The 55,125-nt window shown below is 41.1% G+C and carries 43 protein-coding genes, 15 tRNA genes and 1 rRNA gene (2 of these 59 cut by a window edge); 6 read left to right on the forward strand and 53 right to left on the reverse strand.

Going from position 1 to position 55,125, the window contains the following annotated elements; genetic code table 11:
* From lon to R2R35_RS09865, 6 genes are all read right to left on the reverse strand, one after another.
* Positions 1–1,144, reverse strand: partial view of an endopeptidase La gene (lon, locus tag R2R35_RS09840; protein WP_317734777.1) — the 5' portion only. The gene continues 1,169 nt to the left of window position 1, outside the view; 1,144 of the gene's 2,313 nt are visible here — the first part of the coding sequence; its start codon is at positions 1,142–1,144; its stop codon lies beyond the left edge, outside the window.
* Between the two features lie 244 nt (positions 1,145–1,388).
* Positions 1,389–2,684, reverse strand: coding sequence for an ATP-dependent Clp protease ATP-binding subunit ClpX (gene clpX, locus R2R35_RS09845; protein ID WP_317734358.1), 1,296 nt, complete (start codon positions 2,682–2,684; stop codon positions 1,389–1,391).
* Between the two features lie 35 nt (positions 2,685–2,719).
* Positions 2,720–3,301: an ATP-dependent Clp endopeptidase proteolytic subunit ClpP gene (gene clpP, locus R2R35_RS09850; RefSeq protein ID WP_317734360.1), complete on the reverse strand. Its 582-nt coding sequence runs from the start codon at positions 3,299–3,301 to the stop codon at positions 2,720–2,722.
* Positions 3,302–3,313: 12 nt separating this feature from the next.
* Positions 3,314–4,603 carry a trigger factor gene (gene tig, locus R2R35_RS09855; RefSeq protein WP_317734361.1) on the reverse strand — a complete coding sequence of 430 codons (1,290 nt, stop codon included), beginning with the start codon at positions 4,601–4,603 and terminating at the stop codon, positions 3,314–3,316.
* A gap of 141 nt (positions 4,604–4,744) precedes the next feature.
* Entirely contained in the window at positions 4,745–6,094 is a 1,350-nt protein-coding gene (gene glmM, locus R2R35_RS09860) for a phosphoglucosamine mutase (protein WP_317734362.1), read from the reverse strand.
* A gap of 378 nt (positions 6,095–6,472) precedes the next feature.
* The gene (locus R2R35_RS09865; RefSeq protein ID WP_317734363.1) at positions 6,473–6,697 is read right to left on the reverse strand and encodes an alpha/beta-type small acid-soluble spore protein; all 225 of its coding nucleotides are present in this window, start codon (positions 6,695–6,697) and stop codon (positions 6,473–6,475) included.
* A 247-nt stretch (positions 6,698–6,944) separates the two neighbouring features.
* Here R2R35_RS09865 and R2R35_RS09870 point away from each other — a divergent pair, with 247 nt between their 5' ends.
* Positions 6,945–8,255 (forward strand): alanine/glycine:cation symporter family protein, encoded by a 1,311-nt coding sequence (locus tag R2R35_RS09870; RefSeq protein ID WP_317734364.1) that lies wholly within the window; start codon positions 6,945–6,947, stop codon positions 8,253–8,255.
* Here the strand turns inward: R2R35_RS09870 and R2R35_RS09875 are convergent.
* On the reverse strand, positions 8,239–8,781 hold the full coding sequence (locus R2R35_RS09875; RefSeq protein ID WP_317734365.1) for a DJ-1 family glyoxalase III: 543 nt from the start codon (positions 8,779–8,781) through the stop codon (positions 8,239–8,241). The two genes, R2R35_RS09870 and R2R35_RS09875, sit on opposite strands and share 17 nt — an antisense overlap.
* Positions 8,782–9,189: 408 nt before the next feature.
* Here R2R35_RS09875 and R2R35_RS09880 point away from each other — a divergent pair, with 408 nt between their 5' ends.
* Positions 9,190–9,366, forward strand: a complete 177-nt coding sequence (locus R2R35_RS09880; protein ID WP_081848741.1) for a YjfB family protein — start codon at positions 9,190–9,192, stop codon at positions 9,364–9,366.
* 299 nt (positions 9,367–9,665) lie between these two features.
* Positions 9,666–10,721: a D-alanine--D-alanine ligase family protein gene (locus tag R2R35_RS09885; RefSeq protein ID WP_317734366.1), complete on the forward strand. Its 1,056-nt coding sequence runs from the start codon at positions 9,666–9,668 to the stop codon at positions 10,719–10,721.
* On the opposite strand, the gene R2R35_RS09890 is transcribed toward R2R35_RS09885, so the two are convergent.
* The 4 genes from R2R35_RS09890 to R2R35_RS09905 all read right to left on the reverse strand — a co-directional run bounded on the left by R2R35_RS09890 (position 10,718) and on the right by R2R35_RS09905 (position 14,541).
* A complete protein-coding gene (locus tag R2R35_RS09890; RefSeq protein WP_317734367.1) occupies positions 10,718–11,497 on the reverse strand; it encodes an ABC transporter permease in 780 nt (259 codons plus the stop codon). The two genes, R2R35_RS09885 and R2R35_RS09890, sit on opposite strands and share 4 nt — an antisense overlap.
* Positions 11,497–12,279, reverse strand: coding sequence for an ABC transporter permease (locus R2R35_RS09895; protein WP_317734368.1), 783 nt, complete (start codon positions 12,277–12,279; stop codon positions 11,497–11,499). Before R2R35_RS09895 ends, R2R35_RS09890 begins: the two co-directional genes overlap by 1 nt.
* Positions 12,276–13,289 carry an ABC transporter ATP-binding protein gene (locus tag R2R35_RS09900; protein WP_317734369.1) on the reverse strand — a complete coding sequence of 338 codons (1,014 nt, stop codon included), beginning with the start codon at positions 13,287–13,289 and terminating at the stop codon, positions 12,276–12,278. Before R2R35_RS09900 ends, R2R35_RS09895 begins: the two co-directional genes overlap by 4 nt.
* A 235-nt stretch (positions 13,290–13,524) precedes the next feature.
* On the reverse strand, positions 13,525–14,541 hold the full coding sequence (locus R2R35_RS09905; RefSeq protein WP_317734371.1) for an ArsR/SmtB family transcription factor: 1,017 nt from the start codon (positions 14,539–14,541) through the stop codon (positions 13,525–13,527).
* A 329-nt stretch (positions 14,542–14,870) separates the two neighbouring features.
* Here R2R35_RS09905 and R2R35_RS09910 point away from each other — a divergent pair, with 329 nt between their 5' ends.
* Complete coding sequence (locus tag R2R35_RS09910; RefSeq protein WP_317734372.1) at positions 14,871–15,350, forward strand: YbaK/EbsC family protein; 480 nt, start codon at positions 14,871–14,873, stop codon at positions 15,348–15,350.
* A 246-nt stretch (positions 15,351–15,596) separates the two neighbouring features.
* Here R2R35_RS09910 and R2R35_RS09915 read toward each other — a convergent pair whose 3' ends face one another.
* The 19 genes from R2R35_RS09915 to R2R35_RS10005 all read right to left on the reverse strand — a co-directional run bounded on the left by R2R35_RS09915 (position 15,597) and on the right by R2R35_RS10005 (position 42,595).
* Positions 15,597–16,574: an ABC transporter permease gene (locus R2R35_RS09915; protein ID WP_317734374.1), complete on the reverse strand. Its 978-nt coding sequence runs from the start codon at positions 16,572–16,574 to the stop codon at positions 15,597–15,599.
* A 1-nt stretch (position 16,575) separates the two neighbouring features.
* Positions 16,576–17,682: an ABC transporter permease gene (locus tag R2R35_RS09920; RefSeq protein WP_317734375.1), complete on the reverse strand. Its 1,107-nt coding sequence runs from the start codon at positions 17,680–17,682 to the stop codon at positions 16,576–16,578.
* Positions 17,660–19,213, reverse strand: a complete 1,554-nt coding sequence (locus R2R35_RS09925) for an ABC transporter ATP-binding protein (RefSeq protein ID WP_317734376.1) — start codon at positions 19,211–19,213, stop codon at positions 17,660–17,662. Before R2R35_RS09925 ends, R2R35_RS09920 begins: the two co-directional genes overlap by 23 nt.
* Positions 19,214–19,382: 169 nt before the next feature.
* The gene (locus R2R35_RS09930) at positions 19,383–20,657 is read right to left on the reverse strand and encodes a BMP family ABC transporter substrate-binding protein (protein WP_317734377.1); all 1,275 of its coding nucleotides are present in this window, start codon (positions 20,655–20,657) and stop codon (positions 19,383–19,385) included.
* 420 nt (positions 20,658–21,077) lie between these two features.
* On the reverse strand, positions 21,078–22,367 hold the full coding sequence (locus R2R35_RS09935) for an aminotransferase (RefSeq protein ID WP_317734378.1): 1,290 nt from the start codon (positions 22,365–22,367) through the stop codon (positions 21,078–21,080).
* A gap of 734 nt (positions 22,368–23,101) precedes the next feature.
* On the reverse strand, positions 23,102–25,654 hold the full coding sequence (gene xdh / locus R2R35_RS09940; RefSeq protein WP_317734379.1) for a selenium-dependent xanthine dehydrogenase: 2,553 nt from the start codon (positions 25,652–25,654) through the stop codon (positions 23,102–23,104).
* A gap of 80 nt (positions 25,655–25,734) precedes the next feature.
* Positions 25,735–27,333 (reverse strand): N-acyl-D-amino-acid deacylase family protein, encoded by a 1,599-nt coding sequence (locus R2R35_RS09945; RefSeq protein ID WP_317734380.1) that lies wholly within the window; start codon positions 27,331–27,333, stop codon positions 25,735–25,737.
* Positions 27,334–27,351: 18 nt separating this feature from the next.
* A complete protein-coding gene (locus tag R2R35_RS09950; protein ID WP_317734381.1) occupies positions 27,352–28,536 on the reverse strand; it encodes a YgeY family selenium metabolism-linked hydrolase in 1,185 nt (394 codons plus the stop codon).
* A gap of 45 nt (positions 28,537–28,581) precedes the next feature.
* Positions 28,582–29,778 carry a diaminopropionate ammonia-lyase gene (gene dpaL, locus R2R35_RS09955; RefSeq protein WP_317734383.1) on the reverse strand — a complete coding sequence of 399 codons (1,197 nt, stop codon included), beginning with the start codon at positions 29,776–29,778 and terminating at the stop codon, positions 28,582–28,584.
* Positions 29,779–29,844: 66 nt separating this feature from the next.
* On the reverse strand, positions 29,845–31,542 hold the full coding sequence (locus tag R2R35_RS09960) for a 4Fe-4S dicluster domain-containing protein (protein ID WP_317734385.1): 1,698 nt from the start codon (positions 31,540–31,542) through the stop codon (positions 29,845–29,847).
* A gap of 99 nt (positions 31,543–31,641) precedes the next feature.
* Positions 31,642–32,985 (reverse strand): putative aminohydrolase SsnA, encoded by a 1,344-nt coding sequence (ssnA, locus tag R2R35_RS09965; protein WP_317734386.1) that lies wholly within the window; start codon positions 32,983–32,985, stop codon positions 31,642–31,644.
* A gap of 29 nt (positions 32,986–33,014) precedes the next feature.
* A complete protein-coding gene (locus tag R2R35_RS09970; protein WP_317734387.1) occupies positions 33,015–34,304 on the reverse strand; it encodes a dihydroorotase in 1,290 nt (429 codons plus the stop codon).
* A gap of 21 nt (positions 34,305–34,325) precedes the next feature.
* Positions 34,326–34,898: a nucleotidyltransferase family protein gene (locus R2R35_RS09975; protein ID WP_317734388.1), complete on the reverse strand. Its 573-nt coding sequence runs from the start codon at positions 34,896–34,898 to the stop codon at positions 34,326–34,328.
* 379 nt (positions 34,899–35,277) lie between these two features.
* Complete coding sequence (locus tag R2R35_RS09980) at positions 35,278–36,282, reverse strand: XdhC/CoxI family protein (protein WP_317734390.1); 1,005 nt, start codon at positions 36,280–36,282, stop codon at positions 35,278–35,280.
* 52 nt (positions 36,283–36,334) lie between these two features.
* Complete coding sequence (locus tag R2R35_RS09985) at positions 36,335–37,351, reverse strand: molybdopterin-binding protein (RefSeq protein ID WP_317734391.1); 1,017 nt, start codon at positions 37,349–37,351, stop codon at positions 36,335–36,337.
* 329 nt (positions 37,352–37,680) lie between these two features.
* Positions 37,681–38,292: a TetR/AcrR family transcriptional regulator gene (locus R2R35_RS09990; RefSeq protein ID WP_317734392.1), complete on the reverse strand. Its 612-nt coding sequence runs from the start codon at positions 38,290–38,292 to the stop codon at positions 37,681–37,683.
* Positions 38,293–38,387: 95 nt separating this feature from the next.
* Entirely contained in the window at positions 38,388–39,671 is a 1,284-nt protein-coding gene (gene guaD, locus R2R35_RS09995; RefSeq protein ID WP_317734393.1) for a guanine deaminase, read from the reverse strand.
* A gap of 329 nt (positions 39,672–40,000) precedes the next feature.
* Positions 40,001–41,740, reverse strand: a complete 1,740-nt coding sequence (locus tag R2R35_RS10000) for an ABC transporter ATP-binding protein (protein ID WP_317734394.1) — start codon at positions 41,738–41,740, stop codon at positions 40,001–40,003.
* Between the two features lie 12 nt (positions 41,741–41,752).
* The gene (locus R2R35_RS10005) at positions 41,753–42,595 is read right to left on the reverse strand and encodes a helix-turn-helix domain-containing protein (protein WP_317734395.1); all 843 of its coding nucleotides are present in this window, start codon (positions 42,593–42,595) and stop codon (positions 41,753–41,755) included.
* 317 nt (positions 42,596–42,912) lie between these two features.
* On the opposite strand from R2R35_RS10005, the gene R2R35_RS10010 reads away from it, so the two are divergent.
* Both R2R35_RS10010 and R2R35_RS10015 read left to right on the forward strand, forming a co-directional pair.
* Positions 42,913–43,827: a glycosyltransferase family 2 protein gene (locus R2R35_RS10010; protein WP_317734396.1), complete on the forward strand. Its 915-nt coding sequence runs from the start codon at positions 42,913–42,915 to the stop codon at positions 43,825–43,827.
* 279 nt (positions 43,828–44,106) lie between these two features.
* Complete coding sequence (locus R2R35_RS10015) at positions 44,107–45,288, forward strand: ISL3 family transposase (protein ID WP_317730199.1); 1,182 nt, start codon at positions 44,107–44,109, stop codon at positions 45,286–45,288.
* 223 nt (positions 45,289–45,511) lie between these two features.
* Here R2R35_RS10015 and R2R35_RS10020 read toward each other — a convergent pair.
* From R2R35_RS10020 to R2R35_RS10130, 23 genes are all read right to left on the reverse strand, one after another.
* Positions 45,512–45,591, reverse strand: a tRNA-Leu gene (locus R2R35_RS10020).
* Positions 45,592–45,601: 10 nt separating this feature from the next.
* Positions 45,602–45,674 (reverse strand) — tRNA-Lys (locus R2R35_RS10025).
* Positions 45,675–45,727: 53 nt separating this feature from the next.
* Positions 45,728–45,799: transfer RNA gene (locus R2R35_RS10030), tRNA-Gln, on the reverse strand.
* Positions 45,800–45,815: 16 nt separating this feature from the next.
* Positions 45,816–45,889: transfer RNA gene (locus R2R35_RS10035), tRNA-His, on the reverse strand.
* 91 nt (positions 45,890–45,980) lie between these two features.
* A tRNA-Arg gene (locus R2R35_RS10040) sits at positions 45,981–46,054 on the reverse strand.
* Between the two features lie 26 nt (positions 46,055–46,080).
* A tRNA-Gly gene (locus tag R2R35_RS10045) sits at positions 46,081–46,151 on the reverse strand.
* A 41-nt stretch (positions 46,152–46,192) separates the two neighbouring features.
* Positions 46,193–46,267 (reverse strand) — tRNA-Pro (locus tag R2R35_RS10050).
* Positions 46,268–46,433: 166 nt separating this feature from the next.
* Complete coding sequence (locus R2R35_RS10055) at positions 46,434–46,916, reverse strand: metallophosphoesterase (RefSeq protein WP_317734397.1); 483 nt, start codon at positions 46,914–46,916, stop codon at positions 46,434–46,436.
* A 46-nt stretch (positions 46,917–46,962) separates the two neighbouring features.
* Entirely contained in the window at positions 46,963–47,556 is a 594-nt protein-coding gene (locus R2R35_RS10060; protein WP_317734778.1) for an XTP/dITP diphosphatase, read from the reverse strand.
* A 249-nt stretch (positions 47,557–47,805) separates the two neighbouring features.
* Positions 47,806–49,005: an N-acetylmuramoyl-L-alanine amidase gene (locus R2R35_RS10065; RefSeq protein WP_317734398.1), complete on the reverse strand. Its 1,200-nt coding sequence runs from the start codon at positions 49,003–49,005 to the stop codon at positions 47,806–47,808.
* A 279-nt stretch (positions 49,006–49,284) separates the two neighbouring features.
* The gene (locus R2R35_RS10070) at positions 49,285–50,445 is read right to left on the reverse strand and encodes a THUMP domain-containing class I SAM-dependent RNA methyltransferase (RefSeq protein ID WP_317734779.1); all 1,161 of its coding nucleotides are present in this window, start codon (positions 50,443–50,445) and stop codon (positions 49,285–49,287) included.
* Between the two features lie 130 nt (positions 50,446–50,575).
* Complete coding sequence (locus tag R2R35_RS10075; RefSeq protein WP_317734399.1) at positions 50,576–50,878, reverse strand: rhodanese-like domain-containing protein; 303 nt, start codon at positions 50,876–50,878, stop codon at positions 50,576–50,578.
* A 96-nt stretch (positions 50,879–50,974) separates the two neighbouring features.
* Positions 50,975–51,211, reverse strand: a complete 237-nt coding sequence (locus R2R35_RS10080) for a hypothetical protein (RefSeq protein ID WP_317734400.1) — start codon at positions 51,209–51,211, stop codon at positions 50,975–50,977.
* 435 nt (positions 51,212–51,646) lie between these two features.
* The gene (locus R2R35_RS10085; RefSeq protein WP_317734401.1) at positions 51,647–52,168 is read right to left on the reverse strand and encodes a DUF1700 domain-containing protein; all 522 of its coding nucleotides are present in this window, start codon (positions 52,166–52,168) and stop codon (positions 51,647–51,649) included.
* Between the two features lie 382 nt (positions 52,169–52,550).
* Positions 52,551–52,624, reverse strand: a tRNA-Arg gene (locus R2R35_RS10090).
* A 26-nt stretch (positions 52,625–52,650) separates the two neighbouring features.
* Positions 52,651–52,736: transfer RNA gene (locus tag R2R35_RS10095), tRNA-Leu, on the reverse strand.
* Positions 52,737–52,770: 34 nt separating this feature from the next.
* Positions 52,771–52,843: transfer RNA gene (locus R2R35_RS10100), tRNA-Val, on the reverse strand.
* Positions 52,844–52,892: 49 nt separating this feature from the next.
* Positions 52,893–52,966: transfer RNA gene (locus tag R2R35_RS10105), tRNA-Asp, on the reverse strand.
* A gap of 63 nt (positions 52,967–53,029) precedes the next feature.
* A tRNA-Ile gene (locus R2R35_RS10110) sits at positions 53,030–53,103 on the reverse strand.
* Between the two features lie 4 nt (positions 53,104–53,107).
* A tRNA-Thr gene (locus tag R2R35_RS10115) sits at positions 53,108–53,180 on the reverse strand.
* A gap of 32 nt (positions 53,181–53,212) precedes the next feature.
* Positions 53,213–53,284 (reverse strand) — tRNA-Glu (locus R2R35_RS10120).
* Between the two features lie 85 nt (positions 53,285–53,369).
* Positions 53,370–53,441 (reverse strand) — tRNA-Asn (locus tag R2R35_RS10125).
* 83 nt (positions 53,442–53,524) lie between these two features.
* Positions 53,525–55,125 (reverse strand): 23S ribosomal RNA (locus tag R2R35_RS10130) (it continues 1,299 nt past the right edge of the window).

A 55,125-nucleotide genomic window follows, 5' to 3' on the forward strand; every position in this document is an offset into this window, starting at 1 on the left:
CGCCAAGACTGATACGTACATATTCTTTGTTCAGAGCTCTTGCTACAGAATTGGCAATGGAGGTCTTACCGGTTCCCGGAGGACCAACCAGACAGAGAATGGGACTCTCTCCTTTCCGGGTCAGTACTCTGACAGCAAGGAACTCAAGAATCCTCTCTTTAACCTTTTCCAAACCGTAATGTTCACGGTTTAAGATAATTTCTGCATTTTTGATATCTTGTTTGTCCTCACTAACCTTATCCCAGGGAAGACTTAATAACGTCTCAATATAACCTCTTACGACGGCTCCCTCCGAGGAGCTTCCTGAAACATTTTTAAAGCGTTCGATTTCTTTGACTATCTTTTCTTTGACTTCCGGAGCTGCCTTTAATTTCTCTGCTGCTATCAGATAGTTATCTGCATCAGCAGCACTGTTGGACTCTCCAAGTTCCTCTCTTATAAGCTTGAGCTGTTCTCTTAGAATGTATTCCTTCTGGTTCTTATCGACTTTTTCCTTCACTTTTCCCTGAAGGTCTTTGCGGATACGAATGATATCGATCTCTTCCGTCAGGATAACCATAATCTTCTCATAGCGCACAAAAACCTCTGCCGATTCCAGTAAGCTCTGTTTATCCTCCAGGGTTAAGGGCAGGTTAATGGCTATTTGGTCGATTAACTCGCCTACCTCCTCCAGCCTCATGATAGTCTTATAGATATCCTTTCCAATCTTAGGATTCTCATTAAAGTAAACCTCCAATATATCCTTAAGACCTCTAAGCATTGCCTTCTTCTCTGATTCACTGGCAGTATCCGTATCATCTTCCAGTATTTTCACTTCACCTACTAAAAAAGGAGTTTTCTCTACTATACAATCTAATTCTGCTCTATCTGTTCCGGTAACCAGTACACGAATAACACTTCCAGGCAGTTTAATTATCTGCTTAACCAGTGCTATCGTGCCGACGGAGTATAAATCCTCCTGGTCCGGCACTTCCGTATCTGCATCTTTTTGAGTCAGCAAAAGTACCAATTGGTCATTTTCCATGGCATTTTCGATAGCCTCAATGGATATCTGGCGGTTTACGTCAAAATGGATTTGCATTCCTGGCAGCACAGCCATTCCCCGAAGTGCAACAATAGGCACTTTTCTGCTGTAATCACTCATACTAATAACCATGCCTTTCTCTTAACCTGCATTCGCTGAGCCGCAGGCTTAAATTTACGTGTAAAATGTCCTTTATAGCACACGAACTCTCATCTATGTGCCTTATGCACACATAATCCTGATGAAATAACGTGGTTTTTGATTTCATTAAGATAAAAACTGCCTTAAATCCTCTTATAAGGTATTTTAAGGCAGTCCCTATAACAATCGAATCTACTCAATGAATTACAATAGCTTATTCTGCTTATGCAATCTCATTGCTGTTCTTCTTCGATATTCTTTTCGTAATGGCTTTTCTTGGCTGGTTATCTTCTGTACTTATCAGTGTTGGCTGATTACCGCCTTCAGCAGCTTCTTTTGTAATAATGCATTTTAAAACCTGAGTATCTGTAGGGACTCTATACATGGAATCCATCATAACAGATTCCATAATAGCGCGCAGACCTCTGGCACCGGTTTTTCTCTCAAGAGAACGTTTGGCAATAATACGAATTGCTTCATCCTCAAAGTCTAATTCTACTCCATCAAGCTCAAAGAGTTTCTTATATTGCTTAATGATAGCATTCTTAGGTTCTGTGAGAATCCGGACAAGTGTTTCCTCATCCAGCGCATCCAATGCCACATTAACAGGTACACGTCCAACGAACTCTGGTATCAAGCCGTACTTTACGAAATCCTGAGGCATTGCCTGACGGAATAATTCACCTATATTACCTTTGTTTTTCTCTATGATGGAAGCATTAAATCCTATGGATTTCTGACCAATTCTGCCCTCTACTATCTTCTCCAGGCCATCAAAGGCACCACCGCAGATAAATAAGATATTTGTGGTATCAATCTGTATAAATTCCTGATGGGGATGTTTTCTTCCACCCTGAGGAGGTACGGAAGCAACGGTTCCTTCCAGAATCTTAAGCAGAGCCTGCTGTACACCTTCACCAGATACATCTCGTGTTATGGAGGTGTTCTCAGATTTCCTTGTTATCTTATCAATTTCATCAATATAGATAATACCATGTTCAGCTCTTTCAATATCAAATTCTGCTGCCTGTATAAGCTTAAGAAGTATGTTTTCTACGTCCTCACCAACGTATCCCGCTTCTGTTAAAGCAGTAGCATCTGCAATTGCAAAAGGTACGTTAATAAGCTTTGCCAGGGTTTGTGCAAGAAAGGTTTTACCGGAACCGGTAGGTCCTACCATAAGAATATTACTCTTTTGCAGTTCCACATCCAAGTCTCTTCCGGCCAACACCCTCTTATAATGGTTATAAACGGATACCGCCAGGACCTTTTTCGCGTCCTCCTGTCCAATTACATACTGATCCAGAAAGGTCTTGATCTCAGTAGGCTTTAATAAGTTTATATCCGTATCATGTACTTTATCATCAAATTCCTCTTCCACTATCTCAGAGCAGATTTCAATACACTCGTCACAGATATATACGTTACCCGGTCCAGCAATGAGCTTTCTTACCTGATCCTGTGTTTTATTGCAAAAGGAACATCTTAGTTGTTTTCTGTCATCGGTTCTGTTTGCCACTCTCTTTCCCAACTCCCTTCTTCCAGCATTTTAAATTACCTATTTACAATAACATTATCGATTAGCCCGTAAGCTTTTGCTTCTTCGGCTGTCATATAATAATCTCTTTCTGTATCGATTTCGATAACTTCCAGAGGTTTTCCCGTATTTGCTGCCAGAATTTCATTCAGTTTCTTCTTGGTCTTTAAGATATTCTCAGCAACGATCTTAATGTCTGTAGCCTGACCTTTGGCACCACCGGAAGGCTGGTGAATCATGACTTCAGCATTGGGCATGGCAAATCTCTTACCCTTAGCACCGCCTGCTAACAGGAAAGCTCCCATACTGGCTGCCATACCAAGGCAATAGGTAGATACGTCACATTTAATATAATTCATAGTATCATAAATGGCCATACCGGCTGTAACGGAACCACCCGGACTGTTTATATACAGATGAATATCTTTTCCAGTGTCCTCAGACTCAAGGAACAGTAACTGTGCCACAATAACACTGGCTGATACATCGGTTACTTCCTCTCCTAAAAAGATAATTCTTTCTTTTAATAATCTTGAGTAAATATCGTAAGATCTTTCACCGCGGCTTGTCTGTTCAATGACATAAGGTACTAAACTCATAGTTATCCTCCTTTACTCTGCTGCTACGGCTGTCTCTCCAATCAGATCAACTGCCTTTTGTACAGCCATATCCATAATAATTTGTTCTTTTTCTTTCTCGCCGATTAATTCTTTTAACTTATCAGCTTCCATTTTATAGTTCTCTGCCATCTGAGCGATTTCTTTCTCGAAATCCTCATCAGCGATAACAATATTTTCAGCCTTTACAATTGCCTCTAATACCAGTCTTACCTGGATAGTCTTTAAAGCCTGAGGACGCATCTGCTCGAAAAGCTGCTCACTGTTGGTACCTGTAAACTGGAAGTACTGTTCAACAGTAAGTCCCTGAGACTGGATTCTCTGAGCGAAATCGTCTGCCATCTGTCTAACCTGTGTTTCAATCATAGCATCCGGAATATCCATCTGTGCATTCTCGATAATTTTATCGATTGCTTTATCTTCCTTGGCTCTCTTAGCTTCTTTTTCTTTCTTGTCCTTTAATTTAGCCTGAATATCAGTTTTGTATTCCTCTAATGTATCAAATTCGGAAACATCCTGTGCAAAATCATCATCTGCAGCAGGTAATTCTTTCGCTTTAATCTCTTTTACGGTTACCTTAAATAAAGCAGGCTTACCTGCCAGTTCAGCTGCATGGTATTCAGCGGGGAAGGTTACGTTAACTTCTACCTCTTCTCCGATATTCTTACCAATTAACTGGTCTTCAAATGTGTCGATAAAGGAATGAGAACCAATTGTTAAAGCGTAATCCTCAGCCTTTCCGCCTTCAAAAGGAACTCCATCTACAAATCCCTCAAAGTTGATAACTGTCTCATCTTTGTCTGCAACAGGTCTGTCTGTAACCGTTACGATTCTTGCATTCTGATCTCTTACTTTGTCAAGCTCTGCTGTTATGTCTTCTTCTGTTACTTCTGCTGAAGGAACTTCAACAGCGATTCCTTTGTAATCACCAAGTGTTACTTCAGGTTTAAGAGCAGCTTCTGCTGTGAAGATAAAAGCCTTTCCTTTTTCGATCTGTGTAACATCGATCTCAGGTCTGGATACAAGTGTAAGACCGCTTTCTTCAACAGCTTTCTCATATGCATCAGGAATAATAATATTTGCAGCATCTTCATAGAAAACACCGGAACCGTACATCTTCTCTATAATAGAACGAGGGGCCTTACCCTTACGGAAACCTTGTATATTAAATTTTCCTTTATTTTTGGCATAAGCTTTCTCAAGAGCTGTGTCGAATTCCTCCGCAGCAGTTTCGATGGTAAGCTTTACCATGTTTTTCTCTAATTTTTCTACCTGTAAACTCATTTAAAATTTCCTCCTTAAAATATGTGAAACTATATTACGCTTCTCACGTAAATTGTATAACTTCCCATTTTGACGATTTGACATTAGTATATTATATCATAGGCAATCTGTAAATACCATATTTTTTTCATGAAACAGCAACTACTTTTCTATTACATGCCCCTGGCTTTTTAATTTGTCTACAACCATATTAACGTATTTTTCGCACTCTTTTGTTGTAGGGGCTTCTACCATGACACGAAGTACCGGTTCCGTACCGCTTTCTCTGACCAGAATTCTGCCGTTATCCCCCAGCTCTTCTGTAACTTTTGCTACTGCATTTACGATTTCAATGTCTTCTCTGGCGGTCTTTTTATTATTAACACGAACATTTTCTAGTAACTGAGGGAATATCTGGACTTCTTTGATAAGGTCGGACAGTTTGGTTTTGTTTTCTATAATCACTTCCATAATCTTTAGAGACGTCAGGATTCCATCACCGGTGGTGGCATGTTTGCTGAAAATAATATGTCCGGATTGTTCACCGCCAATCGAGTGTCCGTTTTCCATCATATTCTCAAACACATATTTATCACCTACTGTTGTTTTCTCATAAGCGATTCCCTTTTCTTCCAGTGCTTTATAAAGTCCCAGATTACTCATAATGGTGGTTACTACGGTATTATTGTTCAGTTCATTATTTTTCTTCATGTCAACGGCACAAACATATAAAATAAGGTCTCCGTCAATAATATTGCCTTTATCGTCTATTGCTAAACATCGATCAGCGTCACCATCATAGGCAAAACCTACATCCAGATTATTTTCAAGAACATATCTGCGCAGCTGCTCCATATGGGTGGAGCCACAGTCTTTATTAATATTAAGACCGTTTGGTTCATTGCTTATGACATAAGTCTTTGCACCCAGTGCGTCAAATACTCCTTTGGCAATGGAATAAGCAGAACCATTGGCACAATCAAGACCCACCTTCATATTTTTAAAGGAATTGGCAACCAGGGAAATGAGATAACCAATGTATCGGTTTCTTCCATTTACATAGTCCGTAGTTCTTCCGATGTTATCCTTGGTAGCATAAGGTATTTCCTCCCCTTTTCCGTCTATGTAGTTCTCAATAAGTTCCTCCACTTCACTTTCCAGCTTGTAACCCAGTCCATTTATTATCTTGATGCCGTTGTCATAATAAGGATTATGGCTTGCAGATATCATGATACCGCAGTCAAAGTCTTCACTGCGGACAACATAAGATACACTGGGTGTAGTGGTTACATGCAAAAGATATGCATCTGCACCGCTGGCAGTCAGTCCTGCAACTAATGAATACTCAAGCATGTAGCTGGATCTTCTGGTATCTTTTCCGATTACGATTCTGGCTTTGTGTTCTTTGCCGTAATAATAACCCAAAAATCGTCCAACCTTATAAGCATGCTCTACTGTTAAATCAATATTTGCTTCCCCTCTGAAACCATCGGTACCGAAATATTTTCCCATGTTTTTACCCTATAGCTCCGGGCAGGTTGTTACCTGCCTGCTACCCTTTCATTTTCTATTCTAAGAATTCTTATAAGTTATACTGATATCTATCCGCAATATTAAAACTCTCATATACAATTTCATGCAGTCCAGAAACGATTGTAACATAACCAAATAGCATGCGCAAGTCATTGCAGATACTATATAATATGAGTCTTTTATTATCCTTGTGTTTGTTTTATGCTTTTGGATAAAAAAACATCATCTTATATGTATGACTTCTGCAGTTTAGAAACTGATGGTCATATATATTAGATGATGTTTTATTCCTCCGGCCTATGGCAGCTAAAAGGCATCTGTCTTATAGTTTAAGCCGTCGGCTGACTTTTTTAGATATTAATAAGAACCGCTCTGACCAGACATGGATTCTTCCTGTCTTTTGATCATACGTTTAACCATTTCTCCACCTACAGAACCATTTTGAGCGCTGGTTAAATCTCCGTTGTAACCTTGTTTTAAAGGTACTCCGATTTCAGAAGCAACCTCCATTTTAAATCTGTCAAGTGCTTCTCTAGCCTGAGGAACTTCTGATCTGTTTGATCCGCTGTTATTACTTGCCATAAAATTTCACCTCCGAAATTATTAGATAGTTCTTTTTAAGGGCTTACCCTTTTTTCTCGATGGCCGCTCTGTATGAATCAGTCATCGTAGTAATATTGTTATCAATATTTCTAAAATTATTATGGTAAGTTGTGGAAAGTATTTTTTTGATTATTCATGCTTCTCTTATGGAGCATTTGCCGGACTATCTGTCCTAACAGAAGCATATACTATAGAAATCTAATTTAACGGTATAGTGAAAATTCATATGGAAAACATTTTGTCTTTTATCTCAGGCGCAAATCATCTGCTATGGAGCGGACCTATGCTGTTCCTTTTATTAGCCACCCATCTGTTTCTGACTTTTCGCCTAAAATTCGTTCAAAAAAAAGTCTTTAAAGGCATCCGCCTTTCAACCAAATCATCCGATGATGAAAAGGGGCAAACCAGCAGCTTCGCAGCTCTTACTACCACACTGGCAGCAACCCTTGGTATCGGAAATATCGTAGGAGTCTCCACAGCTGTTGCCTTTGGCGGTCCCGGTGCGATTCTCTGGATTTGGTTAACAGGCGTACTGGGAATGGCTACAACTTATGCAGAGTGTTATCTGGGTATTCGTTATCGTAAGCTTGCAAAGGATGGCACCTATTCCGGTGGTCCTATGTATGTCCTGGAACACGGACTTAAGTCAAAAGGAATGGCTGTGTTATATGCCTTTCTGACCCTGGCAGCCTCTTATGGAGTAGGTTGTTCAACTCAAGCCAACTCCATTACCAATGTCACCAGCTCCCTTTGGCACTTCTCACCTTACATCGTAGGTATCGTGGTTGCTGTTATTACCGGACTTGTAATTCTTGGGGGCATTGAATCCATTGGTAATCTGTGCAAAAAACTGGTTCCGGCTATGGGTGCCTTCTACATTTTAGCCTGTCTGGTGCTGGTTTTTATGAACCGTGATTACGTGCTGCCTGCTATTACCCTTATATTTCGCTCCGCTTTTCTTCCCAGTGCTGTAGTCGGTGGTTTTATTGGAAGCACAATTAAGACAGCTGCCCGATACGGCATTGCCAGAGGTTTGTTTTCAAACGAAGCCGGTATCGGAACTGCAGCGATTGCTGCTTCCAGTGCCAAAACCGACAATCCCCATAACCAGGCTCTGGTATCCATGAGTGCAACGTTCTGGGATACGGTAGTTATGTGCGGTGTCACCGGAATTGTGATAGTCGCGAACATATTAAAAAATCCGGCATCCATTAAAGGATTACCGGCTTCGGATCTTACCACCGCAGCTTTTATGCAGCTGCCTTACGGTGAATACATACTTGGCTTTTCAATCATTGCTTTTGCCCTTGCAACACTAATCGGCTGGTCTTACTTCGGTGAAAAGGCCGTGGTATATCTTTTTGGAAAAGAAGGAATCGGCACCTATAAATTATGTTACATTGTAATGATATTTATTGGTGCCGTTCTTTCCCTGGAATTCGTATGGCAGTTATCAGATCTGATCAATGCGCTTATGATATTGCCTAACGTACTGACTTTATGGATACTGAGAAAAGAGATTAGAGATACTGAATAGCCTTACCGATTTTCTCAGCAGTTTCCTTATCCTTTAAGAACTGAATTATTTCCAGCGAAAAATCAATTGCAGTGCCCATTCCTTTACCCGTTATAATATTTCCGTCTGTCACTGCCTTATGACCTGTAGGATTAGCTTCCAGGAGCTTGTCTTCAAACCCCGGGAAACAGGTTACCGATTTCCCTTTTAAGAGCCCCTGCTCTCCCAGAATACTGGGTGCGGCACAAATAGCAGCAAGTGCCTTGTCTTCCTGTCTGAATTCCTTTAAAAGGTTTACAAGGCCTTCATGAGCTGCCAGATTTCTGGTTCCTGGCATTCCCCCCGGTAGCACCAGCATATCTGCCGTTTCATAATCGTATTCTTCAAACAGCCCGTCAGCCTTCACTTCAATATTATGTGCGCCGTTAACGGACTCTTTTCCGGTAATCGAAACCGTAGTTATTTCAATTTCTGCACGTCGCAGCATATCTACCACGGTTAAGCCTTCAATTTCTTCAAATCCATCTGCTAAAAATAAATATACCATATAAAAACCTCCTGTCTTTTTCTGTGTAAGCTTCCTTCCTTAAAAACATTCACAGATTTCATATCATCTGCAGTTACAGCTCTTTCATTTATTATACCGAAATAAAAGCTTTCGTACCAGTATTACCTTTCATAAATTTCAGACACCGATATATTTACCGTTTTATACGCCATACCTTAAAGGCAGCGGGCTCGCAACATCATACCTTCCGGAGTAAGGTTCAGCAGTCTATTATCAGGCAGCCTCAGAACAGATACAGATCTTTCAAAAGCTCTAAGGTATGACTGAGAACCTCTCTTATACCTGGCAGAATAACTGGAAAACGGAAATTAGCTAATGTTTTATAACAAGAAAACCGATATTCATAATAGTTCTGCTGAATTTCATTCAGAAAGGATAAGTGAAAATATGGATATAGCTCAATTATCATATTCCTTAGCAATGCAAAATACCGCTACCGCATATAGTTTTGCCGTTATGAATCTTTCTTTGGATACGGTTGAAACTGCAGGTGATGGAATCGTCAAAATGATGGAAACTTCCGTAAATCCCAATATCGGCGGTAATATTGACATTAAGTTATAGTATGGAATAATGAATTCCATCAAAGAAAACATCTGCAGGCCCATGGGGTTTTGCAGATGTTTTTTTATTTACAGGGTTAGAAAGCACTATTCTGATAATTGTTGGCATTATACTACTATTCCTCAATTTTTTACGTGAATATAATATTCATTAGTAAGGAATGACCGCGTTGACTTTCCATGAGCTTTTTCGGGAAGTACACAGTGCTTTCCCAGTGATTACAGGAAAGGAGCCTGAGTATGCCTTAGAATATTATCTGCCAACAGTACTTGCAGGCATGCTCATAATGTTAAAGAATTATGAAAATAGTTGTTTTATCCGGAGGTCTCAGTCCGGAAAGAGATGTATCTTTATCCTCCGGCTGTCTTATTGCCAATGCACTAATGGATGCCGGTTACGAGGTAGCACTTGCCGATGTATATATGGGATTAGATATCCCCAACACTAATCCAGATACCCTCTTCTTAAGCAAAGAAGAGGGTATCAGACACGAACACCATATCCCGGATAAAATTCCTGATTTGGAGGAGCTCATAGCAAGCAATCAGGGAAGAACAGAACTGATTGGTGAAAATATCCTTGCCCTGTGCAAAATGTCTGATGTGGTATTTCTCGCACTACACGGTTCCATGGGAGAAAACGGGCAACTCCAGGCTGTTCTGGACTGCTGGCAGATTCCTTATACCGGTACTGGTTATGCCGGCTGTCTTCTGGCAATGGATAAAGACTTAAGCAAAAAACTCTTAAAGGCGGAGGGTGTTCCCACCGCCCCATGGATAACAGAAGAAGCAGCTGAAATAACCCCTGAAAAGATAACAAACTCCATTGATTTTCCTTGTGTTGTAAAGCCGATCAGTAACGGTTCCAGCATTGGTGTTTCCTTTGCATATTGCCAGGAAGAACTCTCATCTGCCTTAAGTCTTGCAACAGAGAAAATAGCATCTTTTGGCTCCGGTAAAGTTCTGGTTGAAAAAATGATTAAAGGCAGGGAGTTCTCTGTTGGAATTCTTGAGAATACTGCCCTGCCAGTAATAGAGATCATTCCAAAGGAAGGTTTCTATGATTATAAAAATAAGTACCAGCAGGGACTTACAAACGAATGCTGTCCGGCAGATTTACCCGAACCGTTAAGGGAAAAAGTACAATTACTTGCATTAAAGGTACACAAAACCCTGCACCTTGGCTCCTATTCCAGGATAGATTTTATTTTAGACGAAGCCAATGAATTCATCTGCCTGGAAGCTAACACGCTTCCAGGAATGACACCAATGAGCCTCCTTCCTCAGGAAGCAAAAGCAGCCGGGATCTCCTATGAAGATTTATGCAAAAAAATTGCATTGCTTGGAGTACGTTAAAACACCTCCAGGGTTCCTTTCCTTCTGGCTGTTTTTTCAATTCCTTTGATTAACAGCCAGGACAGGAAATAATAACCTGCGCCAATCCCTGCTTCCTGCAATAAAAGCATTACAAATTTCTCAATTATGACTCCTGAGAACAGCATATTGACCGCTTCAATACTGCGGGTCAAAGGGATCAGCCGGGATATGAGCCTTCCAGCTATGGGCAGTTGGGATATTGGGAAGTTCGCTCCGCAAAATATCATAAGGATATAGGAAATAAAATTCAATACAAAATGCATCTGGTCAGTTATCAGACCAAAGATGCCGATAAACAATCCAAACCCGGCAGCCGCAAACATTGCAACAATAACAGCCGTAAAAAACAGCAGCAGATTAATTTGAGAGAAATTCACCTGAAACAATAAACTTCCGGCAAAGAAACCAAAGGTAACGGTTACCACCGCGGTGATACAAGTGAATAATCCCTTATGAAGTATGATCAACAGCTTCCCCTCAGGGGCTGCAACAAGACTTCTGATACAGCCATAGGCTCTCTCTGCCATAAAGGTACTGCCAAGAGTAAATATACAGGTATTGACGCATAGCAGAAAGGAATTTCCCACCACCCACCGGGTCAGATTATCCGTGTTATAACTATAGCTTGCAAGAACACAGTAGAAAATAAGCGTCAGCAGCGGATATATGGTCTCAAGGCATAGAAATTCATCCAATCTGAAAATGGACTGTCTGCTTTTATAACTCAGCCAAGCAAGGGTAAAGAAACGTCTCATCAATTCACCTCCAGTGTTGCTGCTATCCGTACCTGGCGCTCTATTACCACTGCCAGGAAATGCCCCAGTAAAATATAAAGTCCAGTTACTCCGACCAGAATCAGGAGTGTCAGATAATATTCCCTTATGTTAAAGGTATCAGACACACTTAGCCGAAGCAGCTTAACTGCCCAGGTCGGGGAAAGGACATAACTTACAGGCCTTAGGAATACAGGAAGAATATCTGCCGGAAACACAAATCCACATACAAGAATAACAGGTATTTCGATGCAATTCATGTACAACTGCGTTTTTCTTGACAACGTCAGCAGATAGGCTAAAAAAACCGATATGACAGAAAAACTTCCAATTGTGCAAATAAAAGCTGTCAGTAAATAAATTGGATGAGCAACTTCCATCCTTACATCAAATAAAATCTTCGTAGTAGCAAATGATAACAGAAAAGTTATCATACTCAGAATGGTATTCCCTGCTACCTTTCCTGCAATAATGGTTCTAAAACCTGCCGGTGCCATATAGATCAGTGAAAGGGTGCCATTATAACGCTCTCTGTTAATATCTCCGGCTGAAGAAAAGCAGATGCAGCTCCAGAGTGCCATCAATCCTGCTCCCAGTACTACATAAGACAGAAAATCCTCTCGTTGTGAATTAACAAACATCTCGTATAAGAGCACTGTATTGACAACCGGATTTGCCAGCAGACAGAATCGAAACATAGACCTTGCCAGTGAGCTTTTTATCTGAAGCAGAGCTGTTGAAACAATTACATTTAATTCTTTCATTGCCTTTCCTCCAGTATCTTTACGTATACATCCTCCAGTGTTAATTCTTTATTGGTAAAAGAATGAATGCCACTTCCTTTTAAGGCACTAAGAATTGCTTCACTGATATCGGGCTCTGCTATGTATTTCATCATCAGACGGTAACCACCTTCAGCCGGTTCACTTATTACCTCTTTTACCCCTTGAATACCCTTCAGCTTCACTATAATGGATTCATCCACTCTGTCCATTATGATTTCCAGATTTTTATCTTCACCGGTTAATTTTTTTAAATTTACAGGTGTGTCCAACGCTATTAGTTTTCCATGATTTAATATAGCAATCCGGTCACAGAGTTCATCCGCTTCATACATATAATGGGTAGTCAGCAGAATGGTTTTACCTTCTGACTTTAATTTTTTTATAATATCCCGCAGCATTCTGGCTCCTAATGGGTCAAGACCAACCGTAGGTTCATCCATAAAGATTATCTCCGGCTCATTAATCAATCCTCTTGCAATCTGCAGCCTCTGTACCATACCCTTGGAAAAAGTCTCTACCAGGATGTCTGCTTTCTCCGACAGTCCTACCAGCTCTAATATCCTGGTGATTCTTCTATCCGCTTCCTCCTTGCTTATAAGATAAAGACAGGCAAAATATTTAAGATTATCTTTGGCTGAAAGACGTCTGTAAAGTCCCAATTCCCCACCGAAAATAAAATTTATACGCTTTCTGATGAGCTTTTCCTGGGTAAAGGTGTTATAGCCTAAAACCTCACATTTTCCTTTCGTTGGTGCAAGGAGGGTAATCAACATTTTTATCGTCGTAGTCTTTCCTGCTCCGTTCTGCCCAAGGAGTCCAAATACCTCCCCTCTTTTAACCTGAAAGGAAACTCCATCTACCGCCATAACGCGTTCTTTTCTGCTGTTGATCAAACCCTTTCTGGTAATGAATTCCCGTTTTAAATCCTTGACTTCAATGACAAAATCCTTATCCATGATACGATTCGTATATAACCTGGATCCAGGCAAATATACTCAGCCTCCCGTCGTTTATGTAGAATGATATGGTATGTCTAAAAATATTTGCAGCAGAAGCTCCTGTTAGGAAATATTTTTCAGCCACTCCCTAAATAAATAATAATATTCGATATATATCGAATATTATTATAATCGAATATATAAGCGAGGTCAATACCGGATTGCTATAAATTCTTGTATAAAAAAACGACCGGATTATTTTCCGATCGTTGGTGTATTCATACTTTCAATTAACTGGCACCTTTTTATCAAGTATCTCCGCCAGTGCTTTCAACAGTTCTTTGGTACCAGTTCTGCTGATACTATAGTACTTGGAGCTTTTGCTCTGCTCTTCATTTAAGAGTCCGCAATTCTTCATCTGATCCATATGATGAGAAATGGTAGAGGGAGCCATGGATAATTCCTTTGCGATATCAAGTCCTCTTAAGGGTTCTTTTTCATTGAGCAAGGCAATAATCTTAAGACGTGTCTCATCTCCGATAGCTTTCAGCTGTTTCAACAGCTGTTCCTGTTTCTCCCTGGATTCTCTGAGTGAGTAGAATAACACCTGGTTTTTCCCGAAGAATCGTATTTTCCTATAGGCAGCAAAAAAAGTAATGGTAAAGTAGAACTCCTTATATGGTCCCCGATTATAAAAAACCTTACCCATCAACTCCTGGGAGTATTCTAACGGTTCCATTGCCTTTAGCCCCTCCTGGGCTTTCAGAGCTTCGGTCTGCAGCACCGCTTGAACCTGTCGGTTCATTTCATGAAATTCTGTGGTATCCAGTTCTTTCGCAAAAGCAAAGTAATCGTTAATTATCTTTCTTGTTTCACGAATAAACACCTTGAATCCAAGGTAACTACCCAGAAACTTCTCATATTCTCTGAAAAGCCGATCCAGTTTTTCTTCATTTTCCAAGGCTTCTCTTACAAGCTCATCCTTAAATATATTAAAATAGCTGGAGATAAAAGCAGCCTCATCCATTTGAAGCAGGTACTCCCTGTATTCCTCAAGACTGAACTCATTCAGCGGATAATCCGTCAGGAATTCCAACATACCCGAAGGACAGCCTACAGCCTGAAATATTTCCACAAGATACGTATATTTTTTCTTTAAGCCATCAAGTTTTCCTATGGAATAAGTCTCAGTACATAAAGTATGCCACTTCTCCCCCTCCAGAATATTACTGGCCGCCATTAACAGCTCAATGTCTTCTGAATATATAAAATAACTATTCTCATTTAGTTTCTGATAATACATATTGTCATACCCGTCTTTCAATTTCAGTAATTTCAGTTTCTAGGGTGTTTGCGAAAACTCATTTGCTGAACTGTAGTTAACCCTGCTTGAATTCCGGCAGGTATAACCCTTGCCTCAATCTATAATTTTAACGCTTTATTATGTAAATTATAGCAAACCCTGTCTTAAAAATAAACAAAAAATTAACCATCGCTATTGCCATCACTTATTTCTTTGGTTATACTATAAAGAAAACTAAGTGCAGCCGATACTGTATGGGGTTTGTACCCTAAAGCACATAAGACAATACAGCAGTAGTTTAAGTACTTCTGCTGAGAATCGAGGTAAATATGTCAATTGAAAAGGTTAGAAACTATTTCAAACAATATGGAATTGAAGAAAAGATCCTGGAATTCGAAGTTTCCAGTGCAACCGTAGAACTTGCAGCAAAAGCTTTGAATTGTGAGGAAGGGCGTATCGCAAAAACACTATCTTTTCATGTAGGCGAGAGGGTAGTACTAATCGTTGCTGCTGGTAATGCCAGAATTGACAATACAAAATATAAGGCATACTTCGAAGCAAAGGCAAAAATGTTATCCTACGAGGAAGCCGAACCTTTAATAGGACACGCCGTAGGAGGGGTTTGTCCCTTTGCTGTAAATGATCAGGTTGAGATTTACCTGGATGAATCACTTAAGCGCTATCAGACTGTCTTTCCGGCTTGCGGAAGCTCAAATAGTGCTATCGAATTGACCATAGGCGAACTTGAGAGGTATTCAGGCAGTTCAAAATGGATAGATGTCTGCAAAGATTTAACTGCCGAAAGTTAAAAGCTTTTACTACCAACGGAATGGTTCGTAATAATTATAGAAACAGAATGCTAGGTTCAGTCCCCTTAACGGATTTCCTTATTAAAAACAGGATTTGAGGCACTTAAGCTGTCTCAAATCCTGTTTTTATATGCCTGCATATTTTAGATACTTATCTCAAGCAAAACGACCAAGTACAATAGCTTCTTTGAAAGGACGAATGAGCTTGGCAATAATTAAGTCAATACAGTTCATTAGAACCGCTCTCTATCTTTCTTCCCTGAAATAAGCCTGGCCTAAACTTGCCGGTGGCTGATTCTCCTGTTTATTTCTCTTGCTGGATAAGATAAGTACGATAATCGTCACCACATAAGGCAGCATTTTGCATAACTCCTGGGTGGCTCTGGTAAGCCCCGGCAGGTAGATATAAAGAATATAAAGTCCACCAAAGAGGAAAGAACCCCAGATAGCATTGACAGGCTTCCATAAAGCCAGGATAACAAGTGCAATCGCAAGCCAGCCTCTGTCTCCGAAGCCGTTATTGGTCCAGGTTCCTCCAAGATACTCCATAACAAAATACAGACCTCCAAGACCTGCAATGGCAGCACCGGATACCGTTGATATATATTTGTATCTCGATACATTGATACCGGCAGCATCCGCTGCTCCCGGATCTTCACCGATAGCTCGAAGATTAAGTCCCTTTCTTGTCTTTTTAAGAAAATAAGCCAATAACAAAGAAATAATCACAGAGAGGTAGGTGAGGAACCCATAGGAGAACAACAGGTCTCCTATCACAGGGATATCATGGAGCAGGGGTAATTTTGCTCTGTATGCCGATGCTGTTGTTTTAACAGATATCTGACCAACACCACCTGCAAGTTTAGAAATGGAGCCGCCAAAGAAATTACCAAAACCAACACCAAAGGTGGTTAATGCCAGACCTACTACATTCTGATTTGCTCTAAGAGTAATGGTTAATACGCTGTATATCAGACCTCCCAGGGCTGAAGCCAGTAAGGTAACGATAAAGGATATTACAAGACCGATAAAGGCGTTAGGAGTTTCCGTTGATTTCTCGTAGAAGAAAGCTCCCATCAGTCCGGCTATACCACCCATGTACATGATGCCCGGAATACCAAGATTTAAGTTACCGGATTTCTCCGTTACGATTTCACCGGTGGCACCAAACAGAATACTGATTCCCTGGCTGATTGCATTTTGAATAAAGGTTAAAAGCAGCATATTATTGTACCCCCTTCTTATTCCCACGGAATTCCACTTTATAATTAATAAAGAATTCACAGCCAATCAGGAAAAATAACAGTACACCGGTTATGATATCGGAAGCATTTTCGTTCAATCCATACTGAGAAGCAATCTGTATGGACCCCTGTTGCATAAATACCAGAAATGCAGATACAGCCAACATTGCAATGGGATTGAATTTGGACATCCAGGCAACGATTATAGCTGTAAATCCTCTTCCGTCAGCTGTACTGGTAGAAATGGTATGGCTGGCACCGCTAACAATGATACTTCCTGCAAGTCCGCAGATTCCACCGGATATCATCATGGTTCTGATTATTACTTTCTTAACATTGATACCGGCATATTTGGCTGTATTCTGACTCTCACCTACCACCGCAATTTCATAGCCCTGTTTGCTGTGCCTCATATAAAGATAGACGCCTACTGTCATAATCAGTACTACAATGATATTTAATCCGTACTGCATACCAAAAATCTCCTGAAACCAACCTTTTCTTGTGGCTCCATTTATAATACCTACTGTATTGGAACCCGTAGGATTCTCCCAGAAAACAATGCAAAAGGTAACTATCTGCATTGCAACATAATTCAACATCAGTGTAAAAAGTGTTTCATTGGTATTGTAATAAGCCTTAAAGACTGCCGGAAGCACTCCCCACAGCATACCTGCAATACTGCTGGCTGCAAATATGATAAGAAGCAGCAACCAGTTAGGCATGGAATTCCCAAAATAAATCATAACCGCCGCCGTAGCCGCTCCGCCCATTAAGATCTGTCCTTCCGCACCGATATTCCAGAATCTCATCTTGAAAGCAGGTGTAAGTCCCACTGCTATAATAAGAAGCGTCATAATTTCACGGATGGTTACCCACATACGGCGTTTTTTACCGATTGCACCATCAATGATACCCAGATATACCTGAATGGGGTTATCATTTGTAATAAATACGATGACCAATGCACATACAATTAAGGAAAGAGCGATTGCTATCAGCCTGATTGTCCATGCTTTCGTTCTGGAAATACTATCCCGCTTGCTCATTCGCAGAAAAACCTCTTTATTTGCTCCTTCTTTGCTCATGTGCTTTTGCTCCCTTCCGCTCTGACGTCATCAATAAACCAATTTCTTCTTTGGTGGTATTTCTTGCATCTACGATACCTGCGACTCTTCCGCTGTTGAGTACCATAATTCTGTCACAAAGCTCCAATAATACATCTAAGTCCTCACCAACACAGATAACCGCCACCCCTTTTTGCTTCTGTTCATTGAGAAGATTATAAATGGTATAAGAGGAGTTTATATCAAGACCTCTAACAGGATACGCTACCATTAGGACAGTTGGATTAGATGCAATCTCACGTCCTACCAATACCTTTTGAACATTACCGCCGGACAGCCTTCTTACCGGCGTGGATACTCCCGGAGTAACCACATCCAATTTATCAACGATATTTTCTGCCAGATTCTTAGGCTTCTTTCTATCCACAAAGAAATGCTTTCCGTCGGTATAGCTTCTAAGCATCATATTATCCGTCAAATCCATGGAACCAACCAGCCCCATTCCAAGCCTGTCCTCGGGAACGAAGGATAAATGAATCTTAAGATTTCTTATATCGGCCGCTTTCATATCCGATATTTTCTCAGTACTTCCATCAGGTGCATAGTATAGGATCTCACCGCTTTCTATAGGCTGAAGTCCTGCTATTGCTTCTAATAATTCCTTCTGACCGCTTCCTGCTATACCTGCGATTCCCAGAATTTCACCGCTGTGCGCCTGAAAAGAGGCCTCTTTTAATACTTTAAGTCCTTCCCTGTTCTTACAGGTTATGCCTCTCATCTCAATCCGTTTCTCTGTATTTGCCGGCTCTGTACGGTCAATATCAAGCTTCACCTTTTCTCCTACCATCATTTCCGTCAGGGAGGATACGGTTGCTTCCGCTGTATTGACTGTATCGATGTATTTACCTTTTCGAAGTACCGTTACACGATCGGAAAGCTCCAGTACTTCATTCAGTTTGTGAGTTATAATGATAATTGATTTTCCAGCTTTTCTCATGTTACGCAATACATCAAAGAGCTTCTTGGTTTCCTGAGGTGTTAATACAGCCGTTGGCTCATCCAGGATAAGGATATCAGCGCCGCGGTATAACACCTTAACGATTTCCACCGTCTGTTTCTGGGAAACCGACATATCGTATATCTTTTGGGACGGATTCAGATCAAAGCCATACTGGGCAGTAAGTTTATTGATTTCTTCATGTACCTGATTCATCTTTAAGGTTTCACTTCCTTTAAGACCTAAAATAATATTCTCTGCTGCCGTTAATATATTAATCAGCTTAAAATGCTGATGTATCATACCAATACCCAATTCGAAGGAATCTTTCGGGGAACGTATCGTAACTTCTTTTCCGTCAATGCAAATCTGTCCTTCATCCGGAAAATAAATACCGGAGAGCATGTTCATAAGAGTGGTCTTGCCGCTACCATTCTCCCCTAATATAGACAGAATTTCACCTTTCCTGACGGAAAGATTCACACTGTCATTTGCTATTACCTCCCCAAAGCGTTTGGTAACATTTTTTAATTCAATGGCGTTTACCTGTTCCACAAAAAAACCTCCTAACATCAAATTTGCGGAACTGCACTACTGCAGTCCCGCACAAAGGGTCAGTATCAACCCGTCTATATACTGATTAAGTTTACGCTTTCAGTCTATCTTTCCTACCAATAAAGCCACCTGTAAATTACTGCTTACGACACTTAAATCAGCGTTGGCATTATTTTGTCAATTCGGTAATTCCATCAATTCTTAATTCAAAAGCAGGTGCGGAGATTACTTCTGACTCATGGAAATATCCGTCTGAAACATAGGCAGAGAATTTAGCGAAATCTGCATTGCTGGTAATCAAGTCTTCAAGCTTGGAGTTCTGTACTGTAAATGTGCTAGTATCAAAAACTTTAAGAGATCCGTCTTTTAAAGCAGCTTCAACTTCTGCAACCTTTTCAGCTGTTCCTGCCGCAACTGCCTTCTCATTTAATGGAGAGGTACCAACCGCACCATCAGCAAATCCCTGGCACCAGTCCGTTGCAATAGGTGTTCCGTCAATTATGCTCTTAACGGCATAAGTGTAATAAGGTCCCCAGTTAATAGTAGCTGAAGTTAAGGCAGTGTTAGGAGCAACACTCGTCATATCTACATTGTATCCTACAACGGGTACACCAGCTTCTTCACAAGCAGTAGGAGCACCGGTAGTGTCTGCGTGCTGGCTGATTACCTTTGCACCGTTTGCTATAAGGCTCTTTGCTACTTCGTTTTCAGCAGCCATATCTGCCCAGCTGTTTGTATATTGAACTTCCATTGTTACAGAAGGGCATACGCTCTTGGCACCAAGATAAAAGGCAGTATAACCGGAAACAACCTCTGCATAAGGGAACGCTCCAACATAACCCATTTTAGCCTGGTCTGCAGTAATGTCACCTTTTTCGATCATTTCATTTAATTTTAAGCCTGCAACAACACCGGATACGTAACGGGACTCATAAACAGCCGTAAAGTAATTGTGCATATTAGGAAGTCCTGAGGATTTCGCCTGATATCCTGTAGCGTGACAGAACTGAACTTCAGGAAATTCTGCTGCTGCCTGCATCATATATGTCTCGTGTCCGAAGCTGTTTGCAAAAATTATATTACAGCCCTGATCAGCCAGATCAACTGCTGCATCATAAGCAGCTTCATCTTCACCGATTGTTGTCTTCTCAATTACCTGATCTGCAGATAAACCAAGCGCTGCGATCATTTCATCAATACCTGCCATATGAGCGGCTGTATAGCCTTCATTCTCATCTCCTATGTAGATAACACCAACTTTGATACCGGATACATCACCGCCTGCTTCAGGTGTTGTTTCCTCTGTTGCAGCGGGCGTGTCCGTTGCAGCCTGGGTAGGTTCAGTTGCGTTGCCTGCAGTGTTCTTATTATTTGTCTTACCGCAGCCAACCACCAGTGTCATTGCCATTGCCATAAGAAGCAATAACGATACTACTTTTTTCATATAATCTTCCTCCTGTAATTTGGTTGGAGTTCTCGAGAAGTAGAACTCCTGCAATTATTTTGTAGACACATTTATAACATAATGCCAAAGAGCATATGTATCAGAAGCTGGAACAAAAGTTGGAAAAATCCAAAAAGTAAAGGGAGTTGTATGTACTGAATGTACATACAACTCCCTCCATCGGGTTCTAAATCCGTTTTTATGATTTCTTAGTATATCATAAAAAAAGTTTTTGTCAATTAATATCGATGGATTAATCAAGCAAATTTATGTACAAGCTTTTTTCAGTTTTCTTTTGTGGATAAGCTGTCATGGACAAAAGGCACTGCCGGAAATCTATTACCTTTCCGGCAGCTCTGAGCCTGTCCTATATCTTAATTGCCTCTAATATTTCACTAATACGATATATCTGTCCCTTTACTAGTTCTCCTCTGACAGATACTTATCGACACTAACCAGCTTTACACACAGGGTAAAGAGTTCCATCGCTGTCCTTAAATCCTTCTCCGGGGGAAAAGAAGGTGCTATACGGATATTGCAGTCCTCAGGGTCCTTGCCGTAAGGATAGGTTGCACCTGCTGCTGTTAGCTTAACCCCAGCTTTCTGGGCTCTCTCTACTACTGCTTTGGCACAGCCATTTAAGGTATCAAAGGAAATGAAATAACCGCCTTTGGGTTTGTACCAGGAACCAATCTCCAGTCCCTCCAGTTCTTCGGACAATTTGTTTAATACGATCTCAAATTTTGGTCTTAGGATTTCAGCATGCTTGCTCATATGGCTGATTATACCGTTTATGTCCTTATAATATCTGACATGCCGCAGCTGATTTACCTTATCATGTCCGATTGTCTGTATACCAAGCTGTTTCTTGATATCCACCAGATTGTTGGGAGAAGTTGCTATAGCAGCTACACCAGATCCAGGAAAACTGATTTTGGAGGTGGACGAAAATTTATAAACCATATCCGGATTCCCGGCTTTCTTACATTCCTCAAGAATTTCCAGGATATTGTCCTGATCATCTTCATATAAGTGATGTAGACTGTATGCATTATCCCAATAGATTCTGAAATCTTTGGCTGCCGGTCTTAACCTGGCAAAGCGTTTCACTACTCTGTCCGAATAGGTTATACCTTGGGGATTGGAATATTTGGGAACGCACCAGATACCCTTAACGGCTTCATCCTCCGCTACGTATTTCTCCACCAGATCCATATCCGGTCCTTCTTCTGTCATGGGGATATTTATCATCTCTATCCCAAAATATTCGGTAATTGCAAAATGTCTGTCATAACCGGGTACCGGGCAGAGAAATTTCACCTTATCCAGGCAGCACCAGGGGGTACTTCCCATTACACCATGGGTCATGGAACGAGAAATAGCATCATACATTATATTTAAACTGGAGTTTCCATATATGATAAGATTCTCAGCAGGAACCTCTATCATATCTCCAATAAGCTTCTTCGCTTCAGCAAGGCCATCAAGAACACCGTAATTGCGGCAGTCCGTGCCATCTTCACAGGTTAAATCTGAGGAACTGTTTAAGATATCCATCATCTCCATAGAAATATCCAACTGATCAATACAAGGCTTACCTCTTGACATGTCAAGACTTAAATGCAAACCTCTCATTGCTTTGTATTGCTTTCTTAAATCTTCTCTTAATTCCAGTAACTCTTCTCTGGACATTTCTTTATAAGGTTTCAAGAAAAAGACCTCCTTTGCCGCGCCATTTCTGACAGTCTATCACAAATTACCGTACCATGCAATGGAAAACAAGCCATTTTGCGGCCATAATTTAAAATATTTATGCACCTATAAGGACTGTTTATGCAACTTATAGGTACTGCTTATTTATCTGATGGTTTCGACGGATTTATGAGAATTATTTCTGATTTATATGTAATATTATGTAATTTTACAGGCTTGTTTTAGATTTTATTGGTATCTGGGGGTATTTAAAAAATTTAGTTTTTATAAAGGGGACGGAAATTTGCACCAGGCAGAAAGATTCATGCTTCAATTCCAATGTATAAGAAGTCCTAATTCTCTGAAGCTTTTATGCTTGGCATATCATCAAACAGATAACTCGCTTCGCTCAGACAATCTGTTTGATGATATAGCATAAAAGCTTCAGAGAAAAGGACTTCTAATACATTTCCATAGGCGCATTCATCCTTTCTGCCTGGTGCAAATTTCCTGAAATCGGATGAAAACAGAGTTCTGATACTTAATCAGTTTGTATGCTCCAGAGGTAATTATATGTGTGAGCGTTAAGTTGAAACAACTTTTTATAAACTTAATAAGGTTGTATTAGTTACATGATAGTAGCAGTCTAATCTTAAGAAATGCTGCAAGCTACTAGCGTTACTTCTTAAGGTTAGACTGCACTGCACAGGATAGATGAGGAGCTCATCTTCGGTTCTATAATTGCATATTTATTATTTGCTGTATGGTGTAGCTTCAAGGGGCAGACTTGTACGGAACTTGCCGTCCCATTTGTAATAAGCGGCCTGCGCTGCAGGTGATGTTGGTATCAGAGGAATTTCTCCGACTCCTTTTGCTCCATAGGCCAGTTCTGCATTATTCTTTTCAATGAGGATGGTCTGTATCTCAGGAACCTCTGTTGCCCTAAAAAGTCCCAGTGTGCCATATCTGGCCGTTGGTCTTCCGTTTACGATTTTGGGATTCTCCGTAAGGCCAAACCCGAGGCCCATAACTACGCCTCCTTCAATTTGTCCTTCTACGTTTAGGGGATTGATGGCTTTTCCTACATCATGGGCAGCAATTACTTTCGAAACTTTGCCTTCGTCGTTTAATAGGACCACCTGGGTTGCGTAACCATATGCCAGATGGCTGACAGGATTGGGTTTGCCAGAGCCCATGGGGTCTGTTATACCTACAAATTCATCATAGAATTCTTCTCCCTCCAGTTCCTGTAAGGTATGCTCTTTTAATGCCTCCTTTAATTTAAGGGATACTCTTCTTGTGGTTTCACCAGTTATTACTGTCTGTCTGGAGGCTGTACTGGTACCGGAATTAGGTGTGATATCTGTATCCGGCATTGCCACGATAACCTCAGAAGCCTTTAGTCCCGTAGTCTCACAGCAGATTGCCCGCATGGTTGCGGCTATTCCCTGGCCCATACAGGCCGCACTTGTTCTTAAGGATACCTTGCCCTCCACGATTTTTAAGCGCACTCTGCCTGTATCGGGTATTCCAACTCCAACGCCTGCATTCTTGATGGCACAGGCTATTCCTGCCCTGTCATAATTCTTATAATATTCCTCTTTCACTGCCTCGAGTGTCTCCACCATGCCGGTACCTTCATCGGCAAGCTGACCATTGGGCAGGGATTGCCCCGGACGGATTGCATTCAGATAACGTATTTCAAAGGGGTCAAGGCCTACCTTTTCAGCTAACAGGTTTAAATTGCATTCCGTGGCAAACATCGTCTGGGTAACTCCAAAACCTCTGAAGGCTCCGGAAGGCACATTATTCGTATAGACAGAGAGCCCGATTATATCAATATTCTGATAATTATAGGGTCCCGCTGCATGGGTGCAGGCACGCTGCAGCACAGGTCCTCCAAGGGAAGCATAGGCCCCTGTATCTGCCACCAGGCGAAGGCGCATAGCTGTAAGCTTTCCTAACTCGTCACAACCGGTGGTAAGCTCCATTTCCATAGGATGGCGTTTGGGGTGTACCCGCAGACTTTCTTCTCTGGACAATGTAACCTTTACCGGAAGTTTGCAGAGATAAGCTAATAAGGCTGCATGATGCTGTACACTCATGTCCTCTTTCCCGCCGAAACCACCGCCGACATAGGCACTGACTATCCTGAGCTTTTCCTTGGGAATACCAAGGAGCATTCCAATCTCTCTGTATTCATCGTAAACACTCTGACCTCCGGTATAGACTGTGAGGGAATCTTCCTCCGGAACAGCAAGTGCACTTTCCGGTTCCAGAAAAGCATGCTCCTGTGCCGGTGTATGATAGACTCTGGTTACAACATGGGCAGAGTTCAAAAGGGCAGTCTCTACATCCCCTCTCTGTATAAGCTCTCTTCTATAGATATTACCGCTTTTATGTATAAGGGGAGCCTCTTCCTTCATGGCTTCTTTGGCGGAAAGCAATGGTGTTCGCTCCTCATATTCCACATCTATGAGTTCCTTTATCTCCTTAATTGCCTTCTTAGATTTGGCTGCGATCAGACAGACAGAGTCACCCGGGTACCTGGTTTCTTCACCTACCGCTATAATTGCCGGCCAGTCAAGGGTCAAATGACCGATTACCCTCTCCCCGGGTATATCTTCTGCCAGAACAATCCGGATCAGCTCCGGATGTTCAAGTGCTTTCTCCAGATGGATTGCTTTTAACAGGGCTCTGGGATACTCCGCACGAAGAGCAGAACCATATACCATACCAGGTGCCTTTAGATCGTCCGCAAATTTTGCCTTTCCAATTACCTTGTCCGGTGCATCGGGTCTGTGGCTCCGTTCACCGACCTGACCGGTAAATTCACGAACCGGCAGCGGTTTTTTTTCCCTTAAATATTCTGCGGCTATCCTTATCGCCTGTTCGATTTTGACATATCCGGTACAGCGACAGAGGTTTCCCTTGATTGCTTTCTTTACCTCAGCCCTTGATGGATCTGGATTTACATCCAACAGCCCCTTGGCACTGATAATCATTCCCGGAATACAAAAACCGCATTGAACTGCACCTGCTTCTGAGAAAGCATAAGCGTAGACCTCCTGCTCTCGTTTGGAAAGTCCCTCCACCGTTATGATCCTTTTCCCCTGGACCTTTGAAGCTGTCAAAAGACAGGCTCTTACAGGTTTCCCGTCAAGAAGCACCATACAGGCTCCGCAGGCTCCCTCCATACATCCATTCTTTACGGAAGTAATATCAAGGTCATCCCTCATATATTCCAATAAATTAACGTCTGCTTCCGTGTCTGTCATTTTGTTATTTATCCAAAACTGGTACATTGTATCCCTCCGTTTACCTGTATTGAGCTTTTTTTAGTGTGTTCTTTTTATCTTAGTGGATTATGAAAGTCTTTTGACACTCAAAAAAGGCGTCTTAAGACTCTTCCTGCCTGTTTTCCTGTATGTTTACCGTTCTTTACGGCAATCTGCCCATTTACCAGTACATGGCTGATTCCTTCCGGATACTGTATAGGATCTGTATAGGTTCCCTTATCTATGATGGTGTCCGGATGAAATATAGTAATATCCGCATAATAACCGGCCTTTAAGAGCCCCCTGTCCTTTAAGTTCATGGCTTGGGCTGCTTTATACGTTAATTTATACACTGCTTCCTCTAAGGACAATGCTTTTTCTTCTCGTACATACTTTCCCAGTATCCTTGGAAAGGAGCCATACACACGTGGATGGGGTTTCCCCGAAAGAAGTCCATCGGTGCAGGCATTCATTTCTTCTCTTTTCAGTATCTTAATCACTGCTTCTTCTGTACCATAGAAGTCCACCATTCCTACGGCATTGTTTTCCTCCGCCAGCAGATCAAAAGCTGCCTCCAAGGGGTCTATGCCTTTTTGTTCACCGATTTCTTTCAGGCTTTTTCCTACCAGTTCGCGGTTCTTCAAGGATGCGGTACTGGTTATAAAGATTCCCTCTACACCTGCAAACTGAATAAAATTATCCCAGCCAGGTATTCCCGCTTTTATATCCTGCTTCATCTTCTCCCGCTGCCCTTCCTCCTTAAGACGCCTAATCAGCTCATTGGTACCGCCGTCATGTGCCCAGGGGGGTAGAATTATACCCAGCATCGTACTACCGGCCACATAAGGATACTGGTCTAAGGATACCCTGATACCCTCTTCTCTGGCTTTGTCCAGCAGCCGAAGCATATCCTCAAGCTTATCCCAGTTGTCCTTTCCGCATACTTTAAAATGGGAATAATGAATCTTAACACCGGATTTTCTTCCCACCTCAATAATCTCTTCCATGGAGGAAAGTATGGTATCTGCTTCACTCCTCTGATGAACTACAAAAACACCGTCATATTCCGCCACTACCTTACACAGCTCAATAATCTCGGAAGTTTCTGAATAGGCACAGGGTGTATAAATCAGCCCTGAGGAGAGTCCCAGACATCCTGCCTCCATTTCTCTTCTGGTGATTTCACACATCTTTTTTATTTCTTCATCAGATGGTTCTCTGTCAGCAAGTCCCATAGCCTCCATACGCACGTTTCCATGGGGTACCAGATAAGACTCGTTGATACCAGGTCTTGCTTCCTCTATCTGCTTTAAATAGTTTTCCGTGGTTTCATATCCCCAGTTGATAGTGTCACTTTCACCATCCAGCCCGGCTATGTTCTTGCGCCAGGAATCAATATATTCCTTTGGCAGTGGCGCCATTGAAATACCATCCTGTCCCAGTACCTCCGTTGTAATACCCTGCATTACCTTTGGCAATACAAGGGGCTCTGTCAATACCTTTAAATCACTGTGACTGTGGGTGTCAATAAAGCCTGGAGCCGCAACAAGCCCCTCTCCTTCTATTATTTCCTCAAAGCCGTCTTCTGTCAGGAGGGCTTCCGTGCTTATCTCTTTTATTCTGTCGTCTTCCACTATAATATGACCTTTATATAGTGGTGCCCTGCTGCCATCTGCGATCAGAGCATTCTTTATAAGTATCTGCATAAGGGGCCTCCTTTGCTTCTAACGCAGTAATGCTTTCATGATACCGTAATAATTATCAGTTACACGGGTTAACTGATCGATTTCTATATATTCATTTATGGTATGTGCCAGATTTTCTTTGGATGGACCCATTCCAATGGTCTTAATTCCTGCTTCTCCTGCATAATGGCTTCCGTTGGTACAGAAATTATACTGGGTAATGGCAGGTGAATAGCCCATTTCCTTTAATTCTGTGAGCACTGTCTCAATATACGCTTCTTCTTTGTCAAACAGCCAACCGGGAAAGAATCTTTCCCCTTCAATTTCTTCTCCGGTATAGCAGCTTTCCTTTCCCACACTGTAGGATACCCTGGCCTTTAATTCAGGATCATTGCTTTTTAGCTCCGCCAGCAAGGCTTCAATAGGCGCAAGTACACTTTCTTTGGTTTCTCCCACCAGAAGTCTCCTGTCATAAGTAGCACTGCAATACTCCGGCACTACACTGGCACCTGGATATGGGCTGGATTTGATATCTGTTAACTCTAAAATACCTTTCCCAAGCACCGGATGCTCTGTTGGCGTCAGTCCCCGGAGGGCTTCGATAATCTTTGCCATCTTGTATACGGCATTGACACCCTTTTCAGGATTGGCAGAATGTGCGGGAACACCAAAGGTCTCCACTTTTATTTCAGCTCTTCCTCTCTGACCGATTTTCAGATTTAACTCGGAAGCTTCACCTATTACAACAAAGTCCGGTTTTACTGCCTGGCTTATCTTTCTGGCTGCAACTCCTTCAAAGCATTCCTCATGGACTACACCGGCAACATAGATTTCACCGGCGAAATCCTTATCCGTATCCTCTGCAAAATTAGCTGCGGCTGCCGCCATGGCTGCAAGGGCTCCTTTCATATCAGAGGTCCCTCTGCCATAGATCTTCCCGTCATGGATTTCTGCCTCAAAGGGCGGATAAGTCCAGTCTTTGATATTCCCAACGGGTACGGTGTCCATATGTCCGTCAAATAAAAGTTTCTTACCAGGGCGTTTTCCTTTCATAATGCCGATGGTATTTCCATAGCTGTCCTTTATTACCTCATCAAATCCCTTGGAGTAGAAAAACTCCGTCAGCTCTTCGCTTACTCTTTCCTCTTCACCGGAATAGCTCTTTGCCTGCACCAATTTCTGACACAGCTGTATTACCTCTTCTTCTCTTATATTGTTTAGCATCTTTCTTTTCCCGCCTTTCCTGCTTTTATGCTGGTATGCTGCTTATTATGGTCTGGGATATAAGCCATCCCATACAATTTTTCTATAATTCTCCCTGTCCGTATCTCCTTCACTGTTAAAGAACAATACAACGGAATCTTCATTAATACCAAGTTCCTCCTTTATCCATAGTAAAGAGGGATTCGTAAGCACTTCATAGAAAAGACCAAATCCCGCTGCACCGCTTTCACCGGATATGACCCTTCTGTCCTCTCCTATGGGATTTCCCAAGACCCTCATCCCCTGCGCTGCCGAATAATCCGGGCAGGATATAAAATAATCGGAGTAATCCTTTAAGACCTCCCAGCCCACAGTGGTTGGTTCACCGCAGGCAAGCCCCGCCATAATGGTATTCATGTCTCCGGTTACCGGATGTATCTTGCCGTCATTTGCCTTGGCAGTCTTATAGATGCAGGCTGCTTCATTCGGCTCAACAATTGCAGTAACAGGTCTGTCTTCTCCATAAACACCGGCAAAGAATCCCTGTACGGCACCTGCCAGGGAACCGACACCCGCCTGCACAAAGATATGAGTGGGTTTTACTTCCCCTAATTGTTTATACGCTTCATATGCCATGGTAGTATAACCCTGCATGATCCATGTGGGAATATCTTCATAACCCTCCCAGGCAGTATCCTGCACCAATACCCAGCCCTTTTCTCCTGCCTGTTTATCTGCAAGGCGAACTGCATCATCATAATTAAATTCTGTAATTTCTGCCAATGCCCCTTCTGCTTTTATATTTTCAAGTCTTTCCAAGGCACTGCCCTTTGGCATATAGATTATGGATTTCTGCTTTAATTTATTAGCTGTCCAGGCGACTCCTCTGCCATGATTTCCATCAGTTGCAGAAATAAAGGTAATATCGCCGGTCTGCTGTTTCACCTCTTCAGAAATTAACTTGCGGTAAGGAAGCTCTGACAGGTCTTTTCCTAACTTTTCTGCAATGTAATTTCCGATGGCATAACTGCCCCCTAATACTTTAAAGGCATTTAACCCAAAGCGGTAGGATTCATCCTTCACATAAATTCCCTTTACGCCAAGCTGCTTTGAAAGTTCTTTCAAGGCTGCCAAAGGTGTTTCTTCATAAATATCAAAGCTTTTGTGAAAATCCAGTGCCCTTTTTGCTGCCTCAGGCCCTAAATGGCTTATATCTTTCTTTCCGGCAGCTTTCCGTTCAAAATGAACCAGTTCAAAACTCATACCTACCTCTTTTCCGAATATTATCTTAAATATTCCAGTTAACTGTTTTACTTCATAAGCTGCATATCAATTTTTCTTATCCGTTATTTCCTTAAGAAGCTTATCAATATCCGATGGTCCTAATTCTGTAACATTTTTAGTATCCTCAAGGACTTCTGCCGAAACCTCGCAGATTTGCCCTTTCCATCTTATTCGATAGCTGCTCTCCCCATTGCATATACCGGGATTCATACTGTCAAGGAACAGCTCCGGCGTTTCAAAAAGGGTAAACTTCTCTTTATAGGGAATGTGCCCTAAAGGGCAGAAATATACGCAGTTGCCGCATTCATTGCATAAACCGTCGCGATGCAGGATATATACTTTTTCATCTTCCTCCGTCTTTTTGTTTGCCCTGTTAGGACAGACATCGGTGCATTGTCTGCACTTAGCACAAAAAGCCGAGTATTCACTGGCTGGGGTTCTTTTATTCTTCTTGCCTTTATTATGGTAGCAGCTATCCTGTTGGGCAGTCTTTGCCAATGCAGTCAATCTGCCTCTGTCTATTGTTTCAGGAATTTCCTTAAGCTCTGCTGCAATGGCTTTGTCCAGGGCTGTAAGGTTCTTATACCCCCCGGTCTTTAATAGCAGGGTGGAAACTGTGACCGGTTTGATGCCGGTTTCTAATATAGCTGTAATATTTCCGCTGTCAGCTCCTCCAGAATAGGACATGGCAATATCTTCTTCTATTATTTCTTCAAGTGCTTCTCGTAAAGCTGCTGCAACTCCTATGGTTATGGGGTAAAGCGCCGGACCGGACAGATACATAGCCTCTCCCGGAAGCTCCTGATTAATAATCTTTACTGGAAGAGTATTGGTAAGCTTAATGCCAAACTCCTTTCCCAGTTCCATGCTCTTTTCTTTCAGTCCTCCAATTAAGGCAACCGCTTTTTCAAAACTGATGTCATGGCGGAAGATTTCCTCGTTCATTTCCACATAGGAATAGCCGCCTTTTTCCAGTAGTTCATTCACCTTATCATAACCTAAAAGGGTCGGATTACATTTTAGGTGAGTATTCAGTTTCTTCTCTTTCATCAGATAGAGAACAATTTCCTCAATCTCTCCGGAGGGACAGCCATGCATGGTGGAAAGGGTTACCGTGTCACTGATGCAGGAGGGGATAGTTCTTATAAAGTCCTCCGTAACCTTCCCAAACAGTTCCTTTTCCTCTATGGCAGTCCCGGTACATACCTTAAAAACAGTGGTATCTTTTCCTTCCCTCATAGCTTCCAGAAAAGCATTGACAGCAGGAGACTGTATTCCCGCCAGTTGATACCCCACACTCATGTTGAATACAAAGCCATCGTTTCTCCCAAGGTCGAACTCCTTCACCAGTAAATGAAGCAGTATCCAGGCCTTTATGTATTCCTCCAGCGCCTTTTCCGGTGACAGTTCAGAGGACCATTCTGTGTTATAGGCCTCCGTTTCTACATAGATACAGGGCTTAACGATCCCAAGCTCTTCGCCCCACATTACCTGAACAGTCTTTAGTTCAAAATATCTGGCACCTGCTGCGTATGCTGCCAGAATATTTTGTGCCAGCTGGGTATGGGGGCCTGCTGCCGGGCCAAAAGGTGTTTCTATCCTCTGTCCGTTTACCATCAGGCACTCAAATATTTTCTCCGGTCTGATAACCGGAACTCCATAAAAGCTTTTCGTCTCTTTATATTCCATTACTGACTGCCGTAGCAACTCTTTAAATGGTATTGGTCTCAATTTATCACTCATACAAATCCACCCTTCCGGCAATCCCTGCTTCAGCCGTGCTGTACGAATTACTGAACGGCTTATTACTACACAACTCTTTAAATCGTTTCCTTTTAACCCTTATATTGTATTCCACAGCTCTTTAGCAGCTTCCCTGCATTGAAATAACATTTTTTCTTCGTCTTCTGTCAAGAGCTGCCTCTCCTTCATCAGAATCTTACCATTAACCACCACGGTTGAGGTGTCTTTTCCACTCATACCAAAAAGTATATGCCCGTTAATGTTGTCCTTGGTAAGTGGTGTTATGGGCTTGTAATCCATAATTATCACATCTCCAAAAGCTCCGGGAACAAGTTTTCCAAGCCCTGCTTTCCCCTTTGGATTACTGCTCATGACCCGTTCTGCTATAGCAGGATTATTAAAATAGAGCATTTCTGGTATTTCTGTCCAGGCAGCAGAAGGATTTTTGGCTTCATGCTTTTGAAGGATATTGGCTACCTTTAACGATTCCAGCATATCAGAAGTATACCCATCGGTTCCAAGGCCCAGCAGCACCCCTTTTTTGTACATGGTTAATACCTTCGGAGCACCTACCGCATTTCCCATATTGGATTCCGGGTTGTGAACCACCATGGTATTTGTCTCTTTTAAGATATCCATATCCTCTTCGTCAATATGTATGCAATGTGCCGCAATTGTATGTTCCCCAAGGATTCCTTCCTTTAACAGGCGTTTTACTACAGAACTGCCATAGAGAGTTCTGCAGTCCATTTCATCCTTTAAGCCTTCTGCCACATGAATATGGAAACCGGACTGCTTCTCTGTGTTTTCTCTGCACAAAGCCAGCGTAGCCTCACTTAAGGTAAAGGAGGCATGCAATCCCATCAGGGCACTTATCCTACCGGTGTTATCTGCCTTTGTGTAAGCTGCAAATTCATTGTTTTCCCTGACTGCTTCAAGCATCTTGTCCCTGCCGTCACGATCAGAGACCTCATAGGCCAGACAGGTTCTTACACCGCTTGCCTTGGCGGCTTCTGCAATTGCTGCAAGACTTCCCCTAATATGACCGTAACTGGCATGATGATCGATGATGGTCGTCACACCGTTCCTGATACTTTCCATATAGGTTGCTCTGGCGCTTAAACTGCTTTGTTTCAGCGTAAGCCCACGATCGAGCCTCCACCAGGTCCCCTCAAGTATCTCCAAAAAATTCTGAGGGTTATTCCCCGGTATGTTCATACCTCTGGCAAAAGCACTGTATATATGGTGATGCGTATTTATAAGACCCGGCATGATTACACCGCCTTTGGCATCAACAAACTCAGCCTCCTGGTATTTCTCCTTTAGTAAAGGATAAGGCCCAACTTCTGTAATATAATTATCTGTAATGCAGACTGCTCCGTTGTCATAAAAGGTGTTATCCTCATCCCTGGCTACTACTGCTCCGTTACCTATTAAAAGCATATCCTAGCTTCTCCTTCCTGACAGCTTCTTTACAATTCCCGTCTCAAGAAGCGGCCTTTTCCTCCAAGGAATATTCCGTTTCTTACAATCTGCTCTCCCCTTAGGAATACCTGAGAGACAGCTCCCTTTACTTTGTTTCCGTTATAAACAGATTCCGCATCCTGTATCGGATGCTCTGTCTCTCCTTTAAAAACTACAATATCTGCATCTGCTCCGGGAAGCAGCGTTCCTTTTCTGGGATAAAGTCCATACGCTTTTGCCGGACCTTCTGTAAATTTTGGTATGATCTTTTCGCCAAAAGCTTCATACATCGTTAAAAAGGAGTATTGTATCCCACCGATACCCATAGGAATTTGAGAAGTATATTTTTCTCTTTTCAAACTATTATCAAAGGGACAATGATCCGTTCCAATAACCGTAAGATTATCAATCTGTTCTCTGAGTAACTGCATTTCTTTCTCTTCCCGTAAAGGCGGAGTCATGGTATAGCGATACCCGTCTTCTTTTTCATAATATCCGCTGTGGAATAAAAAATAATGGGGACAGCTCTCTAAGAGAATCCTTCCCTTCTTAAGCTCTTCCTGGTAATTCCTAACCAAAAGTTTGACAGAGCTGCCGGCACTGACATGCACGATATATAACTGTCCTTCCCGTTCCTTTGCCATTTCAGCAAGCTTTAGGATTTCTGTTCTTTCACTTAATACGGGTCTGGATTTTTCGTGGTCTTTCACAAGAATATCCGTTCTGGTATCAATCAAGGTATCGTTTTCTGCATGAATAACAATACGTCCCTTTAATTCAGCTGATACCTGAAGGAGTCTGTCAATGTCCCTGTCATAGGTCCTTCTATCCGTATCGGAATAGGTCGTAAAAAGTTTAAGGGAGGGAAGTCCTGCTCTTATCCCTGCTTTCAAAAGATTTGCCGCATCTTCCTTCGGTACTGCAATAGTGGTATGGAAGCTGTAATCCGTAGCACTGAAAGACGCCAGCTCCATTCGTTCTCTAAAAGCCTTTTCAAATTCTGCGCTGCTTTGTATGGGATCGAGAAAATCGATGTATGTAGTTACCCCTCCCAGAGCTCCAAGCACAGAGCCGGTATAAAAATCATCTTTCGAAGTATTCTTGCCTGCCTTTAGTTGAAAATGAACATGGGGGTCAATAAAACCTGGCAGTATTTTGGCACCCTCTGCATCAAACTCCTCCTCGCAGGGAAGGTAACTCTTCGTAACAGCTTCTATCCTGCCGTTTTTAATATAGATATTTTCCTCTCTGAACTGTCCGTCTAAATAGACTAGTCCGTTTACAATTCCCAACTCCATAAGAATCTCTCCTTTTTAAGGTTATAACCTATGCTTTCCCTTTGCCTCTTCATAGTCTTCCGGGGTGTCTATGTCTAACAGCAGCCTTTCATCCTCTATGAGGAATCGTTTTACTTTCTTTGTATGCAGATATTGTTGTAAATCAGCACTATCCTCCAATGGAAGAATTTCTTCTGCTGCCTGCCTGGGAAGCAGTAATGGATGCCCTCCTCTGTTTGCAGTGCTGGGTTTTACAATGCCCGGTATTTCCTTTAACAGTTCTTTACAGAGCTCTGTTGTAAGAAAAGGATAATCTCCAGGCGTCAGAAAGAAATAGGGGCTTTTTACTTCTGCAATGCCAGTCTTTACGGAGGAGAACATCCCTTTTTCATAATCTTTATTCCATATCAGCTGTACTCTGTCACCATAAGGCTCAATTAAAGGATAAAGTCTCTCTATGGAATATCCTCCTACTATGATGATATTTGTGCAGATGGGTAAAAATACTTCAATTACACGGGCAAGCAAAGGCTTTCCTCCAATCAGCAGCTCCAGCTTAAAACCTCCTGCCCGGCTTGAGAGGCCCCCTGCTAATATTACTGCATCTGTATCCATAACTCCTCCTCTTCTTTTACACTAGATTGACTAGTCAATCTAATTTATGCCGATAAAAATTATATCCCAATTTCTAAAACGGGATATACCGGGTTCCTACTACTATTGATAAACGGCAGCTAATTCCTGCTGTATGCAAGCCTGCGTTATATTATTCAGAGAAGGTCAAGATAAGTTAACCGACACCTTTAATATGATATATGAATATGCAAAATAAGCGAAATACATTACCTGCTGTAATATATCTCGCCCGTGAGTTCTTTTTATGTTTAGTAGTTTATCACCCTGTATTATAAATGTCAAACCCTTTTTTACATTGCAAACTAACCTAAGAATTAACCTAAGAATTTATACAGAATAAACATATAAAACTATTTGATTAATAGAAATGGCTATTCCAAGGATTATAATCCTCCATTAGAACCTTCATTGTTCCACCGCACACCATACCTTCTGATTCGGCCACATCCCCTGTCATGTCTATCTCTCGAAGTCTGTATCTCCCTGTCCCAATCATCGTTACTGCTTCATGGATAATTTCCGCCTCCGCACAGCCACCACCTATACTGCCCTTTACACTTCCAGTAGGAAAGACTGCCATCTTAGCTCCTTTTCCTCTGGGTGTAGAGCCCCTGGTTTCCGTCACCGTAACCATACACATGGGTTCTGAACTGCCTGCTGCCAGGAATTCTAGCAGATCATATTCTACCTCTGTTTTTTCCTGTGCCTGTATGTGGTTTCCCAGGCGTTTCCTTTCAATGAGCTGGGCCAGAATGGAAATACTGATTTCCTCCGGTGTTACGGCACCAATGGAAAGCCCGATAGGGGTACACACCCGTTGGAGTCTCTCTTTTTCATACCCTTCCTTTTCCAGGAGTTCAAGTACTGCCTTTACTCTTCTTTTGGAGCCAATCATTCCAAGATAGATCGTCTCCGGTAAGTTTAGGATGCTCTTCAGACAATCCATATCATGGCGATGACCTCTGGTTATAATTACAATGTAGTCATTTCGGGTAATCCGAAGCCTGGGAATAATATGTTCAAAGCTGTCACAGATAACTGTCTCTGCTTCCGGGAATCTGGCCGAACTGGCAAAGGAAGGCCTGTCATCTGCAACCGTCACCTGAAATCCTGTTTTGGCAGAGAACTCTGCCAAAGGTAGAGCAATGTGCCCGCCGCCTAATATTATCAGCCGTTCCTTTGGATAAAATACTTCCGAAATACATAATTCCTCTTTTGATCTTCTCTCAGCCCCAGCACCATTGATTTCTTCCAGATAACGTTTAAGATCAACGGCAACCTCTCCTTCTGCTTTTTGAAGTCTTGTTACCAGCCGCATAGGTTTGTCTTTTTCCAATTCCTCTATTAGCTGTTTGTAAATCATCCCATCACCTCCTCTATCCTGCTCATCAAATAAAACAGGGCATCCCTCTATTCTATTTACCGAACCCGCAGTTCGGAAAAGTACAGATTTCGCAGTTTAAGCAGAGCCCACCATGCCCCAAGGCGGCCAGTTCTTCTGCGGTAACCGGATCCTCTGCCAGAACCCTTGGAAGCATCAGATCAAATATGGTTCGTCTGGCATACATTACACAGCCAGGTAATCCCATGATAGCCCTGTTATTATAATAAGCCAGCATAAACATAGCACCAGGAAGGACAGGAGCACCATAGGATATTACCTTAGCACCAGTATCTTTGATGGCCCCTGGAGTCGTATCATCCGGGTCAACACTCATACCTCCGGTGCATAATACGATTTGGGCACCGGAATCTATTGCCTTTTTAATTGCTGCTGTTATCTTTTCCTTCTCATCGTTTAATATCTCTTGGCTGATAACTTCAACTCCGTATTCTGCAAGCTTATTACGGATTACCGGCCCGAAGGTATCTTTAATTCTTCCATGAAACACTTCGCTTCCTGTGGTAATGATGGCTGCCTTTTTTACCGTAAAAGGCAGCAACTGCATCAGCGGCTCACCATTTCCGATTTCTTTGGCCTTATTCATCTTTTCCTCTTCAATAACCAGAGGTATCACCCTGGTGCCTGCAAGCATATCTCCCTTTTTCACCGGCTGATTGCTATGCATGGTGGCAATTATCATTTCTCCCAGAGAATTTATCTGAAACAGTCTTTCTTTATCAACCTTAAAAAGTCCGTCTTTGTCCGCAACTATATTTATTTTGCCCTCTTTCACCGGAGTCGGCAGCATATTCTCATTTTTGCAGAGACCATACAATATATCCGCTCCTTCGTTTTCATGAAGGATTCCTTCTTTTTTCTCCCAGACATAGAGATTCTCTTTTCCGATGGAGAGTAAGACCGGAATATCCTCCTCCCTGACCACATGTCCTTTACGGAAGATAGCATCATCTATTTCACCTTTAATTATCTGTGTGATATCATGACATAGTACATGCCCTGCTGCTTCTGTTGTTTTAATCGTCTTCAAATTTTTCACATCCTTCTTAAAGGGATATACCATAAAGCAAACTTACCCCTTAAACTTCTGTCAGTTCTTATTTAGCTGGCTTCTGTCTGTATTCTTTTTGAGTACTTTTTCTTTATAAGTTCTTTTTTGTTTTGAGTTCTTTTTTGTTTTGAGTTCTTTTTCTGTATTCTTTTCAACACTTTTTTCACTGGATCTTCTCTGCTTACTATTTACTACTCAACCATTTTTTCCGCTTACCGTTTACTATTCAATATATTTTAAATCTTCCGGTGTACTCTTACTGCTCTCTGTACTGTTCTCAGTGCAGATTTATGTACTGATCCGCAGCATTACTCCAGTATAGTCTTTAATATAACCTCTTTGCTGTATTTAAAATATTCCTCTACATCAAATCTGTCTTCATTAATAAGATACTGCATGGAGGCACCTTCCAGAATTGATACAATAAAATAGGGCAGAAAATTCTTTTTTTGCTCTGAAAGTCCAGGTGCATAGTTATCAAGCATCTTTCTGATTTCCTTCCGCCAGCCTTCAAAAGAAGCATCAAAATTTTCCTGGATATCCGGGTTGGTATGCCCCTGTACCCAGAAATCAATTTCTGCAAAATCATATTTCTTTTCATTTAAGATAAACTCTAACTTCTGTTTGATAAATACCTCTAGTTGATCCTCCAGTGTATTATCTGCCTCAACTTTCAGTCTCTCTCTTAAATCAAGGCATCTTTTTAACACCTTCTTCTGCAAAGCAAGCATCAAATCATTTTTTGTCCGATAGTAATAATGAAGGTTTGATTGTACCATTCCGGCTCTTTCAGCTATAAGATGCATTCTGGTTCCGCAGATGGTATTCTCAACCACCACATCCAATGCTGCATCCAGTATTTTCTCCTCTGGCTTTTCTACTACGCTTTTCACTCTCATCTTTTTATCCTCGCCTCTCATATTGCCACCTAACCGGCATGTAAATTAAATGGTATTGTAAAACTTCTATATTTATTCTGACTACCGTATTTGCTGAATTAATCAATCAAATAGAATCAGACTGCTGCCAATCGTATACCCGCTACATATTTCCCCTTAATATGACGGTCATCAGAGAGATAGATAACTCTCTCAAGTCTTTCTTCTAATGTCAGTGCTTTTTGTGATTGTATATTGCTGTCTTCTATAATCAAAGCATCCAACTCGTAACCCGGCAGAAAACTTCCGACCTTGCCAAACAAAGCTCCCCCGCCCATGGTTCCAAGATAGAACGCCTCCTTGGCAGTCAAGGGTTTTAGCGAAGAATCTTTAAGTCTCCAGCGAAGCTTTGACACCTGTATGGCAGAGACCATGGTGCGAAAAATAGAATTGGAATTACCTCCGGCCATGTCGGTTCCAAGCCCCACTCTCAGCTCAAGGTCAATAAATTTCCTCACCGGAGCAATTCCCGAAGCCAAATTGGTATTAGAGTCAGGGCAATGAGCAATGAAGACACCTTTTGCTTTCATCAGGGCAATTTCTTCCTCTGTGGAATGAACGCAATGAGCCATCACTGCTGTTCCGTTTTCACCAAACAAGCCAAATTTGTCATACGCCTCTCCGTAATGGTCCGTATCAGGACAGAGTTCCTTCACCCATTTGATTTCAGAAAAATTCTCAGAAAGGTGTGACTGAACCGGAACCTTATACTCTTTTTGTATCTGCCCAAGTCCCTCCAGCAGCTCATCCGTACAGGTTGGTACAAATCTGGGGGTAATCACCGGTGTGACATTTTGATATCTTCCCTGACATGCCCTCAGCCATTCAACTGTATCCTCAATAGATTTACTGGTATCCTCTTTTAAGAAATCAGGACAGTTCCTGTCCATGTTTACCTTTCCAACCATACATTTAAGGCCAGTCTGTTCCAGCATATCCATTAAATCAAGGGTAGCCTCTTTATGAACTGTAGCATAGATGCAGGCTCTTGTAGTGGCACCTGCCTGTAAATCTCTGCAGAATATCTTATATGCCTTCCTTGCATATTCCCTGTCAGAATATTTACGCTCTTCCGGAAAGGTATTAGTATTAAGCCAATCTATCAGCTCCATATCCATACCAAGTCCCACAAAGGTATATTGAGGCGCATGTGTATGCATATCAATAAGCCCCGGCACTATAAGATTGTCACCATAATCTGTTAAAGGCAGATCCTTATACTTATCAGGAAGTTCTTTATATATATCTTCTACCAATCCATTAAGACATACCAGATATCCCTTGTCAACTGTCACCAGCTCTGACCTCGATTTCATAAATATAATATTCCCTTTTATGACAAACGAATCTTTCTTCACCATACAACGCCTTTCAAATAAAATGTTACCTACTATTATAATAACATCTTTTTGCTTTTGTGATTCACTGATACGTGTTTCCTTGATAGTTTCCGCTTCGGGTAAGTCTGCAACATAAAAAAAGTCACAAATAACCGTCTTTTCCTCATTGAAAGAAGTAAAAACTATTATTTCTGACTTACTGCAGCCACTTTTTCTACCTATAATATCGGATAACCGCCATAATGTCAAGTGTTACAGTAGAGAAAGAAAGCTACAAAAGGTAAATTTAGTTAAAAACTCACCCTTTATAGCATTTACACTTGACTTAAATTAATCCTATTTAATTATTATCATGCTACTGATTCCTTCTCATAATTTCCCACCGGAGCTTTGTTAACTGCATACAAGGAATTAAAATAACCTTTCGCTTCTATTAAATCTTCGAAGGAACCCTGTTCAGCCACCATCCCCTGGTTCATTACTATGATCTGATCGTATTTGCTTAAAATACTCTCCTCCATCTTATGGGTGATAATTATTTTTGTGAGATTGCCAATACTTAAGATAGCTTCCTCTACTTGTCTGGAGGTCTGGTTATCCAGAGCTGCCGTTGCTTCATCCATCAGTAGAAAGGGGGTCTGCCTGATTAAGCATCTGGCAATTGAGATACGCTGTTTCTCCCCACCGGAGAGATTGGAACCATTCTCTCCGCATTTATACTCCGGTCCTTTCTCTTCAATTAATTTCGTTAATCCGGAACATTTGATGGCATACTCTAACAATTCCTGGTCAAACTTCTGAAACAGGCTTATATTATCGGCGATACTATTATTGAAAACAAATACATTCTGCTGTATGGTGGATACCATATCATACAGACTGGAGGAGTTGATTTCTCTTAACTCATGCCTGTCAAACTTAATCTGTCCTTCATAGTTCCTGTGGTATCCTAATAAAAGATTTACCAGTGTAGATTTACCACTGCCGCTACCTCCTACAATAGCATAACTCTTACCCTTCTCAAACTTAAGATTCACATTCTTAAGGGTTCTTGCGCCTTCTTCGTATCCAAAGGAAACATTCTCATAAATTATTCCCTCTTCAACAGCCGTAAGCTCCCGGCTTCCTTCCGGGTCTTCACTGACCTCAGCCAGCTTTCCTATTTTATCAATTAATGCTCCTGCCGCTTTCCTGTTAACGATCAGCTGCCCTAAACTATTTATAGGACCTAAGACATAATTAAGCAGCTGAATATAAGCAACTACCACACCTGCTGTGATAACACCCTGTAAGGCGAAATATACACCCATACCAAATACCGTCAGCTCTACAACCAGACCTGACAGGATGTTAAGTATTTCAACAGAGTCATTAAGGTCGCCTCTTCTTTTTTTGGTCTGCTCCAGCTCTCCATTTTTTTCTTCAAAGTTATGATAGATTTCCTTATCTACCTTAAAGCTTTTAATAACCGGAAAACCAGCCAGCAAGTCCTTTAAGAGATCTAAAAAGGTAGCATTTTCCTCTGATACGTTTGTTTCCGCTTTCGTCAGTTTATTCCCGTACAGAACGGACACCAGTATGGGCAACAGGCTGGCCAGCATAGTACAAAGGAAAATCTTCCAGTTATAATACGCCATTGCAGCTACTCCTCCAAGAAACATAGCTCCATGCAAAATAATACCAAAAGTACCTCTTAAATAGTTCTGCTCAATAGAAGCCAGATCATTACTGAATGCTGAAAGATAAGTACTGGAAGACTCTTTATGGAAAGAGTTTATATTTTTATTCAGGATTCTTCCAAAGATATAATTTTTATATTGCAACAAGGCCCGCTTTATAAAATGATTCAGAAATATCTTCTTCATAAACTGTGTGACTACCATCGCAGCCATAACAATAGCAAAGATTATCATAGCCCTCCAGAATTCCTTCATGGTGCCGCCGTATGCCACGTCAAGAAATAACTGAAGGACAACAGCAATCGCTACCTGTGTGATTACAAAGATTAAGAGTGTAAGCACAGTTCCCGCAAAATTTAAGTGATTCTTCTTATAAAACTGCTTTGTATAAATATTATTGTTTTGCTTCATATAATATCCTTTCTATTTCTGCAGCAATGGTTTCTTTCTATCATAAAATATTGGGTACATCATATAAGGCTGTTTAATAATCTCCTTAGCAAACAGGAGAAAAGGCAGAACTGACGGATTATCTATAAGGCAATAGGAAACCAGAAAACCTTCCTCGGTTTCTATCTCTTGTTTGATAACTATTTCTATATTGCATAGTTCATGTAACATGTTTTCTATTTCTTCTTCCTCCAGCTTAAGGTTCTTACACAGGAACTTCACGGTAAAACCATCATTTTTTCGCTGATTCAGATACAGAACAAGTTTCATCATATTTTTCTTACCCAGGGTTTGAAAAAGCTTTTGATAATCCTCCTCATCCGGCAGGTCGTATTTATTTCCTTCCTCTACTTCCGGCAGCAGAAAGAAATAATGAAAATCCTTTGATAATTTTGCAAAGATATAGCCTTTATCCGTTATAATTCTGGAATAGAACTGATTTATATCATCCTCGTACATCTCTTCTATATCCCGTATAATCGAAGTGGAGGCCTGACCCAATATTCCAAGAATAATGCTCCAGCAATAGTTAAAACATTTTTCGTATTTCTCATCATCTGCCAGCTCAATAAGTTCATGCCGGATAGCCAATCCTATATTCTGCTTGATTTCTTCTGTCCTTCCAAAGAGACTATCGATAGTAACTTCAAAAAAATCTGCAATGGAAGGCAGTAACTCTGCATCCGGTACACCACCGCACTCCCATTTAGAAACTGCCTGTGTCGTCACACCCACAGCTTTCCCAAGCTCCTCCTGGGTTACCTGCTTCTTTTGCCGTAATTCCTTTATTCTCTTGCCCAATATACCAACTGCCATGATAACCTCCAACTAAAAATAGATCCTTCGCGAATTCATTATCTTTATGGTTTAACTATATATCATTTTTGGGTTGAATACAAACAACTAATCTTATGCAAAATCAACCGTGGGTTTAATTTGCATAAATCTAAGTTGCTCTTCCTTGTTGTATTTTAGGAATATCACATGAATTATGGATAATCATTCATAATTCCTTTCAGAATCCGATAGTAATATATAGTAAATAATGATATAATTTATTTACTTTAATATCAAATAGCGGTGGGTTTAATTATTGTAAAATGCCGTCTTAGGCGGCGGAATGAGAGGCAGTTATGAACGAACCACTGGTCAGTATTATTGTACCACTATACAATGGGGAGCAAACAATTGAACGATGCCTAACCAGCATCCGTAATCAAAGTTATAAAAACATTGAAGTACTTGTGGTAAATGACGGAAGTAGAGATCACAGTATGAAGATCCTGAAGAAATTCGAAGAAACGGATCCCCGCTTTCAAATAATAAATAAAACAAATTCCGGCGTAAGCGACAGCAGAAATGTTGGTATGAAACATGCCAGAGGAAAATACCTGCAATTTGTCGATAGTGATGACTGGCTTGTAAAAGATGCAACAGAGACCTTTGTCACCGCTGCTGAAAACTATAATTGCGATATGATAATCACAGATTACCACAGAGTGGTAAACCGTAAGATCTATATCAAAGGACACATACCCAAAGAAGGTTTAATGAGTCGCAGGGAATTTGCCGAATATATGATGAAGGCACCTGCTAACTTCTACTATGGTGTTATGTGGAATAAGTTTTTTCGGACTGATATTGTAAAATCCCATAAACTTAAATGCTCAAAAGACCTAAACTGGTGTGAGGATTTTTTATTTAATCTGGAATACCTGCAATATATAACGGATGTTTGTGTAATAAAGAAACCGGTTTACTATTACGTAAAAACCAAAGGAAGTCTTGTAGCAACCCAGGTAAATTTAAAGCAGACCGTCAGAACCAAACGCATCCTCTTCGATTATTACAAAGATCTTTATAAGAGCATTGATATCTATGATGAAAACAAACTGCGAATTCAAATGTTTTATCTGGCGGTCGCCAGGGACCCTGGAAAACGCAAGAAATCTGTCCCTTCGACTAAAAACGCAGAAAAGGTTAAAAAAACTTCTCTGCCTAAAAACAAGTCCTCTGATAAAGCGAGAAAAAAACTTCCCGTAGAATAATTGCTCTGACTACATATGCATTAGGCCTTGCAGATGCAAAAAACTGTTTGCTTTAATTCTTTCGAATAACTATCGTCAAATAACTTACAAATTTCATGAGGCTTTTGGCATGGCATCAAACCAATATAATAAAAAATAGGTTCTATACTGAATGTTGGGGTGTGCTTGAAAAGCACACTTCCAACATTCTTTTAGTTGTAATAAAATACATCTATAAGAAGCCTCCCAAACGCATTATCCCGACCAAAGTTTAATGTTAACGGAGGTGACCTCTTATAGATGTACCCTAATTATAGCAAGGCATTCTTAGACTTGAAAGATGTTTTTGTAAAAAAAGTGATTCAGGCAGATTCTTTTTTAAAGGTTTTCATTGAAACTAAACCTTCTGAGCAGACCTGTCCTTGTTGTGGCTGTAAAACAAAAAGAGTTCATGACTATCGAATCCAGGAAATTAATGACACTCCTTTCCAAGGTAAAACCGTCATTCTGGTTCTAAGAAAACGACGTTATTTATGTACCTCCTGCGGAAAACGATTTTTGGAACACTATTCTTTTCTTCCTACCTATCACCGCAGAACAAGGAGACTGGCTTTTTATGTTATATCTCTCCTTCGGCAGACTTTTTCTCTCAAGCAGGTTTCAATCCTTACCGGGGTTTCCGTCCCTACAATCTGCAGACTTTTGGATACCATCCATTATGCACCCCCAGATAAACTTCCTGAGGCTGTTTCTATTGATGAATTTAAAGGCAATGCCTCTACTGGGAAATATCAGTGTATCCTCGTTGATCCTAAAAAACACCGGATTCTGGATATTCTTCCAGACCGCACTCAGAGCCATCTGGCTGATTACTGGAGAAACATTACAAGAAAGGAAAGGCTGAAAGTAAAGTTCTTTGTCTGTGACATGTGGCTTCCCTATGTGGAGCTGGCCAGGACCTTCTTTCCAAATGCAAAGATTATAGTGGACAAGTATCATTTCATTCGTCAGGTCACATGGGCTATCGAAAATGTTCGTAAACGGCTCCAAAAATCCATGCCGACTTCTCTTCGAAAATACTATAAACGAAGCCGGAAGCTGATTTTGACCCGCTATAGAAAGCTGAAAGACGAGAACAAACAAGCCTGTGATCTGATGCTCCAGTATAGTGATGACCTACGGTTGGCGCACATGATGAAAGAATGGTTTTATGACATCAGCCAGCTGGAGTCCTATCGTAAGCAACAGCAGGAATTCGATGATTGGATATCTAATGCAAGAGGATGCGGTATTAAAGAATTCGAGAAATGTGCAAAAACGTTCCAGTCTTGGAGAAAAGAAATCTTAAATGCCTTCAAATATGGCATTACAAACGGTGTCACAGAAGGATTTAACAATAAGATTAAAGTATTAAAACGAAGTTCTTATGGAATCCGAAACTTTAACCGGTTCCGTACTCGGATACTTCATTGTACATCATAGGAAAAATGGTCGGGATATGGAGGCTTATTTTGCATGCCCAAAACAGCATACAGTAGAATGAACTATCGAAACAGCTCTAAACGTAAGAAAGGAGCGGGATTCATACGAATCCCACCCCAACTATTGACAAAGAGCCAAAAAATAACCACTACCTTATGGTAATGGTTATTTCTTGGTTTATGCCTGATATTTGATTTCTCATAATCACTGCAATTCCTTATAATGCGGATGACAGGACTTGAACCTGCACGGTATCCCACTAGATCCTAAGTCTAGCGCGTCTGCCAATTCCGCCACATCCGCTTATTATAAATGAGACATCCGGGATTCGAACCCGGGACACCTTGATTAAAAGTCAAGTGCTCTACCAACTGAGCTAATATCCCAAATAATATATAACACCATTCGCGGCAGGTTCCCTGATTTCAGCGATGGCTGACTGGGCTGGCTGGATTTGAACCAGCGACTGCAGGAGTCAAAGTCCTGTGCCTTACCGCTTGGCGACAGCCCAATGGTACTATTACCAAGGTGGATAAAGGGATTCGAACCCTTGGCCTCCAGAGCCACAATCTGGCGCGCTAACCAACTGCGCTATACCCACCATAAAACAATAACACCTTATCTTGTCCACATTAACCCTACGCAGGAGCTGTCAATATCAACTGACGTATACTTGTCTTTACAAGATAAAATGTGCCAGAAGGGATTCGAACCCCCGACACATGGCTTAGAAGGCCATTGCTCTATCCAACTGAGCTACTAGCACACATATGATGTATATTACATACATCAAGCGGGTGATGGGAATCGAACCCACGTATCTAGCTTGGAAGGCTAGTGTTCTACCATTGAACTACACCCGCGTATGAAATTTTATCTTTAGCCACCTTAACAAAAGTATAAGTCGGGGTGACAGGATTCGAACCTGCGACCTCTTGATCCCAAATCAAGCGCGCTAGCCAAGCTGCGCCACACCCCGTTAGGCTTTTATTTTTTGCGGCTTTCGTGACGCAAGAATCATTATATATTATGCCAACATAATTGTCAACAACTTTTTAAACTTTTTTAAATTTTTCTACAATGTCTTGTCTTGGCAGATTTTAAGGCTTATTGTTTATGCTTTTCCGTGGATTATTAAGGTACTCTCAAGGCAGGTAATTAAGGCTGAAATGAGCCTTTCCCTGACTGTCTATCTCCATAATAATATAAGAGGGTTTACCGTTCTCCTGCCGGGGCTGGCTGATGCTGCCGGGGTTTACTGCCCACACACCCGTACTTAAATCGATAGACGGTCTGTGGGTATGTCCATACAAAACAATATCAGCACCTTGCAAAAGAGCTGCTTCTTTTAGTCTCCCCGTACCAAAATTAACACCATACCGATGTCCATGTGTCATTAGTATTGTATGGCAGCCAAGGGTTATAATCTTCTCTTTTGGTACGTCTGCAAAAAAATCATTGTTTCCAGATACAAATTCCACGGGACAAAAGGCTATTGAACTAATATAGTCTTCACCGCTTTCAAAGTCCCCTAAATGAAGCATTAAATCCAGTGGGCTTACCTTCGAAATAACTCTTTCCAAATTGCTTAATCTTCCATGGGTATCACTTACGATTAGTATTTTCATAAATTCCTTTATGACCCGATTATAGCCTTTCTGCTAATATTTATTGTTACATCCATTCCTTTAATTTATCCTTCATTTCCTTTAAGGCCTTACCTCGATGACTTACCTCATTCTTAACCTCCGGGGATAAATCAGCGGAGGTGCAGCCATACTCAGGTACCCAGAATATAGGGTCGTAGCCAAATCCATTTTCACCGGAAATAGTATCACCGATTAATCCCTCAAACACACCTCTGGTTGTCAGAATTCTGCCATCTGGAAAAGCACAGGCAATAACACATACGAATCTGGCACTCCTGTCACTCCCTTTAAGTCCTTTTAACCTGTCGAGTATATAATTGTTCTTAATATCATAGGAAGTATCCTCTCCCATAAAACGTGCAGAATAAACACCAGGGCCTTTATCCATGGCATCTACCTCCAGCCCTGAATCATCTGCCAGAACAATCTCCCCTGTCATTTCCATAATTGCTTTGGCTTTGATTATCGCATTTGCTTCAAAGGTATCACCGTCTTCTATAATATCAATATCTATACCGGCTTCCTTCATAGATATCACCTGGTAATCCAGATCCTTAAGGAGCATTCTTATTTCTTTCATTTTGCCCTCATTTCCCGTGGCAAATATAATTCTTTGCATCATTGTACCTCTTATATACCCCATGCCTTTCAGCCGGTGCTGTCACAAATAATACAGATGGACAGACCCTATTGTGGCACCTTTCTAATAATTAATATATTTCACATTTTCGAGCAATTTTGACAACCGCTTCTCCGACATCAAAAAGCTATAAAATCCAGGATGAACTTTTACTCATTTATGCGTATTTTATGGGTGCTTCGTTCCAGGAGAATATTTTATCTTAAAACAAATTGAATCTTTATATCCTTATTTCGTGACTTCTTTTTCAGCAAGAGCTCTCTTTATAATCTGGGTAATTGCTTTTCCTATTTCTTTTTCTCTTTTATTGGATTTTAAGAACTCCAGTTCCTGGGGATTTGACATAAAACCCACTTCGATTAACACAACCGGTACCTGTGATTTATTAATAATCAACATTTCGTCGCCAGCAACCAAACCTCTGTTAACATAACCGGTCACTGTTTTCATTTCTTCCAATGCTATTCTTGCTAGCTGTTCAGAACTATAGGAAATCTTGCCCCAATTACTCTTATACAATACCTCAAGCCCTCTTGGCAGCGAGGATTCACTGGAATTACAATGAATGCTGATAAATAGATCAGCTTCTGTTTCATTTGCCAGATTAACTCTTGGATTCAGGTAAATCGTTCTATCGTCAGTTCTGGTGTAATATACCTTTATATTCTCCTTATCCAACAGCTCCTTAACATATAAGAGTATCTGAAGATTTATCTCTTTCTCATAACAAGAACCATCAGCTGCTTCTGCGCCGGGATCTTTTCCTCCATGTCCCGCATCCAAAACAACTATATGCTCGTAGACATCAGAAGGTTTTTTTAATGAAATATAGACCTGTCCCTCCTCTTCTAACATAAAAGGTGCATAAACATGATCCAGCACTAAACTTATGATTGCTTCGTAGGTTCCGTCTTCTTTCTTATTATAGTCAATATCTATTTTAGTAACAGGGTCCGTATTTTCAAACTCCGGTATTATACCATAGGAAATCTCTCCATCCTCCGCATTTAATACCTCCGGTACCAGATATCCGCTCTTTTCTGCTTCTGCCCTTTGTGAAACAATGCCCTGATAGCTTTCTTTTTTGTTTACTCTTACAATATTATCTTCTGTCAAGCTCTTGTCTTTTAAGCCTTTTATTATCAAAGTCAGGCTTTTGTTAATAGAGTCCTCACTTATTGTAATTTCCTTATTAACATCCTTATTTATTGCTATATATTTATCCCCTAGTTCATCTTTCAATTCATCGACGGTAGAAAGGTAATCTTTACTATCATTTTGCTTTTCATAAACCGTTTTGATTGCAGCCAAAGCAGAATCATCCCCCACAAGATCTGCTTTATAAGATAAAATCAGTGAAAATATAACTACCGACAGCATCAGACCAAAGGTGAAAACTGCCGTATACTTTAGCACTTTATCTCCCATTCTATAATCCCCCTGATAGAACGATTATACTATGCATCTAATTTTTCTACAATAAGCAAAATATTATTACATATATCTCAATTTTAAAAATACCTAATTTAACTGTATTCTTGATTAATGGGTAATAAGTAGGATAGGATAAAGTATAAAATATAAAGTCAACTTTTTTTATAAAAAAAGCTGCCTATTACTGTGTTTTCCCATAACTCTATTTTCCAATAGAATTAATCTTTTAACCGTAATATGACAGCCTTCTTATGAAATTCTTACCGGTGTATATTAAACCTCATTAGCTATATTATTTCTTTTCGGCGGACGAGGTCCCATAAATTGATAGAAATAGGTTTTAAGCATACCATTGTAAATCTTACGATTCTTATCTTCTTTGCGTCCGATATATTTTATGGCATCTTCATAACTGGTAATAAGGAACATAGACCAGGCATCCAGATTAGCATAGGTTTTTCCGATTTCTTTATAAAGAGCCGGCAAAGCCTCCTTTTCCTCTAATCTTTCACCATAAGGCGGATTAGTAATAATAAAACCGTATTTTTTACTGCTGCTTAATTCACTGAGTGGCCTCTGCTGAAAGTGGATATAATCCTCCACATCTGCCAACGCCGCATTCTGCCTTGCAGCCTTTACAATTTCACCATCAATATCATAACCCTGAATAGTCATTTCAATGTCTTTTTTTCTCACATCGTTTGCTTCTTCAATCGCCTGATACCAATTTTTCTTCTGTACCAGTTTCCAATTCTCAGCAAGGAAGGAGCGGTTGATTCCAGGTGCAATATTAGCCCCAATCATGGCAGCTTCAATAGGAATGGTTCCACTGCCGCAAAAAGGATCCACCAGTATACGATCATATTTCCAGGGTGTTACCATAATCAAAGCTGCTGCAAGAGTTTCTGTTATAGGTGCTTTACTTGCATATTTTCGATATCCTCTTTTATGGAGAGACTCACCAGAGGTATCAATACCAATAGTAACTTCATCTTTCATAAAAGTAACACGGATAGGATAGCTCTCCCCATCCTCCGGAAACCATTCTATTTTATAGACCTGTTTCAATCTCTCAACAATAGCTTTTTTCATGATTGATTGAATATCTGACGGACTGAATACCTTACTTTTGATAGAGGTAGCCTTGGCTACCCAGAACTTACCACCTTTGGGGATATAATTTTCCCAGGGAATTGCTTTCGTACCCTCAAACAACTCATCAAAACTCTCTGCTCTAAATTTACCTACCTTAAGAAGTATACGTTCTGTTGTACGAAGAAAAATATTTGCTCTGGCAAAGGCCGTCTCATCTCCGGCAAACAGAATACGTCCGTCTTCAACTTGTTTTATTTCATAGCCTAAATCTGTTATCTCTTTCTTCAGAACACTTTCTAAACCGAAATGGCATGGTGCCAAAAATTCATATTGATTCATCATATTGTACTCCCTTTGTTTAACTGAGGTAAATTGAACTAACAATGAATTATAACATATGAAATATACCAATGCAATAAATAAACCAACTTCAAGCAGTTTGGGTAAGAAAAACACTTTTGTTTATCTATTAATACTCAAGAACACCTCGGTATGCATGCATGCCACCATAAATATTCTTAACCCAATAACCTTCTTTGCTTAAATCCCTTGCAAGCAACAGGCTTAGATTGCCTCTGTCACAATACAGTATTAACAGTTTATCTCCGGGTATATCCCTTTTTCCATTTTCAAAATCATCATAGGGTATATTTATGGCAGAGGGTATATGCCCCTGGCTGAACTCAAGGGGTTCTCTGATATCTATAATCAATACCTCCGGCCTTCTTATGTAGTACATTATATCCTTTGCATTAATCGTTTCAAAAGTCATAATATCACCTGCACTTCGATATTATATTATTCTGGAAAATGCCTGTTTGTGCCTGGATACGTGAAAAGAGCAAAGGATATTACTTATAGCTAAGGTTTACTTATAAGTAATATTAGATAAAAAAGCGTGTTGCATATTTTTTAATATTGCAACACGCTCTTTTAATGCTTTACTGATATTATTCTTTTGTTGTATTACGCGCAGAATTGGATGAGCTTGTATTCTTAGCGTTGTTTTTGGAGCTATTGGAAGTTTTGTTCTGTGTATTGGATGTTGTGTTTGTTGAAGTGTTTTTGCTTGTAGTATTTTTTTCTGAGTTTGATGAGTAATCATTATAACTGTTGTTTGCCATTTTAAAAGTCCTCCTAAAAATCTATTTTTTTATTAAGATTACACCCATATTATGAGCGTTTTTCATTTAAAATATGCAACAACAAATTTATTTTATCGAAAATATTATTCAATCACTTAACAAATAATGGGTTTTTAAGTAAATCAGAAAATTTAAGAAAAATATTAGATTTTATATTACTAGCATCTTGCATAATTGTTAATTATGTATTATAATGTAATTGTGTTAGAGAGAGATCGGAAGATTCATCTAACGCACTATATAACCCCTTATTAATTATTTATACTCCCCTCATCGAAACAACCGCCTTGGCTCCCCCTTGGCGGTTGTTTCACTTTAATTCTTTTTATGCGCTAACTAAAATGAACTATTCAGCTAGTTAAAATTACGTAAATTGCTTACTATTGTGATACGGTTTAATTATTCCGGTTGGTTATTACCAGCCTATAAATTAGGTAAATCAGTAATAAAGGAACTCCGATTGAAAAAAATAACTTTAAGATTATACCCCCGATTATAATTACGATAGAAAGAATAACAACAATCATAGCAGCTAAAGCAACTTTATGATACCACTTTAACTCATAATTCTTATACACATGATAACTGCTCCCTGCACTGCCAAATACATCATTATTCTGTCCATACTCCTCACTGGTATCCTCATCCTGCCATTCCTCTGTATAAGCATCCTCATAGCCCATGCGCTGCCTCTTATTGTTGTACAGCGGCCCCTGGGACATCTGAAAGCTATCAATTATCGTTCTGGCTATTAATCTTGGATCACCCAGCTCTAAAAGAACTTCTTCTTCTGATTTCACTTGCATTTGTTCTCTTATATAACTGTTATAATAGTTTATATTATTTTCAATTTCATTTGCAGGTATCTCTTCTGCAAGTGCTTTTTTAAGTTCTATAATAAATTCTTCTCTAGTCATGTATCCTCCTATATCAAACCATCCTTTTCGATTATCTGCTGCTTTTACCTAATCTAGCTTCTAATTTATAACTATTAGTTTTATCTAATGTGTTAAGAATTAGTCTAATTTTAGCATAATGCTCCATTGGGGTAAATAGCTCTATTATTAACATTTCATTAAATAACTAATTTTAAGGATATTGTTAAGAGATAGCTCAATTATAAAATAGCAAATACTGCAATATGAACTTCTACAGAGATTTAATATAATTGCAGTGTAATTATTCCTGCAGTATTATAAACCTATATGAAATATCTTTATGGATTAGCAGGAATTATTTATAATAATATTTTAGAATAACAAAAAACTGTAACTCCGATTAAGAAATTACAGTCCTATATGTGCGTTAGAGGATTCGAACCCCCGACCTTCTGGTCCGTAGCCAGACGCTCTATCCAGCTGAGCTAAACGCACGGATTCAAAGAATTTTTATTTTACAATGCCGGCGACCGGAATCGAACCGGTACGGGCGATTAGGCCCGCAGGATTTTAAGTCCTGTGCGTCTGCCAGTTCCGCCACGCCGGCATTTTCAATAATTGACCTGGTAATCAATTATTTATGGGACCTATAGGGCTCGAACCTATGACCCTCTGCTTGTAAGGCAGATGCTCTCCCAGCTGAGCTAAGATCCCACGAAACTTTCATGTAAATTAATTATTTGGTTCTTTATTTCTAAAGAAACGACCCAGAAGGGACTCGAACCCTCGACCTCCGCCGTGACAGGGCGGCGCTCTAACCAACTGAGCCACTAGGCCATATTTAAATAAATATGTATTTATTATCTTAAGTATCAATTAAAGCTGTAACAACTAATGTAATGGACCTTCAGGGACTTGAACCCCGGACCGACCGGTTATGAGCCGGTTGCTCTAACCAACTGAGCTAAAGGTCCAAAAAGCCGACGATCGGACTCGAACCGATAACCTGCTGATTACAAGTCAGCTGCTCTGCCAATTGAGCCACGTCGGCGTATTACTTATCACGTTCATGATATCAAAAAATGACCCCAACGGGATTCGAACCCGTGTTACCGCCGTGAAAGGGCGATGTCTTAACCGCTTGACCATGGGGCCATGACTTAAATATTATAACACAAACTTTAATGCTTGTCAACCATTATTTTGTTTTTTTGTAGTCAGCAGTTTATGCTGACTACAGCTCCCCGAGTAGGACTCGAACCTACAACCCCACGGTTAACAGCCGTGTGCTCTACCATTGAGCTATCGAGGAATACTACACTTGTCTTTTCTAATAACTTGATTTATGAATATATGAACATTATTAACCATAAGCAGAATAAAATTCTACTTATTTAGGTCAAGCCCTCGACCTATTAGTATTAGTCAGCTGCATGCATTACTGCACTTCCACCTCTAACCTATCCACCTGATCGTCTTTCAGGGGTCTTACTGCATTCGCATGGGATATCTTATCTTAAGGGGGGCTTCACGCTTAGATGCCTTCAGCGTTTATCCCGTCCCGACTTGGCTACTCGGCCATGCACTTGGCAGTGCAACCGATACACCAGAGGTCAGTCCAACCCGGTCCTCTCGTACTAAGGTCAGCTCCTTTCAAATATCCTACGCCCGCGCCGGATAGGGACCGAACTGTCTCACGACGTTCTGAACCCAGCTCGCGTACCGCTTTAATGGGCGAACAGCCCAACCCTTGGGACCTAATACAGCCCCAGGATGCGATGAGCCGACATCGAGGTGCCAAACCACTCCGTCGATGTGAACTCTTGGGAGTGATAAGCCTGTTATCCCCAGGGTAGCTTTTATCCGTTGAGCGATGGCAATCCCACTTTATACCACCGGATCACTAAGTCCTACTTTCGTACCTGCTCCACCCGTCGGTGTCGCAGTCAAGCCCTCTTATGCCTTTGCACTCTGCGGATGGTTTCCGTCCATCCTGAGAGGACCTTTGAGCGCCTCCGATACCCTTTCGGAGGCGACCGCCCCAGTCAAACTCCCCACCTGACATTGTCCACTGCCCGGATCACGGGCACATGTTAGAAACCCAGTACTGCAAGGGTGGTATCCCAACAACGGCTCTGCGGCAACCGGAGTCACCGCTTCATAGCCTCCCACCTATCCTGTGCATGCAATACCGAATCCCAGTATCAAGCTAGAGTAAAGCTCCATGGGGTCTTTCCGTCCTGGCGCAGGTAACCAGCATCTTCACTGGTATTTCAATTTCACCGGGTGCATTGTCGAGACAGTGCCCAAATCATTACGCCTTTCGTGCGGGTCGGAACTTACCCGACAAGGAATTTCGCTACCTTAGGACCGTTATAGTTACGGCCGCCGTTTACTGGGGCTTAAGTTCAACGCTTCGGGTTACCCCTAACATCTCCCCTTAACCTTCCAGCACCGGGCAGGCGTCAGCCCATATACTTCACCTTACGGTTTTGCATAGACCTGTGTTTTTGCTAAACAGTTGCTTGGGCCAATTCTCTGCGGCCTGTATTTCTACAGGCACCCCTTCTCCCGAAGTTACGGGGTCATTTTGCCGAGTTCCTTAACAATGCTTCTCCCGTCGGCCTTAGGATTCTCTCCTCATCCACCTGTGTCGGTTTACGGTACGGGCTTATAAAAAACAATAGCGGCTTTTCTTGGCAGTGCCTCCATCAGCTTCCCTACTTATATTTCGGTCCACATCACGTCTTCCCATTGTGGAACGGATTTTCCTGCTCCACTGGTACCTCGCTTGTACCGGGTATTCCTCACCCGGCTCTGACTTTGTCTCTGCGTCCCCACAGTTCTGTTTTTATAAGGTACAGGAATTTCAACCTGTTGTCCATCGACTACGTCTTTCGACCTCGCCTTAGGTCCCGACTTACCCAGAGCAGATCAGCTTTACTCTGGAAACCTTAGATATTCGGCCTGAAAGATTCTCACTTTCATCTCGCTAC

It is taken from the genome of Anaerocolumna sp. AGMB13020, from assembly GCF_033100115.1.
In the GTDB taxonomy this organism is placed as follows: domain Bacteria; phylum Bacillota; class Clostridia; order Lachnospirales; family Lachnospiraceae; genus Anaerocolumna.

Coding starts and splice junctions, on each gene's coding strand:
- R2R35_RS10085 (WP_317734401.1), bottom strand. CDS start 52,168: ATGACTAGAGAAGAATTTATTATAGAACTTAAAAAAGCACTTGCAGAA.
- R2R35_RS10075 (WP_317734399.1), bottom strand. CDS start 50,878: ATGACTTTTGAAACGATTAATGCAAAGGATATAATGTACTACATAAGA.
- tig (WP_317734361.1), bottom strand. CDS start 4,603: ATGAGTTTACAGGTAGAAAAATTAGAGAAAAACATGGTAAAGCTTACC.
- R2R35_RS09950 (WP_317734381.1), bottom strand. CDS start 28,536: ATGCTAAACAATATAAGAGAAGAAGAGGTAATACAGCTGTGTCAGAAA.
- R2R35_RS09920 (WP_317734375.1), bottom strand. CDS start 17,682: ATGAGCAAAGAAGGAGCAAATAAAGAGGTTTTTCTGCGAATGAGCAAG.
- R2R35_RS10015 (WP_317730199.1), top strand. CDS start 44,107: ATGTACCCTAATTATAGCAAGGCATTCTTAGACTTGAAAGATGTTTTT.
- clpP (WP_317734360.1), bottom strand. CDS start 3,301: ATGAGTTTAGTACCTTATGTCATTGAACAGACAAGCCGCGGTGAAAGA.
- R2R35_RS09885 (WP_317734366.1), top strand. CDS start 9,666: ATGAAAATAGTTGTTTTATCCGGAGGTCTCAGTCCGGAAAGAGATGTA.
- R2R35_RS09970 (WP_317734387.1), bottom strand. CDS start 34,304: ATGGAGTTGGGAATTGTAAACGGACTAGTCTATTTAGACGGACAGTTC.
- dpaL (WP_317734383.1), bottom strand. CDS start 29,778: ATGAGTTTTGAACTGGTTCATTTTGAACGGAAAGCTGCCGGAAAGAAA.
- R2R35_RS09895 (WP_317734368.1), bottom strand. CDS start 12,279: ATGAAAGAATTAAATGTAATTGTTTCAACAGCTCTGCTTCAGATAAAA.
- R2R35_RS10010 (WP_317734396.1), top strand. CDS start 42,913: ATGAACGAACCACTGGTCAGTATTATTGTACCACTATACAATGGGGAG.
- guaD (WP_317734393.1), bottom strand. CDS start 39,671: ATGGTGAAGAAAGATTCGTTTGTCATAAAAGGGAATATTATATTTATG.
- R2R35_RS09915 (WP_317734374.1), bottom strand. CDS start 16,574: ATGCTGCTTTTAACCTTTATTCAAAATGCAATCAGCCAGGGAATCAGT.
- R2R35_RS09870 (WP_317734364.1), top strand. CDS start 6,945: ATGGAAAACATTTTGTCTTTTATCTCAGGCGCAAATCATCTGCTATGG.
- R2R35_RS09975 (WP_317734388.1), bottom strand. CDS start 34,898: ATGGATACAGATGCAGTAATATTAGCAGGGGGCCTCTCAAGCCGGGCA.
- R2R35_RS09905 (WP_317734371.1), bottom strand. CDS start 14,541: ATGTATTATCAGAAACTAAATGAGAATAGTTATTTTATATATTCAGAA.
- R2R35_RS09980 (WP_317734390.1), bottom strand. CDS start 36,282: ATGATTTACAAACAGCTAATAGAGGAATTGGAAAAAGACAAACCTATG.
- ssnA (WP_317734386.1), bottom strand. CDS start 32,985: ATGCTTTTAATAGGTAACGGAGCAGTAGTAGCCAGGGATGAGGATAAC.
- glmM (WP_317734362.1), bottom strand. CDS start 6,094: ATGGGAAAATATTTCGGTACCGATGGTTTCAGAGGGGAAGCAAATATT.
- R2R35_RS09990 (WP_317734392.1), bottom strand. CDS start 38,292: ATGAGAGGCGAGGATAAAAAGATGAGAGTGAAAAGCGTAGTAGAAAAG.
- R2R35_RS09930 (WP_317734377.1), bottom strand. CDS start 20,657: ATGAAAAAAGTAGTATCGTTATTGCTTCTTATGGCAATGGCAATGACA.
- R2R35_RS10080 (WP_317734400.1), bottom strand. CDS start 51,211: ATGATTACTCATCAAACTCAGAAAAAAATACTACAAGCAAAAACACTT.
- R2R35_RS10000 (WP_317734394.1), bottom strand. CDS start 41,740: ATGAAGCAAAACAATAATATTTATACAAAGCAGTTTTATAAGAAGAAT.
- R2R35_RS09910 (WP_317734372.1), top strand. CDS start 14,871: ATGTCAATTGAAAAGGTTAGAAACTATTTCAAACAATATGGAATTGAA.
- R2R35_RS09875 (WP_317734365.1), bottom strand. CDS start 8,781: ATGGTATATTTATTTTTAGCAGATGGATTTGAAGAAATTGAAGGCTTA.
- R2R35_RS09890 (WP_317734367.1), bottom strand. CDS start 11,497: ATGAGACGTTTCTTTACCCTTGCTTGGCTGAGTTATAAAAGCAGACAG.
- R2R35_RS10005 (WP_317734395.1), bottom strand. CDS start 42,595: ATGGCAGTTGGTATATTGGGCAAGAGAATAAAGGAATTACGGCAAAAG.
- R2R35_RS10070 (WP_317734779.1), bottom strand. CDS start 50,445: ATGAATCAATATGAATTTTTGGCACCATGCCATTTCGGTTTAGAAAGT.
- R2R35_RS10060 (WP_317734778.1), bottom strand. CDS start 47,556: ATGCAAAGAATTATATTTGCCACGGGAAATGAGGGCAAAATGAAAGAA.
- R2R35_RS09880 (WP_081848741.1), top strand. CDS start 9,190: ATGGATATAGCTCAATTATCATATTCCTTAGCAATGCAAAATACCGCT.
- R2R35_RS09945 (WP_317734380.1), bottom strand. CDS start 27,333: ATGCAGATACTTATAAAGAATGCTCTGATCGCAGATGGCAGCAGGGCA.
- R2R35_RS10055 (WP_317734397.1), bottom strand. CDS start 46,916: ATGAAAATACTAATCGTAAGTGATACCCATGGAAGATTAAGCAATTTG.
- R2R35_RS09960 (WP_317734385.1), bottom strand. CDS start 31,542: ATGAGTGATAAATTGAGACCAATACCATTTAAAGAGTTGCTACGGCAG.
- R2R35_RS10065 (WP_317734398.1), bottom strand. CDS start 49,005: ATGGGAGATAAAGTGCTAAAGTATACGGCAGTTTTCACCTTTGGTCTG.
- R2R35_RS09865 (WP_317734363.1), bottom strand. CDS start 6,697: ATGGCAAGTAATAACAGCGGATCAAACAGATCAGAAGTTCCTCAGGCT.
- xdh (WP_317734379.1), bottom strand. CDS start 25,654: ATGTACCAGTTTTGGATAAATAACAAAATGACAGACACGGAAGCAGAC.